This window comes from Hymenobacter rubripertinctus (assembly GCF_003583925.1).
Lineage (GTDB): Bacteria > Bacteroidota > Bacteroidia > Cytophagales > Hymenobacteraceae > Hymenobacter > Hymenobacter rubripertinctus.
The window spans coordinates 1-57,671 of the sequence record NZ_QYCN01000014.1 but is presented as its reverse complement, the minus strand read 5'-3'; the positions used below and the strand labels follow the sequence as shown (position 1 = coordinate 57,671).

Genomic DNA, 57,671 nt, shown 5'->3' with positions numbered 1-57,671 from the left:
GAGCCGTTTCAGGCAAGCTAAAAACTAGCTCCCCTGCTCATCTGAGGAGGGGAGCTAGCTTTTAGTTGCCGTTCCAATACTATCACCTGCTCCGGCCAGCCGCTAAAAAATATTCCTGACTTGCTATACTAATCCGGCCGGTACGGCCGTTATCCGGGCAGTATTCACCTTTACCCCCTTTATTCTCATGGATTATGCCCCCCTCACTACCCGGGCTCTCTGCGACCAGGCCACGACCGAAGTCGACTTCGAGCTGGAAACCTTCACGGTCCGCGACGCCAGCCACGACCTGAGCGACAAGCGCGCCGAGCGCACCCAAACCAGCGTGGCCTCCCAGCTGGCCGTGGTGCAGGCCAAAATTGCGGTGGCCGACGCCATCCTGGCCGCCCCCGGCCTCGATGAAGCAACCATTGAGCAGCACACCGACGAGCGCGACGCCTACGTGGTGCAGCGCAAGAAGCTGGAGAAGCGCGCCCGCCGCGTCACCGGCCTCAGCGAGTTCCTCGCCGACGTGGACGCCGAGCAGAACGCCGCCCAGGTGGCGCTGCTGACTACCATCAAGGCCGGCATCAGCGCCCACCGCGCCACCCTGCCGGCCTAACCCGCCGCCGTTCCACAAGAAACCGCCCGCCACATTTGTGACGGGCGGTTTTTTTGTGATGATGCTTAAGATTTGCCCAAATAGGTAGTCGTTATTCCGACACCTAGCACTCTGCGGATTCGGTGATGGCCATCGCTACCTTCGAAGTGGGAGGCTGGTTGATGTAGCGGATAAGTTCAGAGGTGCCGGCCGGAGCCGGGGTAAGCGAATGTAAAATTTTCCCTCCTCTTCCACTGCGGAAGTGATCGAATGAAATCATATCTGCCCTCCTGCGCTCTGGAAATGCTTATGATGGGAAATAGGTGCTATATTGTTACCACACCACTAATACACACCGTTGCGGGCGACATTGATAATCTGAGTAAGCTGCTAAAAGACGAAACCATCAATATCCAGGGCCAGTAGTACTAAGACCAAGAACGGGTTTAAGCTGGCACAGAATATTTAATAATTCAATGAAGCCATAACACTGAATCTTTTTACTTTACTCACAAGATATTAACTCATAAAAAATAAATCATGCGTCAAAATCTTAGCGTCAAAAATATGAAATATATTTTAGATAAATTAAATGATTTAGGCAACGAAATAACAATATATCCCCTTAAATCAGAAGACCTTAGAAAATCATATTTAGAACTTTCTTTTTCTACTCTTGAGCTTTACTACCGTCAATGGTGCTCCATATATTCATCAATCATCATTGCCGACAAAGAAGTGGAATTAACTGATGAAGAAAGAAAAATCATAGAAGTTTTTGTAGCTACAAAAAGCGATACTACAACTTTTTATAGCCTTAGAAATAGCACAAATCGAAATTTACTAACAGAATCATGGTCTATATTTGAATTCTGTCTAACATATGTATGTGAGCAGTTATTCACCGACGAAATAATACATAGCTTACTAGAATACGATTACAAAGAGATTGAAAATATTTTAAATAAATATAATTTAAATCAATCTGATAGCAATAAAGTTAAAAAAATATTTTCTAGAGGTCATTTAACCCATGTTCCAGTAAGCAGAAAATATAATAAAATTTATTCTATATACAAAAACAACCATACAGGCAGCATTACTGACGACAAACTATTCTTAGAGTTTTATGGAAAATACAGAAATTGCATGCACACAAATTATATATATCATGGCAAAAGCAAGGAATATAGCTTCTTCGGTACAACATATTGGTTTAATGATGGTGAGGCTGTGGCTCATAGTAAAGAACCAGACATCACAGATATGTTCAACCTTGCGTTACATTTAAAAGACGTGTGTAAAAGATTATTTGATAGTATTGAGTATACAGACCTACTCAGATACCCTGAAGAACAAGTATTTCAACCTTAAAAACGCAAAAGCGGCGGCAGCCCCCAAGAGCTACCGCCGCTTTTGCGTTTACTGCCGGTTAGGGCGGAATTACATGTGAATCGCGCGGTTCTCGGTGGCGGCGAGGCAGGCTTCCTTCATGGCTTCGGCGTAGGTGGGGTGGGCGTGGCTCATGCGGGCCACATCTTCGGCCGAGGCGCGGAACTCCATGGCCGTTACGGCTTCGGCAATCAGGTCGGCAATGCGGGGGCCGACCATGTGGACGCCCAGGATTTCGTCGGTCGTTTTGTCGGCCAGCACCTTCACGAAGCCGTCGAGGTCGCCGGAGGCGCGGGCACGGCCGGAGGCGCGGAAGGGGAAGTTGCCGGTTTTGTAGGCCCGGCCTTCCTGCTTGAGCTGCTCTTCGGTGTAGCCCACGCCCGCCGCTTCGGGCCAGGTGTACACCACGCCCGGAATGAGCAGGTAGTTGATGTGAGGCTTCTGGCCGGCAATGGTTTCGGCCACGAATACGCCTTCTTCCTCAGCCTTGTGGGCCAGCATGGCCCCGCGCACCACGTCGCCGATGGCGTAGATGCCGGGCACGTTGGTTTGCAGGTGGGCATCGACCTTGATGCGGCCGCGCTCCTCCATTTCGATGCCGGCGGCTTCCAGGTTTACGCCCGCCGTGTAGGGCGAGCGGCCCACCGCCACCAGGCAGTAGTCGCCGGCTACCTTCACCTCCTCGCCCTTGGGCGTGGTGGCAGTTACCGTCACCACGTCGCCTTCGCGGGTGGCCCCGGTTACCTTGTGGCCGAGCATGAACTTGATGCCGATTTTGCCCAGCACGCGCTTGAGCTCCTTACCAATGCTGGAGTCCATGGTGGGCACCAGCGCGTCGGTGTACTCAATCACGGTTACTTCCGCGCCCAGGCGGGCGTAGATGGAGGCCATTTCGAGGCCGATAACGCCGCCGCCAATCACGATGAAGCTCTTGGGTACCTCGCGGATGTTGAGGGCCTCGGTGCTGGTGATGATGCGCTCCTGGTCCTGGCTGATGAAGGGCAGCACGGTGGGCTTGGAGCCGGTGGCGATGATGACGTTTTTGGTCTCGATCTGCTGCTCCTCGCCGCCGCCCGTGGGCACGATTTTGATGTGCGTTTTATCGACGAACGAGCCCAGGCCGTGGAGCACGTCAATCTTGTTCTTCTTCATCAGGTACACGATGCCGTCGGTGTTGGCCTTCACCACGCCGTTTTTGCGGTCGTTCATCTGGGGCATGTTCACCCGCAAATCGTTCAGCTCGATGCCGTGCTCCTGGAACACGCTGTGGGCGTTGTGGTAGTGCTCGGAGGAGTCGAGCAGGGCTTTGCTGGGGATGCAGCCCACGTTGAGGCAGGTGCCGCCCAGCGTATCGTACTTCTCGATGAGGGCGGTTTTGAGGCCCAGCTGGGCACAGCGGATGGCGGCCACATAGCCGCCCGGCCCCGAGCCGATGACGGTAACGTCGTATTGGTTCATAGGTAAGCGAGTGAATTCGGTGGAAATCAACTGGGCGCAAAGGTAGCGGTTGCGGCGGGGATGTAAACTGTCATTCCGACGCAGCAGGAATCCGGGTCAAGCCGTAGAACTGCATCGTTCGATGACTTGACCCGGATTCCTCCTGCGTCGGAATGCCAGCTACTCCACCAGCACCCCGATGTACTGGTTCCCGGTGTCCACCTCCAGGTTTTCCTTCGTCAGCCCCGGCAGGCTCACCGGCTGGAAGGTCGTGGTCAGGGGCAGGGCCACGAAACCGGCGGCGCCCCGCACCCGGATGCGGGCGGGCAGCGCGAAACCGGGCACCGCGGCAATCCAGCGGGCCAGGGGCGGGCCGGTGGCCGGGAAGCGCACCTCCAGCACCGGCAGGCTGGTGTGGCGCAGGTACTGGTCGAAGACGGGCGTGAGGGGCTGGCCGGTTTGCTGGTTGAAGTAGTCCACGATTTGCTCCGTGGTGACGGTCTGGTGGTAGAAGGTACGGGAGAGGCCCCGCAGCAGCGCCCGCCACCGGGCGTCGTCGGGCACGTAGCTGGTGCGGATGAGGTGGAGCAGGTTGCTGCCCTTATCGTACATGTCGGAGGAGCCCTCCTCGTTCACCTCGTAGGGGCCGATGATGGGCGCATCGTGGCGGATGTTGCGGCGCTGGCCGTGGAGGTACTGGCGGGCGGCCTCCTGGCCGAACTGGCTTTCCACGAACAGGGCCTCCGAGTAGGTGGTAAAGGCCTCGTGAATCCACATATCGGCAATGTCCTGGCTGGTGATGCTGTTGCCGAACCACTCGTGGCCGCTTTCATGGATGATGATGAAGTCCCACTTCAGACCCCAGCCGGTGCCCGAACGGTCCTGGCCCCGGTAGCCGTTCTGGTACTCGTTGCCGTAGGCCACGGCGCTCTGGTGCTCCATGCCGAGGTGGGGCGTTTCGATGAGCTTATAGCCATCCTGATAGAAAGGATACGGCCCGAACCAGTATTCCATGCTTTTGAGCATGGGCTGCACGTTCGCGCCGAACTGCTTTTTCGCTTTGCCGATATTCTCGGGCAGTACCCAGTAATCGAGGCTGAGCGGCCCCAGCTCGCCGGCGTAGGTATCCTGGAAGTGGGCGTAGTTGGCCACGTTCAGGGCCACATCATAGTTGTTGATGGGGTTGCCCACGAACCAGTCGAAGCGGGTGGCCCCGCCCTTGAGCCTGGTAGTGCGGCGCAACCGGCCGTTGGATACATCGGTCAGGCCTTTGGGCACCGTCACGCTGATGAGCATGGAATCCACCTCGTCGGCCTGGTGGTCTTTGCAGGGCCACCAGATGCTGCCCCCCACGCCCTGGCAGGCCGTAGCCACCCAGGGCTGGCCCCCGGCGTGCGCGGCAAACACGAAGCCCCCGTCCCAGGGCGCGTTTTCGGCCACCGTGGGCCGGCCCCCATAGTACACCGTGAAGGCGGCGCGCCGGCCCTGCCGGATGGTTTCGGGGAAGGTGACGAATACGGCGTTGAACTCGCGGGTGAAGGGCAGCGGCTGGCCCTCGTACTCCACTTTCTCCACGGTCAGGTTGGCAAACAGATCGAACTGCAAACGGGTAAAATCCCGGGTGGCCGTGAACCGGAACTCGTTGGAGCCCCGGATGGCGCGGCCGGCCACGTCGAGGCGCACATCGAGGTGGTAGTAGTTGATATCGTAGCAGGTGCGCAAAGCCGTGAGGTGGCCCCGGAGCGAATCGGCGCGGGTGAAGGTAGGGGCCGCTTGCAGCAGCTGGGCCGCCACGGGCCGGGAGAGGCCGGGCAGGGCGGCCAGCAGCAGAAGAATGGAAAGGCGCACGGGGAAGGCGAGTGTGGTGGGCTGGCAAAGAACGGGGCTGGCGGGTAAACGCCGCGTGCACCGGAGCACGCCGTGGCGCGAAAGTCCGTTGCGCGACGAGTGGAGCGAGTTCCGGGGCAGCGGGACGCCATGCCGGTCTGGCCGGCAACGTTTCTGCCAGGGCTGCCGACTACGTGGGTTTCAGTGGGGATACTCGCCGTGCTCGTCGCGCAACGAACTTTCGCGCTACGGCTTGTTCGGGCGTACCTTCGCGGCAGCTTTTACGCGCTTCATGCTCCCCACCTCCTCCCCCGCGCCCTCCCGGGCGGCCATTCTGCTGGCCTTTGCTTCGCTCTACATTATCTGGGGCTCCACCTACCTGGGCATCCGGTTCGCCATCGATTCCATTCCGCCCCTGCTGATGGCGGGCACCCGCTACGCGCTGGCGGGGCTGCTGCTCTACGGCTTTATGCGCTGGCGGGGCGAGCCGGCCCCTACCCGCCAGGGCTGGCTCACGGCCTTCATCATCGGCACCTGCCTGCTGGGCTTCGGCAACGGGGGCGTCACGCTGGGCGAGCAGTACCTGCCCACGGGCCTGACGGCGCTGCTGGTAGCCACGGTGCCCATGTTTCTGGCGGTGCTGGGTTGGTGGAGCGGTATTTCGCAGCGGCCCCGGCCCCTGGTGGCGGTGGGGCTGGCCATCGGGCTGGGGGGCGTGTACCTGCTGGCCCGCACGCCCGGGGCAAGCCACGTAGCCAAGCCCGGCCACGAGGCCCTGGGCATGGGCCTGGTGCTCACGGCGGCCCTGGTCTGGGCCATTGGCTCGCTCTACTCCAAAAACCACCAGCCGGCCCCCTCGCCCTTCCTCTCGGGCGGCATGCAGATGCTCTGCGGCGGCCTGCTGATGCTGCTGGTGGGCCTGCTGCGCGGCGACGCCACCGGCTTCCACTTCAGCCAGGTCACCACCACGTCCTGGCTGGCCTACATCTACCTGGTCACGTTCGGCAGCATCGTGGGCTTCACGGCCTATATCTGGCTGCTACGGGTGGTGGAGCCGGCCCTGGCGGGCACCTACGCCTTCGTGAACCCGGTGGTAGCGGTGCTGCTGGGCTGGGCCTTCCTGGGCGAAGTGCCCGGCCCGAAAATGCTGGGCGGGGCGGCCCTGATTACCGTGGCCGTGGCCCTGGTGGTGCTGGGCGGCCGCAAGCGCAAAGCCTGACCCGGCTGCCCACCGCAATAGCCCGGGCCGTCCCCCGGCCCCGGGGTGCCCGTGCGTTGTTGGGCGGGCTCTGCCCGCGGGGCTATTCAGGTGCGCGCCCCCGGGACTACGCCCTGCTGCCCGGGCCGCTGCAAACCAATTCTTCTGGTACTTTTGACGCCGCACGCTGCCCGGCCAGCCCCACAACGGCAGGCCGCTGGCGCGTACCAGTGAGGGTGGCGACGGAGCGGGGCGCAACCTCACTTCGCCGGTTGCTGTCCTTGCCTCCGCCGGCCCGCCGGCTGCCGGAATACCTGGCACCCTGGGCCTGCCCAGAGCAGCCGGCCAAACGCCAGCCGGCCACCATTATCGACACGTTAGGGACAGGGGCAGCCCGAGCGTACTGCCTGCATTGAAAACACCCCACTTACCCGCAAGAACTCTATGCGCCAGTTGATTACCGGTGAACCTGGTTTATATTTTTTAGCTACTACTCATCTGCCAACCCACGGCCAACATCCCGCAAATCCTTATCCGTTGTTTTGCAGGTGGCTGGCGTGCCTGCTGGCTTTCGCCCTGTTCCAGCTCCCCGTCCACGGCCAAACCACCCCTTCGGCCCTATTGCCCGCGGCGGACACCAGCACTGTTTTGCGGCTCTACGACGATGCCTTCGGGGCTCATTCGCAATTGTATAATGGCCCTGAATACGTGGAGTACGCCAAACAAGGCAGCCGCCAGATTGGCCACCCTTTTTTTCTGATTCCGGAAGTCCAGCCCGGCACCGTGCACTACAACGGCCACCTGTTTCAGCAAACGCGCTTAAAATACGATGCGCTATTAGACCAGGTAGTTCTGGCGCAGAACACCAGCCCGCTACTGGTGCGTTTGGTTGATGAAAAACTAACGTATTTCACGATAAACAACCATTACTTTATCCGGATACTAGCCGATAGCAGCGCAAAAAACACGTTGGCGACTGGCTATTATGAAGTCCTGCTCCGGGATAAGCCCATCAGCGTTCTGGCCCGGCGCGCCAAAAAAATACAGAAGAACATCGCCAATCAAACGGTAATCATAGAATACCTTGCGGATGAAAAATTATTTGCCAGAAAAGATGGCCGTTACTATCCGATTCGCTCCAAGCGTTCGGTCTATAATTTATTTAAAGACCATATTTCGGAGGTTAGAATTTACATGCGCAAAAACAAACTAAAGCTCAAGAAGAAAAGCTTCGAGAGTGATTTTCTCGCATTAAGTAATTTTTACAACAGCCTGCTGCTGCCCTAGCCTTTTGGTTAACCTATTCAGCCCTACACCCATCAATAATCAGGCAGCTGCGCCCGCATGAGAATTATCTACCTTCTTTTACTAGTGCTGCTTGCCAACGGAAGCGGTTACGCTCAGCAGGCCGGCCCCAAAACCGTTACCGGCGACTTCCGGCACCTGCCGTTCGGGCAATTCGTGCACGAGCTGGAGATTCAGACCGATTATCGTTTTTACTACGACGCGGCCCAGCTCGACACGTTCCGGGTGAGTGTGCAGGTGCGCGAGCAGCCGGTAGCCACCGTGCTGGAACGCGCCTTCCGGAATACGCCTTTTCACTTCGCCTTCGGCCACGAGCGGTGGGTGTTCATTACAACGGCCCCGGCCCCCGACCTGCAACTGCCCAGGGCCTTTTTCCGGCCGGTGGGCTCGCCCCCCGATGCGCTGGCGGCGACGCCTGAGGCCACGGCTCCGGCGGCCGCTCCCGGCCGTTCGCGCTACGTGAGTGCGGCGGAGTACCAGGTGCACGAAATAGGGCTGGGCGGCGGCAGTGGCCCCGTCACGCTGGCCGGCCATATCAAGGAGCTCAAATCGGGGGAGCCCGTGGTGGGGGCCACCATCTTCAGCGAGTCGCCGAGCGTGGGCACCAGTACCGATCAGTTTGGGTTTTACTCGCTCACGCTGCCGGCCGGCCGCTACACGCTGAAGGTGCGCAGCGTGGGCAGCAAGAACACCCAGCGCCAGGTGATTCTCAAAGGCAGTGGCCGCCTGGAGATTGAGGTGGAGGAAGACATTACCACCCTCAAGGAAGTCGTTATCGAAGGCGAGAAAGACAAGAACGTATCGGGCATGCAGATGGGCCTGGAAAAGCTCGACATCAAAACCATGCGCCAGGTGCCCACGGCCTTCGGCGAAACCGATATTCTGCGGGTGGTGCTCACGCTGCCGGGGGTGAAGTCGGTGGGCGAAGGCAGCACCGGCCTCAACGTGCGGGGTGGCAACACGGACCAGAACCTGATCCTGTTCAACGACATGACCATTTACAATCCGTCCCACCTGTTCGGGTTCTTCTCGGCCTTCAACCCCGACATTTTGCAGGGCGTGGAGCTCTACAAAAGCGCCATTCCGGCCAAGTACGGGGGGCGGCTGTCCTCGGTGCTCGATATTTCCAGCCGCGAGGGCAACAAGAAGAAGTTCAGTGGGGCGGGCGGCATCGGGCCGCTCACCAGCCGGCTCACGCTCGAAGGCCCCATCATCAAGGATAAAAGCTCGTTTCTGATCGGGGGCCGGGCCAGCTATTCCGACTGGCTGCTGCGGCGGCTTTCCAACAAGGCCTTTCAGCGCAGCTCGGCCGCCTTCTCGGACCTGAGCGCCCACCTCAGCCACGAAATCAACGAGAAGAACACGGTGTACGCGACCGGTTACCTGAGCACCGACCGGTTCCGGCTGGCCAGCGACACCACCTACCAGTACCTCAACAAAACGGCCAGCCTGAAATGGCGCCACAACTTCAACAACCAGCTCTACGGGGTGCTGACCGGGGCCTATACCCACTACGACTACGACATTACCAGCGAGCAGAATCCGGTGAATGCCTCCCGGCTCCAGTACGCCATCAACCAGACCAGCGGGCGGGCCGATTTCAGCTACTTTCCTAACCCGAAACACTCCCTCGATTTTGGCGTGAGCACGCTGCTCTACCAGGTGCAGCCGGGGGCGCTGCGGCCGTTGGGGGAAGAGTCGCTGATCCGGCCCAACGTGCTGGCCCGGGAACAGGCGCTGGAAAGCGCCCTCTACCTCTCCGACCGCATCGACCTGACCCAGCGGCTGTCCGTTTCGCTGGGCCTGCGCTACTCGCTCTACCATGCCCTGGGTCCCCGCACCGTGTACGAGTACGCCCCCGGCGAGTCGCGCACGGAAAGCACTATTCTCGATACCGTTCGCTACGCGGCGGGCAAAGTGCTGGCCACCTACCACGGCCCCGAGTACCGGGTGTCGGCCCGCTACTCGCTCTCCGATAATGCCTCGGTGAAGTTCAGCTACAACCGCACCCGCCAGTATATCAGCCAGCTCACCAATACGGCCTCCGTTTCGCCGGCCGACACCTGGAAGCTGAGCGACGCCAACATCCGGCCCCAGGTGGGCGACCAGGTGTCGGTGGGCTACTACCGCAACTTCAAATCCAACACCATCGAAACATCGGTGGAGACCTACTACAAGTCCTTGCGCGACTTCGTGGACTACAAGAGCGGGGCGGTGCTGCTGCTCAACCCCCACATCGAAACCGACATTGTGAATGCCCGGGGCAAGGCCTACGGGGTGGAGCTGATGGTGAAGAAGCTGACCGGCAAACTCAACGGCTGGATCAGCTACACCTACTCCCGCGCCCTGGTGCGCATCAATGCCGGCACGCCCGCCGACCAGATCAACGGCGGCACCTACTACCCCAGCAACTTCGACAAGCCCCACGACGTGACGCTGATTGGCAACTACCGCTTCAGCCGCCGTTTCAGCACCTCGCTCAACTTCACCTACAGCACCGGCCGGCCCATTACGCTGCCCATTGCCAAGTACTACGCCGGCAACTCGTTGCGCGTGTTCTACTCCGACCGCAACGCCTACCGGGTGCCCGACTACCTGCGGGCCGATTTTGCGCTCAACATCGAGGGCAACCATAAGGTGAAAAAGCTGGCCCACAGCTCCTGGACGCTGGGTGTTTACAACCTGACCGGCCGCCAGAACCCGTACTCCATCTATTTCAAATCGGAGAATGGCCAGATTAAGGGCTACAAGCTTTCCATTTTTGGCCGCCCCATTCCTACGCTCACCTATAATTTCAAATTCTAGATGAAGATGTCCCTTGTGTTTCACCGGCTGTCCTGGCTCGGCGTGCTGGTGCTGGCCTGGCTGGCCGGCAGCTGCGTGGAGCCCTACGCCCCGGCCATCGTGAGTGCCCCGCCCAGCTACTTGGTGGTGGATGGGTTTCTCAATGCCCGGGGGAGCACCACCATCCGGCTTTCGCGCACGACGGCGGTGGCCAGCAAAACGGCCCCGCCCGCCGAAACGAAGGCCAAACTGTTCATTGAGCAGGAGAATGGCCCGCGCTATCCGTTGGCCGAAACGGCGGCGGGCACCTACGTTTCGGCCACGCTGACCTTTGACGCGGCCCGCCGCTACCGGCTGCTCATTGCCACCCAACGGGGCCAGGACTACGCCTCGGACTTTGTGGCGGTCAAGCTATCGGTGCCCGTCGATGAGGTGAGCTGGAAGCCCGAAACGGACGGCGTCAGGGTGTTCGTCAGCACCCACGACGACACGCGGGCCTCGCAGTATTACCGCTGGGAGTACGAGCAAACCTGGGAAATCCGCCCCCCCTACCAGCCCCTGATCGAGTACGACAATGCCCTCAACGAGCTGCGGGATATCCGGGTGCGGTACCCGCTCAGCTGCTGGGTCAGCGACCAGTCGAACCGGATTCTCATCAGCAAAACCACTCCCCTGGCCAAAGACGTGGTCAGCAACTTCCGGGTGCAAACCCTTTCCCCCGACTCGCCCCTGCTGGCCGTCCGCTACAGCATTCTGGTGCGCCAGCACGTGCTCACCCAGGCCGAGTATGGCTACTGGGAGCTGCTGCGCCGCAACACCGAAAGCATCGGCACCTTGTTCGATCCGCAGCCGGCGCAAGTGGTGGGCAACATCTCGAATCTGCGCAACCCCGACGATTTGGCCCTCGGCTTTGTGGGCGCGCACTCCACCACCGAGCAGCGCCTGTTCATCGCCCAGCCCGAACTGCCCAGGGGCTGGGGGCGGCGCTCCGGCTACGAGAGCTGCGTTCCGCCCGACACGGTGTACGTTACGCCGCCCAAGACGGAGCTGGCCGACGTGCCGGCCAAACTGAAGTCGTCCTTCGGCAACCCGGGCTTTCTGCCCATCGACAGAGTGTATAGCGATATGGGAGTGGTAATCGCCTACATAGCCAAGGCCAAGGATTGCGTGGACTGCCGGGAACGGGGTTCGGCCGTACGCCCATCATTCTGGTAATCACTACTTTATGCATCAAGCTAATTTCAGGCAAGTAGTCCGGCTTCGGGGGTTGCTGGTGGGCTTGCTGGTGGCCGGCCTGGGCCTGCTGCTGCCGGGCCGGGTGGCCGCTCAGCCAGGCCCGCTGCAAGGCCTCACCCGCCAGTTCAGCCAGTATGCCCGGCTGCATCCCTACGAGCGGTTGTTTCTGCACCTCGACCGGCCCCTGTACCTGAGTGGGGAAACCGCCTGGTTTACGGTGTATGCCGTGGGTGGCCCCAGCCTGGGGCCGTTGGCCCTGAGCAGCGTGGCCTACGTAGAGGTGCTCGACGCCGGCCAGCAACCCGTCCTTCAAACCCAGGTGGCCCTCACCAACACCCGGGGCCAGGGCACGCTTACGCTGCCCGCGAGCCTGGCCTCGGGCAACTACACGGTACGCGCCTACACCCGCTGGATGCAGAACGAGGGGCCGGAGGCCTATTTCCACCAGTCCATCACCCTGCTCAATACGTCCGTGGCCTCGGGCCGCCCGCTTGCCCAGGACTCCACCGGCCCCAACGTGCAGTTCTTCCCCGAAGGCGGCACGCTGGTCCGGGGGCTGCGGAGCCGGGTAGCCTTTCAACTCACGGGCCTTCCCGGCCCCGGGAGCAGTGCCCAGGGCCAGGTGCTGGACGAACAGGGCACCACGGTAGCCACATTTAGTGCCCGCCGGGGCGGGATGGGCAGCTTTCTGCTCACTCCCACCACGGCGGGGAACCGCTACACGGCCATCCTCTCCCACCCCCGCCTGCCCCGGCCCGTAGTCCGGCGGCTGCCTTCCGTGGCCGAGAACGGGTACGTGCTGCGCGTGGCCGACAGCGGCCCGGCTCAGGTTACGCTCACGGTGCAGGCCACCCCCGATCAGGACCAGACGGTGCTGCTGCTGGTTCACGCCCGCCACCAGGCCGCGCTGGCCCAGCCCCTGCGCCTGACCAGTGGTTCCGCTACGCTGACGCTCGCCAAAAGCCAGCTTCCGGAGGGCGTTTCGCATTTCACGCTGTTCACGACTGCCCATCAGCCCCTCTGCGACCGGTTGTTCTTTCAGCGGCCCCGGCAACGGCTGGCCCTGGATGCCCGGCCGGATAAGAGCGGCTACACGCCCCGCGAAAAGGTCCGGCTTCAGCTCACTGCCTCCAGCCCCACCGGTACCACAACCCCGCCGGCCGCCCTCTCCGTGGCGGTATATCGGCTCGATTCGCTTAACGCGGACGCGCCACCGACCATCGACCACTACCTGGGGCTGACGTCGGAGCTGCGGGGAACGGTAGACAACCCGGCCTACTACTTCACGGCGACCGGCCCGGAGGTGGCCGAGGCCACCGAAGACCTGCTGCTGACGCAGGGCTGGAGCCGGTTTGGGTGGGACGCCGTTTTTGCGCCCGCGCCGGCCCCGCCCGCCTTTTTGCCCGAGCCCTACGGCCCCGTGGTCCGGGCCAAGCTCACCCGGGCCGGCACGGACCAGCCCTACCCCGACCTGCTGACGTATTTATCGGTCCCGGGCCGGCTCGTACGGCTTTACAACGCGCGCAGCAACGCTGCCGGCATCGTGCAGTTCGAAACGCCTGATGTTTTCGGCTCCCCCACGGTGGTTCTTCAGACGGACCCGCGCCAGGACAGTACGTGCCAGATAACGCTGCTCAGTCCTTTCTCAGCCCGGTTCGCCCCCCTGGCGGCCCCGCCCTTCGCCCTGGTTCCACGCTTCGAGCAGGCCTACGCCCGCCGGCACCTGCAAACCCGCGTGCAGGCCCTGTACGCCAACCGGCAGCAGCTTCCGTACCTGGCCGCCACCCCCGACAGCACGCCCTTCTACGGCCGGCCCGGCGAGTCGTACCTGCTGGACCGCTACACCCGCTTCAAGGTGCTGGAGGAAGTGCTGCGGGAATACGTGCAGGAAGTGGCGGTGCGGATCCGGCCCGACGGGTTTCACCTCAAGGTAGTCGACAAGCTCAACAGCACGGTTTTCACGGAGAACCCGATGGTGCTGCTGGATGGGGTTCCCGTGTTCAATATGAACAAAGTAATGGCCCTGAACCCGCTCAAAATCCGGCGGCTCGACGTTATCGACAGCCGCTACGTGCATGGGGGGGCCACGTACAGCGGCCTGGTAAGCCTGAGTACTTACGAGGGCAACCTGGAGGGCTTTGCGCTGGATCCGCGCGTGCTGATTCAGGAGTACGAAGGCCGGCAGCAGCAACGCGAGTTCTACTCCCCCCGCTACGAAACGCCCCAGCAGAAGCAGAGCCGCCGCCCCGATTTCCGGGAGCTGCTCTACTGGAATCCGCAGGTGACGACGACGACGGCCGACGGAGCCGGCCAGACGCTGGAGTTTTATACCGGCGACCAGCCCGGCCGCTACCGGGTGGTGGTGCAGGGCCTGGCCGCCACCGGCGCGGCGGGCAGCACCAGCTGCACTTTCGAGGTGGCACCGAACCTGTAAAGCGGCCGCAATAGCCCCGCAAAAAACACCCCGCCCGCCGCTTCAACTGAAAGCGGCGGGCGGGGTGTTTTTTGCGGGGCCGGAGTGCCGGCTTCAGACGCTTTACTTTGCTTGCAGATTTTTCAGCTTATCGTACGTCTGCTGCGATTTGCCATACTGGCGCTCTACCTCCTGGCGGAGCTGACCAGTGAGGGCCTGGCTGTCGAGGGCCTCTTTGTAGGCTTTGAGCGCCCATTCCTCGCCGTACACATTGGAGCCCAGAATGGCCTTTTCGCTGGTTCCCGTAAGCAGGGCCTTGGCATCCATCCAGCGGCGGTAGAGCTTGCCCTTTAGCGTGGTGCTGGTTTCGCGGCCCCCGCCCAACTGGCGCAGGTGCTGGTTGAGGCTGTTGGAGAACTGCTGGCTCTGGCTCACCAACTGCTTGTAGTAGCCGCGCAGCTCTGTGTCCTGGCTTTCGTCTACGGCCCGCTGGTAGCCCTCCACCCGGTCGTTCACGAAGAGCAGCAACTCGTGCAGCGCCTCGGTTTCGGAGTCGGATACCGCCGTTTTTTTGCCCTGGGTTTTGTTGACGAGGAAGCTGACGCCCAGCGCCAGCAGTGCGCCGCCGACCAGCTTGCCCATCAGGCCGCCGGTTTTCTTGGTTTCGGTTTCGGGGTTGGAAGATTTCATGAGAAAAACGAGTAAGGTTCAGGATTCGGCTTGCTTACGCCATTGGCCGGGGCTTGGTTAAGGTTGAGCTTGGCGGCGGCCTGGTTTTCTGGGGTCCTTGCCTGCCCGCCCGGCGGCCGGCAACCTTCTGCCGGCCGCCGTAGTTTGGGGCACACCGCCCGGATCCAGCCAGCTTTTTCGCACTCCTGGCCCTGGCCCCAACCAGCTTTTGCCATGATTGTCGACCGAAAAGCCTTTACCTACCAAGGGAACACCATTCTCGAAAAGCTACTCCTCAGCGCGCCTCACCGGCACGAGGCTGTTTTTCAGAACGAAGGCTGCTTCGTGCACATGAAGGGGGCCGGCACCCGGTTGCTGTCGGCCCAGGACAGATTGCTTATCCGGGAGCAGGAGTCGGTGCTGCTGAAATGCGGCACGTATTTTCTCGACTTCATCCACAAGCTCAAGGGCCAGACCGTCGAAGTACTGGCCTTTCACCTGTATCCCGACCTGCTGAAGCAGCTCTACCCCACCGAGCTGCCGGCCCTGATGGAGAAAAGGGCCGCAACGGGCGGCAGTATCGCCATTGCCCACGATGCCGTTATTGCCCGCTACCTCGACTCGTTGGAGTTCTACTTCCAGAACCCGGCCCTGGTCAACGACGAGCTATTGGAAGTAAAAGTGAAGGAGTTGGTGCTGCTGCTGGTGCAGACCGGTAGTGCCGACTCGATTTTGTCGTTGGCCACCCACCTGCACTCGCCCATGGACATCAACATAAAAAATACCGTCGACCTGCACACGTATTCCAATTTGAGCACGACGGAGCTGGCCGAGTTGTGTAATCTGAGTCTTTCTTCCTTTAAAAGAGCGTTCAAAAAGCTGTATCACGACAACCCGACCAGTTATTTTATCAGCCAGAAGCTCAAGAAAGCCAAGGCGCTGCTGACGGGTTCCGCGCTGCCCATCGGCGAAATTGCCTACGAGGCCGGCTTCAACGACCCGCTCTACTTTGCCCGCCTGTTCCGGCAGCGGGCGGGCGTGGCCCCCAGCACCTATCGGGCCAGCCACGCCCACCCCGCCCCGGAGGGAGCGGCCGATTGAACCGAATGTCCATAAGATCGGGCTCATTGTCCATAATTCGGGCTGGGGGTGGCAGTACCTTTGTCGTAAGCAAACCGGGGGTGGAAAACCATACCAGCCGCCCCCGATTATTCCACTTTACATCCAGACAACCATGCGCAATTTCCCCATCCACACCCTCGAAACCGCCCCCGAGCAGAGCAAGCCCCTGCTGGAAAAATCCCTGAAGGAGTACGGCATGATTCCGGGCCTGCACGGCGCGCTGGCCGAAGCCCCGGGCCTGCTAAACGCCTACCAGACGCTGCACCAGCTCTTCACCGAATCGTCGTTTGATAAGGACGAGCTGACGGTGGTGTGGCAGACCATCAACGTGGAGCACGACTGCCATTACTGCGTACCCGCCCACACGGGCATCGCCCACATGATGCAGGTGGACCCGGCCATCACGGAGGCCCTGCGCAACCGTACTGCCCTGCCCACCGACAAGCTCCAGGTGCTCCACGATACCACGCTTTCGATGGTGCGCAACCGGGGCCGGGTAAGCGAAGCCGAGCTGACCGCATTCTACGCGGCCGGCTACACCAAGCGCCAAGTGCTGGAAATCGTGCTGGGCCTCTCGCAGAAAGTCATCAGCAACTACACCAACCACCTGGCCGAGACGCCGGTGGATGCAGCCTTCCAGAAGTTCGCCTGGCAGCCCGCCACCGTCTGATTTCACCAGTCAGTAAGTCGTTGCCAAGCGCGGGTGCCCCGAAAGGGGTGCCCGCGCTTGTTTGGGAGCGTCTGCTGCGCGGCCTCGGGGCGCGGATTACCAGGCGTACCCCCCCCGTGCTCATTTCGCAGTGACTGACCGCATAGTCGGCCGCAGACTCCGGATGCCGGGCCGGCGGCCTTCTCTTTGCCGCCGTATATTCGCCCTATGACTTCTGAAACGCCCGCCGCGCCCGCCCGCAAGCTGTTCCTGCTCGACGCCTTCGCCCTGATTTACCGCGCCCACTTCGCCTTCAGCAAGAACCCGCGCGTGAACTCCAAGGGCCTCAACACCGGGGCCATTCTGGGCTTTACCAACACGCTGGTGGAGGTGCTGCAAAAGGAGAAGCCCACCCACATCGGCGTGGCCTTCGACGGCCCCAAGAAAACCTTCCGCCACGAGCAGTACGCCGCCTACAAGGCCCAGCGCCAGGCCATGCCCGAGGATATCGGCCTGGCCATTCCCTACATCAAGCAAATCATCCAGGCCTTCCACATTCCTATTCTGCTGGTGGAGGGCTACGAGGCCGACGACGTGATTGGCACCCTGGCCCGCCGCGCCGAGCAGCAGGGCTTTGGCGAGGTGTACATGATGACGCCCGATAAGGACTACTGCCAGTTGGTTACCGACTGCGTGAAAATCTACCGGCCGGCCTTCATGGGCAACGCCGCCGAAATCCTCGACGTGGCCCACGTGCTCCAGCGCTTCGAGGTGGAGCGGGCCGAGCAGGTAATTGACATTCTGGGCCTCCAGGGCGACGCCTCCGACAACATTCCCGGCATTCCGGGCATCGGCGAGAAGACGGCCAAGAAGCTGATTCAGGAGTATGGCTCGGTGGAAAACCTGATTGCCAACGTGGATCAGCTCAAGGGCAAGCAGCAGCAGAACGTGCGCGAATTTGCTGAGCAGGGCCTCATGAGCAAGGAGCTGGCCACCATTCACCTGGATGTGCCCATCGAGTTCGAGGCCGACAAGCTGGTGCTCGACCAGCCCGACCACGAAGAGCTGCGCCGCTTGTTTGATGAGCTGGAGTTCCGGCAGCTGGCCGCCCGCGTGCTGGACGGCGGCAGCCCGGCCGGCGTTACGGGCAACGTTAGCCCACGAGCGAAAAACGAAAAACGAAAAACGAACGCCGGCCAGGGCAGCCTGTTCGGCACCCCGGCTGATGCGGCCGTAGCCATTGGGGCCGAGGAAGGCGAAACGGGCAGCCTCGGGGCTCCGGCCGGTTTGCGTCGCACCCTCGAAGACGTGGCCCACCAGTACCACCTGCTGGACACGCCCGCCCTGCGGGCCGAGCTGCTGAAATTCCTGCTGCTGCAAACCGAAGTCAGCTTCGACACCGAAACCACCGGCCTCGATACCATGACGGCCCGGCTGGTGGGCCTGTCGTTCTGCTGGCTGCCGGGCGAGGCCTACTATGTGCCCGTACCCCAGGCTGACGACGCGGCCGCCCAGGCGTTGGTAGACGAGTTCCGGCCCTTCTTCGACGCGGAGCACATCCTCAAAATCGGCCAGAACATCAAGTACGACCTCACCATCCTCAAGCACTACGGCGTCGAAATCCGGGGGCCGCTGTTTGATACCATGCTGGCCCACTACCTGCTGGAGCCCGACATGCGCCACGGCATGGATGTGCTGGCCGAAACCTACCTGCACTACACCCCGGTGCCCATCACGGCCCTGATCGGCCCCAGGGGCAAGAACCAGAAAACCATGGCCGACCTGCCGCCCGCCCAGGTGTCGGACTACGCCTGCGAGGACGCCGACGTGACCCTGCAACTCAAGTATGTATTTGAGCCGCTGCTGAAGGAGGTAGGGTTGCTCGATTTGCTGAATGAGGTGGAAAACCCGCTGGTGCCGGTGCTGGCCGCCATCGAGTACGAGGGCGTGCAGATTGACTCGGCGGCCATGGGCGAGTACTCGGCCGAGTTGCAGGGCTACATCACGGAGCTGGAAACCCAGATTTACCAGGAAGCCGGCGAGGAGTTCAACATCGGCTCGCCCAAGCAGCTCGGCGAGGTGCTGTTCGACAAAATGGACCTGGGCGGCAAGAAAATCAAGAAAACCAAAACCGGCCAGTACGCCACGGGCGAGGAAATCCTGAGCCAGCTGGCCGCCGACGCCCCCATTGCGGGCCTGATTCTGGAGTACCGCCAGCTCAGCAAGCTGCGCTCCACCTATGTCGAGGCCCTGCCCCAGCTGGTGTGCGAGCTCGACGGGCGGGTGCACACGAGCTTCAACCAGGCCGTAACGGCCACCGGCCGCCTCTCCAGCACCAACCCCAACCTCCAGAACATTCCCATCCGCACCGAGAAGGGCCGCGAAATCCGCAAGGCCTTCGTGCCCCGCGACGCCAACCACCTGCTGCTGGCCGCCGACTACTCCCAGGTAGAGCTGCGCATCATGGCTGATTTCTCGGGCGACCAGACCATGATCGAAGCTTTCCGCCTGGGCCAGGACATCCACACCAGCACGGCCAGCAAGGTGTTCCGGGTGCCCCTGAACGAGGTGGACAGCGAGATGCGGCGCAAGGCCAAAACCGTGAATTTCGGCATCATCTACGGCATTTCGGCCTTCGGGCTGGCCCAGCGCATCGGTATTTCACGCAAGGAGGCCACCGACATCATCGACACGTATTTCGAGGAGTTTTCGTCGGTCAAGCAGTTCATGGACGACAGCATCAACAAGGCCCGGGAGCTGGAGTACGCCGAAACACTGCTCGGCCGCCGCCGCTACCTGCGCGACATCAACTCGCGTAACGCCACGCTGCGCGGCTACACCGAGCGCAACGCCATCAACGCCCCCATCCAGGGCACGGCGGCCGACATTATCAAGAAGGCCATGATCAACATTCATGAGTGGCTGCGCGACGAGAAGCTGGCCACCCGCATGATTTTGCAGGTGCACGACGAACTGGTGTTTGATGCCCCGCAGGAGGAGGTAGCCTACATCACACCCAAAATCAAGGAGCTGATGGCCACCGCTCTGCTGTTGCCCCATGGCGTGCCCCTGGAAGTGGAGGTAGGCACGGGCAAGAACTGGTTGCAGGCCCACTAACCGTTCGCAGCAGCGCCGCCCATGCAAATGCCCGCTTCTGAGTTACAGAAGCGGGCATTTGCATGGGCGGCGCTGCTGCGAACCTACTCGCCTACGTACGTCGTGCGGGTGGTCGTAGTCACTCCCCTATCGGTTTCCTGCGTAGTCAAGACCATTTTGTTCTCGCTCAGCTCGTTGATATCGAACTCAATAGCCGCGATAAACACGGTAATAAGCAACTTCGATTCATTGGAAGTCAAGGCCCAGTTACCGGCAAATTGCTGAGGATCAGAAGGGTCGCACTTGGTTTTTCCTTCATCGGCGATGAAGATTCCGTTCGCTATGAATTTTGCCAGGTCATCTTTCGTGCAGGCATCTTCGCTGCTAAATGTGTCCTGAGTGGCAGTACCTACTGACTCGGTCTGAGCGGTTACGCGCCAGCTTTTGGCCATCAGCAGCTCACTTTTAGACTTTGGTGCCGGATCGTTGTCGCTGCCGCAACCAACAAAGGCGCTGCTGGCCGCAATAGCCAGAGCAAGGAATGCAATACGTTTCATTGATAGGATAAAAAAAATGGATGAAAACGCGCGTGACAGGCCCGGGCTTTCCGTTTAGTATGGCTCCAAGAAAAATACAACTACCTAACTATCCTGCTAACTCTTACCTATCACTAGCGACGCAAATATAGCCCCTGATTTTCCAGAATCCCTAATCTACTGCCGGTCGGCACTGGCTCATACTTTCGCCCTGAACCGTTACCGGCAATCCTTGCGCAGCCGGAGGATGCGGGTGGCTCAGGTTCAGCACCCTTGGCCTGCGACGGCACCTGCGGGGGCTGCCGCCCCGCAGGTGCTGATGGCCGCCGCCCTGCTGCCCCACGGCGTGCCCCTGGAAGTGGAAGTAGGCACGGGCAAGAACTGGTTGCAGGCCCACTAGCGGAAAGTACCCGGGCCGGTCAGTTTGCCGTAGAGCTGAGCGCCGGACCACTCCCGGCCCTTTACTATGCTAAAAAACCCGCACACCAATACTCTCCAGAACGTAGCCCGCAGCCTGCTGGGCACGTTCATGGTGGTGGCCGGCACCGGCCACCTCACTTTCCAGCGCCGCGAGTTCCAGGCCCAGGTACCCGATTTCATCCCGCTTGATAAGGATACCGTCGTGCTCTTGTCAGGCGTGTTAGAAATTGGGCTCGGGCTGGGGTTGCTGGGGCTGAAGGGCCGCAACCGGATTCGGCTGGGCCTGGGGCTGGGGCTGTTCTACGCGGCCGTGTTTCCGGGCAATATCCACCAGTACACGCACCACCTGCCCGCCTTTGGCCTCGATACCGACGCCAAGCGCCTGGGCCGCCTGTTCTTCCAGCCCGTGCTCATTGGTTGGGCGCTGTGGAGCACGGGAGCCCTGAAGTCTCTCATGGCCCGCCGGCCAAACAAAGCCGCCGCCCGCCGGTAACTTCTGTATGACAACCAATTTCTCAGCCGACACCTTCTTCGATGTAGCCGTAATCGGGGCCGGGCCCGTGGGACTGGCCTGCGCCCTGGAAGTGCAGCGGCGCGGCCTTTCGGTAGCAGTGCTCGATAAAGGCGCGCTGGTCAACTCGCTGATCGGCTACCCCACCAACATGGAGTTCTTCTCCACGCCCGAGCTGCTCGAAATCGGGGGCCACCCCATGACCACGCTCCACTACAAGCCCCTGCGCGAAGACGCCCTCGACTACTACCGCCGCGTGGCCCAGACCGAAAAGCTCACCCTACGCCTCTACGAGCGGGTGTTGGGCCTCGAAGGGGAGCAGGGCAATTTCACCGTCGTGACGGACAAGGGCCGGCTCGGGGCACGCTTCGTGGTGGTGGCTACCGGTTTTTACGACGTGCCCAACTACCTGCGCGTGCCCGGCGAGGAACTGCCCCACGTGACCCACTACTACAAGGAACCCTACGCCCACGCCGACCAAGACGTGGTGATTATCGGGGCCAAAAACTCCTCGGCCAAAGCCGCTTTGCAGCTGCTGCGCGCCGGAGCCCGGCCCATGCTGGTGGTGCGCGGTCCCGAAATCAGTGAATCGGTAAAATACTGGATCCGGCCCGACCTGGTGAACCGCATTAAGGAGGGCCGGATCGGGGCCTTGTTCAACAGCACCGTGGCGCGCATTAGGGCCGGGGCGGTGGAAGTGAACACGCCCGAAGGCTTACGCACGCTGCCGGCTCAGCACGTGTACGCCCTCACCGGCTACCACCCCGATTTCTCGTTTCTGGCGGCCCTGGGCATCACCGGCGGCACCGACGCGGCCCGCACGCCCACCCACAACGCCGACACGCTGGAAACCAACCGCCCCGGGCTCTACCTGGCCGGCACCGTCTGCGGGGGCCTCAACACCAGCCGCTGGTTTATCGAAAACGGCCGCTACCACGCCCAACTCATTGCCGCCCGCCTGGCCGGCGAGGCCGCGCCCGAGTTGCCGGAGATAGTGCAGCAGGTGCAGTCCGGAAGTTAGGAGCGTTCAGGCACCAGCTGCTACGGCTATGCGCTTGAATGAACGGCTGCTCCCGGGCAAACGAAAAGTGCCCGTCTCATGTGAGACGGGCACTTTTCGTTTGCTTGAGCGCGGCGCTGATTACGGGAATTTTACGCCCTGGTAGTCGTTGGGGTTCACCGTCGGCACCTTGGCTCCGTAGGTGCTATTGATGACTTTGATCATCTCGTTGGCCACAATGGCATAGCCGCGCGGCGTAGGGTGTACGCCATCGAGCGAGAACAGATTGCCGGTAATAAAGCCCGCCGTGTTGCTGATCCCATTCGTGACGATGCCATTGCTGGCCACCTGGGCGAAGAAGGTATTCGCATCGAATACGCCCAGCCCTTTTTCGGCGGCTTTGGCCTTGATGGAGTTGTTGAACGCCGTAGTAGCGTCTTTCACGAGGACCTGCTCCGCATCGTCAAGCACCAGGGTGCTCGGGAAGGGGTGAGCCGCAGTGGCCCCGAAAGCCTGCACGGTATCCACGCCCTGCAATTGCAGAAACAGTCCCAGCGTTACGAAAGCGGGCAACGACGGCTTGGCCTGGTTGTATACATCGCGCCACGCTTTGCCTTTGTTGGGCATCCCGAATAACGGCAGGTACGGCGACGAGGTGAGGGTAAACAGCTGATTACCGGACGAACCGTTGGCATTGCGGATCGTGTTGACGGGAATCACTTTGCGGGTCGGTGGCGCACCGGGCGTACCCGAGAAGCCGCCCGTCGTGACTACGATGGCCGGCACCTTAGCCGCCTCCAGCGTAGCGCGGAAGGAGGGGCCTACCGTCGTGAAGAACGGAATATTGGTAACGTCCGGGATGGTAGCCACCACGCCCTTAGCGCCTTTAGCCGTCAGGGCATCGATAATCTTGGCATTCTTGGCCGTGAAATCAGCGGTGGGCGTCAGGAAGCTGGCGGCTCCACCGGCCGTGGCGTAGCCCAGCACATCGTTGTTGCCCAGCCAGTTGGTGAAGAAGGTGGGATTGGAAGCGGTAACCCGCGCCAGGTAGGTCTGGTTGCTGTTGTCGGGCGAAATCCGCTCGAAATACGGATTGCCCAGTACGCTGCCGTAGCCGGCCGTCTCCACGTCGGAGAGCCGGATGCCCGGTACGCCCAGGTTATTCACCGGATCAGTGAATTTGGTGTACAGGGGCCGGGTAGCCGTGGCTCCCTGGCGCAACGCCAGATTGGTGGCTACACTGGCCGTAATGGGCGAGCCGGCAGCCGTGAAGCCCGCCAGGCGCAGATAGCCCGAGCCGTTCTGCTGGTTGGCCACGTTGAACAGCGGCTGCACGAACTCGCCGCCGCCTACTGTTTTAAACTGCTGGGCCAGCAGGGCAGGATAGGACTGCTGCTGGCCCGTTAGGTAGAGGCCACCATCGGAGAAGCCGGCCGTGAGCGAGTTGCCCACGGCGATGTAGTTGGAGAAGTCGACGCCACCGTTGCTTGGGCTGAAATCACCTTCTAAGTCGGGCTGGCAAGCCGTCAGACCCAAGCCCGCCAGCAGGGCCAGCGGCGTAGCTTTGCGTAGTAAAAAAGAAGTCATCATGGAGTCGGAGAGTGAGTCGCGTTAGAAGGTGTAGTTCAGGCCCAGACCGGCAACTACCACGTTGGTTTTGTAGGTTCCGGCAATCCGGTCGGTGGTGCCGTTGTTGATGAGTTCGGCCTGCGTCTGCGTCCGCTTCTTGATGCCGATGTACTGGCCCGAAAGGTCGACGCCGAACTTGCCGAAGCTGTAGGAAGCGCCGAGCGTACCGGCCAGGCGGTCGTTGTCGGGCGTTTCGGGCGTTACGAACCCATCTTTTACCGGGCTCTCATCATACGAGCCGCCGGCCCGCACGGTCAGGCCGCTGGTGAGCTTGTACTGGGCACCCAGACGGAAGGTGAGAGCATCCTCGTACTCACGCCGCGACTCGCTGAAGTCGGCGCCGTTTACGGGCTTGGTAAAGTCGAAGCGCAGCGTTTTGTAAGCGCTCCAGTTGGCCAGGCTGGCATCGAGGCCGATGGTCAGGTTTTCGTTGGGCATAATGCCGATACCGATGCTGGTAGTGGCAATCAGGGGCAGCGTGGCCGCGAACTTGGTACCCTCCTGAAAACGAGGCTGGAATACGGGGGAGTTGATTCCGGTAAACGTCACGTCGCCGTTCTTCACCTCCGCATCAATCTTCGAGCGGTAGTTGAGGCCCACGCTCAGCTTGTCGGATGGCTTGAAGAAAACGCCGACGTTGTAGCCGAGCTTGGTTTCGGCTTTGCCGTCGAGTTCGATGTGGCCGAACGAGTCGGGCAGCGGAATATCGCGTTGCAGGTTCACTGAACCCAAGGCCAGCACCACCACGCCGGCACCCACGCTGAGCTTATCGGTAATGGCGTAGCTGAAAGTTGGCTGCACGAAAACCGACTTCAGGTCGATGTCGGTCAGAGCAGTCCGGCCTTCCCAGCCATCGGCGTACTGGAGCTTGCTGCCGAAAGGCGTGTAGACGCCAATGCCGGCCCGGAACTTCCCCTCACTCGGGCCGAAAGCCGCGAACAGGCCGAAAGGCGTCGTGACGGTATTGCGCAGCTCGCGCTGCTGGTTGCCTCCCTCGGCCACAAAAGAATTCCGGGCAAACGTGCCGTTGGCTCCCAGATGGATACCCCGGTCCTTCACCATGGCCAAGGCCCCCGGGTTGTAGAACATGGCCGCCTGATCCAGGGATAGCCCTACGCCAACCCCGCCCATGCCGTTGTTTTTCTGTCCGGCCAGCGTTACCTGGTAGCCGCCCGCCGAGGCGGCCGTGCCCGTAAGCAGCGCACTTCCTGCAAGAAGTAAAGACTTAAATTTCATACAAAGAGTGAGATGAGTGAGAATTTAGGGGGTCAATGGCCTAAATGTAGGGAAAAAGACAATGATTTAGTCGGCACGCCGAACAAATTTAGCCGCAGGTTTTTTTCGGGTTTGCGAGTGCTCACGCCCGCCTGGTGCGCGGGCGTGAGCGGTTACTGGGGGGAGCCGGTCACTTCCCGCGTCAGCAGGTTGAGGTGCTGGCCGGCCACGAGCAGGTGCACGCGCAGGCCCTGCCCGCTCACGGGCTCCCCCCGCCCGATGCGGCCCAGGTTGCTGCCGTGCAGGTGGCGGCCGTCCATCACCGTTGCCACCCCGTCGCCGAATACTTCGGCCCGCTGCCCGCCGCGCACAATCAGGCCGGTTTCCTCGGCCAGTCCGATGCCCAGAAACACGGGGTGCGCGAGCAGGGCGTGGGCCAGGCGGCCAAAGCGGCCGCGCTCGGCAAAATGCTGGTCGATAAACAGGCGGGGCAGCAGGTTCAGGCCGGCAGCCGTCTGGATGCCGCCCTTGCGCAGGGCGCGCCAGCCGTAGCCTTCCACCAGCATCTGCTCGGTGAGGGCGGCGGCCCCGGCGCTGGTGCCGGCCACCATAAAGTCCGGCTCCTGCTGATACCGCTCGTGCAGAACGCGCAGAAACTCGGTGCCCCGCAGAAAATCGGTGATGCGCTCCTGGTCGCCGCCGCTGAAAAACACGAGGCCCGCCCGGCGCAGGCGGCGCAGAGCCGAGGGCGAATCGGCGGGATGGTGCTCGTTGATGGGCAGGTGGCGGGCCGCCGCGCAGCCCAGCTCCCGGAACGAGTTCTCGTAGGCCGCCGCCGTACGCTCGGCGTTGCGCCAGGAGGCTGCCGTGATGATTTCTACCGGCGTGTCGGCCCCCGGCAGCAGGTCGCAGAGCAGGGCCAGCAGGGCGTCATCATCGCCCCCTCCAAGGGCAACGAGGGTGCCAAGCGGCGGGGCAACAAGGGGCTCAGACATAGGAACGAAGCAGGAAGGACGGCCAAAAGTACGCGCTACCCGCAATTCGGCAACTTCGCCCGCCCCGAAAGGCGGCGGGGCCGCCCCCCCCAACAGCGGGGCCGGCCGGCGCGGGGCGGCCAGAAAATTGGCTCCCCGGCAACCGATTGGCCCCGGAAAGCCGTACTTTTGCGCGCCGGTTCGGCCCGCTTCACCAACGCCTTCTGCCTAGCGAGAAACACGCCTTTTCCTACTTCATGAATCAGCACCCCACTCTCGACCACATCACGTCCCTGATTCAGGAGGGCGAGTTTTTCAAGCTCAAGGAGGCGCTCAAGCATTTCGAACCCAGCGAAGTGGTCGATTTGCTGGAACAGGAGGAGGAGCGCGAGCAGCTCATCATTTTCCGGCTGCTGCCCCTGCAACTGGCCACGGAGGTGTTCGAGTACCTCGACCTCGATATTCAGAAGCACTTTCTGGCCAACCTGAGCCAGGAAAAGATTTCGGACATCCTCAACGAAATGTCGCCCGACGACCGGACGGCGCTGCTGGAGTTCCTGCCCGATGAGCTGGTCCGGGAGCTGATCCAGACGCTTTCGGAGGCCGAGCGCAAGGTGACGCTGGAGCTGCTCGGCTACCCCGAGTACTCGGTGGGCCGCCTGATGACGCCCGACTACATTGCCATCCGCGAAAGCTGGACGGTGCAGCAGGTGCTGGAGTACATCCGCCGCCACGGCGGGCAGTCGGAAACCCTGAACGTGCTCTACGTAACCGACGAGCGGGGCAAGCTCATTGACGACATCCGCATCCGGGAGTTTCTGCTGGCCGCCCCCGACACGCGGGTGAGTGAGCTGATGGATAGCCGCTTCATCTCCCTGAGCAGCATGCAGGACCAGGAGGAGGCCATCGACGAGTTCCGGCGCAACGACCGGGTGGCCCTGCCGGTGGTCAACGACCAGGGCATCCTATTCGGCATCGTCACCATCGACGACATCCTCGACATCCGGGAAGAAGAAGACACCGAGGACATCCAGAAGCTGGGCGGCTCCGAAGCCCTCGACGAGCCCTACCTGGCTACTTCCATCTGGAACATGGTGAAGAAGCGCGCCGGCTGGCTCGTGATTCTGCTGCTGGGCGAGATGCTGACCACCTCGGCCATGCACCACTTCGAAGACGATTTGCAGAAGGCCGCCGTGCTGGGCCTGTTCATTCCGCTCATTATTTCGGCGGGCGGCAACGCCGGCTCCCAGGCCACCTCCCTCATCATCCGGGCCATGAGCCTGGGCGAATTCACGGTGTCAGACTGGTGGATGATTCTGCGGCGGGAGCTACTGTCGGGGCTGCTGCTAGGCGTTATTCTGGGCGTGGTGGGCTCGTTGCGCATCGTGCTGTGGGCCAACTACGTCGACCCCGGCTACTTCGGTCCCTACTGGTCGCTGATTGCCGTCACGGTGGGCTTCTCGCTGCTGGGCATTGTGCTGTGGGGGGCGCTGGCCGGGGCCATGCTGCCCATGCTGCTCAAGCGCCTGGGCCTCGACCCGGCCACGTCCTCGGCCCCCTTCGTGGCGACGCTGGTGGATGTGACGGGCCTGATTATCTACTTCTCGGTGGCCACGATGGTGCTGCGCGGCACGCTGCTGTAGGGCGAAGCAACGGACTGCGGCTGCCCGTAACAACATGGCGCTTGCAGTGTCTCTAAAAATCTACCCGGCCGCGGTTGGTCTTTTTGTCGCCGTGCTTTTTCTTGGACTCCAGGCGTTTGCGCACGGCGCCTTTGCCGGGCTTGGTGGGGCGACGGGCCTTGGGCTTATGCAGAGTTTTGGTGAGCAGCTGGTGAAACTTGAGCAGTGCCGTTTCGCGGTTGCGCAGCTGGCTGCGGTCTTCCTGGGCCGTGATGAGCAGCTCCCCTTCCTGGGTAAGGCGGGAAGCCAGCTTTTCCAGCAGCGTGAGCTTCTGCTCGTCGGTGAGCAGCTGGGAGTCGGCCACCCGGAAGCGCAGCTCTACGCGGCTCTCCACCTTGTTCACGTGCTGGCCGCCCGGCCCGCTGCTACGGCTGGTCTGGAACTGGAGTTCGGGCAGGAAGTCGGCGGCGGGGGGAAGCATGGTTTTTACTGTGAAATTTTGAAGGTGATACAGGCAGCACTTACGTACTCCGCTAACTTTTGAGCCCCGGAGGGGCATTATGCTTATCGAACAGGGCCTTTCTCCGGCCATAAAGCCCAAGGTGGGAGGCGCTAGCAACCCAGTACCCCACGCCGGGGCTCAAAAGTAAGCGAAGTACGTAAGCCCTGACCATGCCCTTAGGACTTACGCAGCAGGAAGGTAGCGCCAGCCGCAGGAAAGCGCAGCCCCGCCCCTACACCGGGCATCACCGGTAAACTACTTTAAAAAGTGCTCTGGGTTGCCTACGGGCAGGCCCACCGGCGAGTCGGTTGTTTCGCCCAGGTGCGGCATCAGGTTGCACTTGCTCCTCCCGTTGCCGTAAAGGTTGCCCCTTCTGCCGGCCCGCTCACCAGGCGCAGAAAGCCGAAGATGTGGGCCGCCACCACAACGCCCCCGCCCCCTGCCCGCCGGTAAACACCCGCTCAAAAAAACGACAGGTGTTTACCTGTGAGGTAAACACCCAACCAAAAAAACGACAGGTGTTTACCTGCGAGGTAAACACCCGGCCAAAAAAACGACAAGTGTTTACCTGCGAGGTAAACACCCAACCAAAAAAACGACAGGTGTTTACCTGCCTGCATAGGACTTACGCACCCCGGTTGCGGCTGAGGCCCGCAGAGGCATTATGGGCATCATGGGCAGCGAAAAAGGCCTTACTCAGGCACCAGCCCCCCAACGGGACGGTAGTATTCGGGGCACGACTAATTCCGCCCCGCTGGGGTTCAGCAGCAACCGGGGGGACGTAAGGCTTAGTAAAGGCACTGCCATCCCGAGGGAAGTTTGGCCCTTCACAGGCTCCACAGCACCCACCCCAGCCACCCGGCGCGGGCAGTCCAGGCCAGGGTGCGGGGCCAGTTGGTGCGCACCAGCCCGTCGATGGCCACGTAGTTGTAGCCCCGGGCGAGGCGGTTGTGGAAGGGCACGGTGATGAAGAACGTGCTGGCCCACACCAGCAGCACCAGCGCCAGTTGGCCCCAGCGCATGGCCGGCCCCAGTGCTTCGCCCTGCCAGGCCAGATACCCGGCCGCGCCCAGCTCCAGCAGCATCGGGGCCATTACTACCCAGCTGATGCGGGTGGAATGCTCCCGGTGAAACTGCTCGAACTGCGCGGGTTCCACGCGGGCGAAACCGGGATAATGCACCAGCTGCACCGTCCAGATCAGGCCGGTGAGGTAGGCGGCGAGGCCGAAGTTGAGCAGTAGCAAATGGGGCAGGGTCATAGCGTTTTTCGTTACTCGCTTTTTGTTGTTCGTCGTAGCCGGCCCATTAACAACTCAGCCGTTTCCGCTACCTTCCTACGAACAACGAAAAACGAGCAACGAAAAACGCTATGAAGTTTTCTCCTCTGCTGCTGACTGCCCCCCTACTCGGCCTCGCCCTGAGTGCCTGCAACTCCGGCAGCAACTCCGGCACGGCCAACCAGCCCGACCTGATTCAGGCCAACCTCGATACCACCGTGCGCCCCGGCGACGACTTCTACCGCTACGCCAACGGGGCCTGGTTCAAAAACCACCCTATTCCGGCTTCCGAGAGCAACTGGGGCATTGGTAAGGAAGTGCAGAACGAGATTTACGTGCGCCTGCGCCAGCTCAACCAGGAAGCCGCCCGGGCCAAGGCCGCCACGGGCACGGCCCAGCAGAAAATCGGGGATTTCTGGGCCGCCGGCATGGACAGCGCCGCCATCAACCGCCAGGGCGTGGAACCGTTGCAGAAGGAGCTGACGCGCATCCGCAGCATTACCACCGTGACGGGCGTGCAGGCGGCCATTGCCCGGTTGCAGCTGCTGGGTGTGAATGCGCTCATCGGGGGCTACGTGGGCCAGGATGCCAAGAACAGCGAAAAAATGGCCCTCCAGCTCTGGCAGGCGGGTCTGGGCCTGCCCAACCGCGACTACTACTTTAACCAGGACGCCCGCACCAGCAACATTCGGAAGGAGTACCAGAAGCACCTGACCACGATGTTCGGGCTGCTGGGTCAGGATGCGGCCACGGCCCAGGCCAACACCCAGCGCGTGCTGGCCCTGGAAACCAAATTAGCCGCCGCCTCGCGCAAGCTCGAAGCCCTGCGCGACCCCTACGCCAACTACAACAAGCTGTCGGTGGCCCAGCTCGATGAGCTGACGCCGGGCCTCAATTGGAAACCCTGGCTGGCCGAAATGGCCTTCGCGGGTACCGACACCGTGATTGTGGGCCAGCCGGAGTTCTACCGCGAAGCCGGCCGCCTACTGCGCACCGCCCCGCTCGCCGACTGGCAGGCTTACCTGCAATGGCAGCTGGTGCACACCTACGCCCCCACCCTGAGCCAGGGCTTCGATGAGGAAAATTTCCGCTTCTACGGCACCGTGCTGCAAGGTGCCAAGGAGCAGCGCCCCCGCTGGAAGCGCGTCCTCGACGCCGAGGAAAACGCCATGGGCGAGGCCCTGGGCCAGTTGTTCGTGAAGGAATACTTCACGCCCGCCACCAAGAAACGCTACGAACAGCTGACCGAAAACGTAGTGGCCTCCTTCCGGGAGCACATCAAGGCCCTGGACTGGATGAGCGACACCACCAAGCAGAAGGCCCTGGTGAAGCTGGGTAAAATCACGCGCAAGGTGGGCTACCCCGACAAGTGGAAGGACTACTCCTCGCTGCGCATCGACCGCACGTCCTACGCGGCCAACGTGATGCGGGCCAACGAGTGGCGCTACCGCTACGAGGCCCGCAAGCTGGGCCAGCCCGTCGACCGTACTGAGTGGGGCATGACGCCCCAGACCTACAATGCCTACTACAACCCCAGCAACAACGAAATTGTGCTGCCGGCCGCCATTTTCGCCGTTCCCGGCCTGCTCGATGCCGATGCCGACGACGCCATTATCTATGGTTACGCCGGGGCCAGCACCATCGGCCACGAGCTGACCCACGGCTTCGACGACGAGGGCAGCCAGTTCGATGAGAAGGGCAACCTGCGCAGCTGGTGGACCAAATCGGACCGGCGGGCGTTTGATGCGCGGGTGAAGGGCATCGTGCGCCAGTTCAACGGCTACACCGTGCTTGACTCCCTGCACATCAACGGCAAGGCCACGGCCGGCGAGAACATTGCCGACCTGGGCGGCATCGTCATCGGCCTTGATGCCTTCAAGAAGACGGAGCAGTACAAGAAGGGCGAGAAAATCGGGGGCCTCACGCCGGTGCAGCGCTACTTCCTGGGCTACGCCCTGGGCTGGCAGGTGCACCAGCGCGACGAGCGCCTGGCCCAGGCCATCCTCACCGACGTGCACTCGCCCGCCCAGTACCGCATCAACGGCCCCTTCGCCGACGTGCCCGCCTTCTACGAGGCCTTCGGCGTGAAACCCGGCGACCAGCTCTACCGCCCCGATTCGGCCCGGGTGAAGATTTGGTAGGGCTTAGCTTTTTGACAAAACGGGCTGTCATCCTGAGCGGAGCGAAGGATGTTATCACGCTGAAACGATAATCGTAAACACGACTCGTCCTACCGTGGTGATAAGGTCCTTCACTCCGCTCAGGATGACAGCCCGTTTTTTGCTGATATGTTCGCCTACTTCGGCCGGTTCATGAACTGCGCCAGTCCCCGGCGGGCCTTGGCCTGCACCGGCCGGCGCAGAATCCCCGACCAGCCCAACAGCCAGCCGGGCATTCCCAAGGCCTGCCGCGACCAGCGCCAGAAGCTGAACTCGTCGTGGTGGGTGCCGATGAGGCCGTCCTGAAAGGTGAACCGGGCCTGAATGTGGTTGTGCACGGGGCGGCCGGTTTGAGAGAACATATAGCGCGCATCCCAGGTAGCCTGGCCCTGGCGCTCATCGGCCGAAACGTCGTTGTAGGTCAGGCGTAGGTCGCCGCCCCGCTCGCAGAGCATACGCCACATCTGGCCGACTTCGGCTCCCTGCAACTGAAAAATGGCATCCTTGAAAGTGGCCTCGGGATGGTAGCAGGCGGCCATAGCGGCGTGGTCGCGGCGCTGGAAGGCCTGGTAGAAACGGGGCAGTAGGTCCTGGTGCGGGTGCATGATGACGGCCGGAACTGACCAGCCCGTTAAAGCTAGCCAAAAAGGCAGGAGAGCCGCACGGGGAAACGGCGGCGGCGCCCTTCTTTTTTCTGAGCCCGGGCAACGGTTGCCGGCCCCCGGCCATCTACCCCCGCAACTATCCACCATTCACTTTCTGCGCTTATGAAAACGCTCCGCCTTCTGTTGCCCGGCCTGCTGCTGGCCGTCCTGCTCTTTTCGGCCTTCCGGCCCGCCAACACCCGCGAAACCCGCCGCGTGGAGGCCTTTACCGCCGTGAGCCTGGGCGGCAGTATGCGCGTAATTGTGCGCCAGGGAAGCCCGCAGCTGGTAGAAGTGGAAGGCGACGCCGAGGACCTGGCCCGCCTCGAAACCACCGTTAGCGGCGGCAAGCTGCGCATTGGTACCAAGCCGCAGAACGGTATGCGCTGGTCGAATTTCAAGGGCAGCGTAACGGTATACGTGACCATGCCCATCGTTACGGGCCTGGCGGTAGGCGGCTCCGGAAGCCTGAAAGCGGCCGACGGCATCCGGGCCGATAACCTGGATCTGGCGGTCAGCGGCTCGGGCGGGATAGACCTGGCCAGCGTGACGGCCGATAAAATTCACTCCGCCATTTCGGGCTCGGGCAGCATCCAGATGGCCGGGGTTGCCCCGCGTCAGGAGGTAGCGGTAAGCGGCTCAGGCGGCCTGCGGGCCGAGAAGCTCCAGACCAAAACGTGCAGCGTGCGCATCAGCGGCTCGGGCAACTGCCGGGTACAGGCCACCGAAACCCTGGATGCCCGCATTGCCGGCTCCGGCGGCGTGTTCGTGAGCGGCAACCCGCGCATCAACAGCTCAATAGCCGGCAGCGGCCGCGTGCATCGGATTTAGGAGCTGGTTGTCAGTTGTCAGTTGTCAGTTGTCAGTTGTCAGTTGTCAGTTGTCAGTAAAAAGGTCGGTTATCCTGAGCGTAGTTCAGGATAACCGACCTTTTTACTGACAACCGGACTTTACTCCCGCACCAGCCGTTGCGTCGTCACGCCGTTGGGGCTCAGCAGCCGCACCAGGTAGATGCCGGTGGGCATGGTGCCCACATCAAGGATCTGCTCTTGGTGGGTGCTACCGGCCAGCACTTGGCGCAACACCAGGCGGCCCGACAAGTCCAGCACTTCCAGGGTGGCGGCGGCGGCCGTCGCCTGCTCGACGCGCACCGTGAGCTGGCCGGTAGTCACCGGGTTCGGAAACAGGCTCAGGCGGGCCGCTTTCGCACTGGTCCACTGGGTGGTCACGACGCTGGAATAATGCGCGCTACCGTCCAGGTCCAGCTGGCGCAGCCGGTAGTAGCTCAGGCCCGCCAAGGGCGCGGTATCAAGGAAGGTGTAGTGCTGGCTGCGGGCCGTGGTGCCGGCGGCGGCCACCTGGCCGGCGGCCTCGAACACCTGCCCGTTGGCGGAGCGCTCGACCACGAAACGGGCACTGTTCAGCTCCTGGGCCGTTTCCCAGCTGGCCAGCACGCCCTCGGAGCGGCTCACGATGCCGAAGCGGGTGAGCGTAACCGGCAGCGGGGCATTGGAAGCGGCCGAGCAGAAGTCGGCGGCGGGCGTGAGCTGGCGGGGTATGCCGGCCGCGAGGCTGGCGTACTCCAGGCGCAGGCTGTTGAGGGCCACGTTCTCGCCGTAGAGCACCAGAATATCGTGCAGGCCGGCCGCCAGGGTAATGGTGGCCGACTCGGTGGTGGCCGGGTGCTGGCCGCCATTGCGGATCAGGGCCGAAGCCAGCGTGGGCGTGGGGACCAGGGCCGCGTTATCGAGCCAGAGGAACGCGCCATCATCGGCCGTGAGGTAGAAGGTGTACTCACCGGCCGTGCTGATGAAGATCCGGCCCCGGAACCGGGCGCTGAAGGTGTCGGGGTTGTCGGGCGTGCCACTGGCGGCGCCGGTCAGGTTGCCCCAGCTGGCGGCGCTTTCAAAATCGAGCACCTGCACGTTGCGGGCCTGGGCAACTGCGGTAGTAGCAAAGAAGGCCGGATCATCATTGAAATAGCCGGGAAAGAACTCCGCAAACAAACCCGAGGAAGCGGGTTGCCCGCCCGCGTCGAGGCCACCGCACCCGGCAGGAGCCCGCGCAATTACCTGGGCCGTCAGCGAATTCACGAACACCGAGTCGCCGCCGGCGTTGCGGGCGGCAATGCTGAGCTCGTAGCTGGCCTCGGGCACGGTGGCATCCACGCTCACACGGCCGGTGTTGGGGTTGATGGTAATACCGGCCGGCAGCGTCGCTGCGTTGGCCAACTCGTATTCCACCACCGGGGAGGCACTGGTTACGGTGGGCATACCGGAAGCGCCGCTACTGCCCACCACTACGCGCAACGTGCCGGGCGAGTAACTCAGGGCAGTGGGCAGAGCCTTTGCGGGCTGGACCGCCGTGCAGAACAGGCTGCCGGGCACCACCTGCCGGGCGATGCCCAGCGCCGGGCTTTCGTACTCCAGCACCAGACTGTTGCCGAGCGTCTGTTCGCCATAGAGCAGCTGCACGTTGTGCAGGCCGGCTCCCAGCACCAGGGTTACGGCCACGGTGCGGGCCGGATGGCTACCGCCATTATCAATGGTAGCGTCGGCCCGAACGGGAACGGTTTCGAGGGCCGCGTTATCGAGCCAGAGGAAGGCCGCGTCGTCGGCCGTCAGGTAGAAGGTGTATGAGCCGGTAGCGGCCAGGTACAGGCTGCCGCGCAGGCGCAGGCTGAACAGGTCCGGATTCTGGGCCGAGCCGCCGGCTACCGTCTGCAAAGCCCCGAAACTATCATCAGCCGGGAAATTCACCTGCCCGTCCGTCCGGATCAGGCCGGCGGAGGTGCTGGAAAAGAAGGCCGGATCATCGTTGAAGAAGCCACTGAAATACTCGGCATACAGGCCCGCCGAGGCCGGGTGGCCCCCGGGGTCGGGGCCGCCGCAGCCCCCAGGCAGGGGCGCGGTTACCAGAAACCGGAAGGCATTGCGGAAGCTGCTGGTGCCGGCTGCGTTGCTCAGGGCCACCTCCAGATCATACGTTCCCTGGGGCACCGAAGCTGCCGCCGTGAGCACCCCGGAGGCCGGGTTAATGCTGATACCCGCCGGCAGGCTGGCGGCGTTGGCCAGCGCGAAGCCCGTTACGGCCATCCCTCCGTCCTGCACGGTGGGCACGCCGGAGCTGCGCGTACTGCCCGTGGGCAGCGCCCCCGAAGCAGGCTCGTAGGTGATGGCCTGGGGCGGCAGTGGCGCGGGGGCCAGGGCCGTGCACAGGGCCGTAGCGGGCACCACCTGCCGGGCCAGGTCGGGGCCTTCGTACTCCCACACCAGCACGTTGTCGCAGCAGTCTTCGCCGTACAGAATCAGCACGTTGTGCCGGCCCGCGCTCAGCGTAATCGTGGCCGACCGGGTCTGGCTGCTGTGGCGGCCGCCGTTGTCGATGAGGGCGGTGCCCACGGAGGGTGGCAGGGCCAGCGCGGCCCCGTCGAGCCAGAGGTAAGCCCCGTCGTCGGCCGTCAGGTAGAAGGTGTAGGAGCCCGCCGTGGCCACGTGCAGGCTGCCCCGCAGGCGCAGACTGAACCGGTCGGGGTCGAGGGCCGTGCCAGCGGACACCGGGCGCAGGTCGCCGAAGCTGGCAGTGGTGGCGAAGTTCACGCTGGCCTCCGTCCGGATCAGCCCCGCCGGCTGGCTGTTATCGGAGAAAAACCCCGGGGCATCTTCGAAATACCCACTGAAATACTCCGCGTACAAGCCGCTGGCGGCCGGCTGCCCGCCCGGGTCGGAACCGGAACAGGCCGTGGGCTGCGCCTGCGCCCCCATACTGCTCAACCAGAGCAACACGACCAGCCAGCAACAGAAAGGAACGCAAGCAGCGGAAGCGAGTATTTTTTTCATCTTAAGATGATTTTATGTAATAAAGACACTATTCACCGTACACCTAAGATAAAATAAATTATCAAATTATCAATATTTTAATTTTATTTTGTATTAATTATATCAGAGCAATTTCACTATTCCGGGTTGCCTGCGCTTTTACTGTCCAGCTGGCCGGTTCCGGTCAACCCGTGCCTGTTCTCTCCAAATGACTTTCGCCCCGGCGCGGCCGCCTCTTCACCGGGGGTGAGAAGGTGGCCGTGCCGGGGCGAAAAAAAGCTGGCTATTCGGAGCCGGACCGGGTGAAGGCGGGTTAGAAATTGAAGAGGCCGCGCCCGGACCTGGGCTTGTCCTTCTCCTTGTTTTTTGATTTGCTCTTCTTCTTGTCCTTGCTGCCGCCGAACAGGTTGCCGAACAGGCTGGTTTTCTCTTTGATGAGCACGTAGCGCACCGAAAAAGCGGTGGGAAAGCGGGCCCAGTCGGCGGAGTTAATCTCGACGGTAGGCTTGAAATCGAGGCTCAGCACCAGGGGCACGAAGGCCACCTTGTATTCCACGCCGGCCAGGGCATCGAAGCCGCCGAAGCCGCCGGTATCCTTGTGGTTGCCCAGGTGGCCGCCCACCCCGAAATAGTAGTTGAGGCTGGGCCCCAGGATGCCGAAGTGGCGCTCAGCCAGCACCGTGCCGCTGACCTCGCGGCTGCCGGCCAGCACCAGGCCTTCGAGCGTGGTTTTGTCGAACACTTTTTGCTGAACGGTGAAACCGTAGTTGTTCTTGCCCAGGCGCAGCCCGGCCGCCGTCCGGTATTTCTGGGCGTGGGCGGCTGGGGCCAGCCCACTGCCCGCACCGATTACCAGGGCCAGCAGGGCAGATTTTCGAACTAAATTTGAGAACATCATAATGTTGTTAGCAGGTGGCCGAACCCCACCCAGGACCCCGCGTTGAACGCATCGGGGGCGCACAAAGTACGGGAGCCCGCTGAAAATAACGTACCACTTCCTGGGAACCCCGTACCTTTCCTACTCTTTTCGCTTCGATTACCTTCTGCTTTTCGCGCCCGTGTACATTCATCAGGTGGCGGCTTACCTGCCCGCCGAAGTCATTGACAACGCCCATTTCACCCGCCTAAATGGCCTCTCGCACGAGTGGATAACCGAACGCACCGGTATCCGGACGCGCCGGAAAGCGGCCCCCGACGAAAACACGAATACCATGGCCGTGGAAGCCACCCGCCGGGTCCTGGCCCAGGCCCCGGACTTCCCCGCCGCCAGCATCGACCTGATCGTGGCCGGCACCTACACGCCCCACGACACCATTTATACCGTGGCCCACGCCGTGCAGCGGGAGCTCGACGTGTCGGATATTCCGGTGGTGAGTATTTCCTCGGCCTGCTCCTCGCTGCTCAACGCGGTGGAAATCGTGGAGGGCTACTTCGCCCTGAACAAGGCCAGCCGGGCGCTGGTGGTGGTTAGTGAGCACAACACGGCCTACAACAACGACCTCGATACGGTGGCCGGCCACCTCTGGGGCGACGGGGCGGCAGTGCTGCTGATTTCCAAGGAGCGCCTCGCCCCCACTGACCTGTTCGTGCGCGACATCCGCACGGGCGGGGCCGGCAACATCGGCAAGGCCAACGAGTCGGTGACGCTCAAGCCCGTGGAGCGCGGCATCGTGATGCCCTACGGCAAGGACGTGTTCATCCACGCCTGCACCTACATGACCCGCGTGACCCAGCAGATTCTGGAGCGCAACCAGCTGAGCGTGGACGATGTGACCTACCTGATTCCGCACCAGGCCAATCTGCGCATCACCAAAAACGTGATTCAGCAGCTGGGCCTGCCCGAAGACCGGGCCGTATCCAACATTGAGGAGCTGGGCAACACGGGCTGCGCCGGCGCGGCCATTGCCCTGGCCTCCACCTGGCCCGAGCTGCGCCCCGGCAACCACATCGTGGTCACCGTTTTCGGCGGCGGCTACTCCTACGGCGCCATGCTGCTGGAGCGGTGAGGTGGTGAGTGGTGAAATGGTAACTGATGTTACGCAGTAGCCGTTGAAGCATTCGTTTTTCGTTGCTCGTTTTTCGGGGCTGATTGGTCAATGAAGGTGAATCAGCCCCGAAAAACGAGCAACGAAAAACGACCTGCGTAACAGCAGTTACCACTTCACCACCTCATTGCACCAGCAGCGGCGCGGTGCCTTTGGGGCCGTTGGAGTCCGTCCAGCGCAGCAGGTAGTAGCCGGCGCGCAGGGTGGGCGCGCTGATGCGCAGCAGGTTCAGGCCGGGCAGGTAGTCGGCGCGGGAGCCGCCCAGGTCGCGGCCCACCGCGTCGTAGAAACGCACTAGCAGAGTCCCGGCCGTGGCCCCGGCCCCGTATTGCAGCCCCAGGCCCGCCCCGGTATCGGGCACCGGATTGGGGAAGGGCAGCAGGCGGGCGGCGGCCGTGGCATCGGTAGTGACGGCCAGCGGGCGGGCGGTGTCCAGGGAGTTATCGGGCCGCCGCACCCGCAGGCGGTAGTAGCTCAGGCCGGGGCGTGGCTGGGCGTCGGTTACGCCGTACTGATTCGCGCTGTTGCCGGCCGCCACGGTGGCGACCAGCTGCCAGCCCGCCGTGGTATCGGCCGACGCCCGCTCCACCACGAAACCGTTCAGGTTGCACTCGGCGCTGGTGGTCCACTGCACCGTAACGCGGCCACCGGCCGTGAAGGTGGCTAGCTGCTCGGTAACGGGCGCGGGCAGCATGGGGGCCGGGCCGCAGACATCGGGGCGGAAGCTGCGCGTGCGCAGCACGTAGCGGCCGCCGGCCACGTCGCTGGCGGCCGCCAGCCCCCGGCTGCGCTGCCCGCGGGCAATGGCGTAGTGCATGATGGCGCTGGGCAGAATCAGGTGGGAAAGCTGCTGGGCGTGTCCCAGCTCGTGCACCGCCACCGACTCAAAATCGAGCTGCAAGGCCGAGGGGCTGGCCGGCCCGAACTGCCAGCTGGCAGCGTCATCGAACTGGGTATCCACCTCGTGCACGTAGAAGACCACCGTGCCATCGGGGCGGTAACAGCCCAGGTAGTAGCTGGTGGTCCGGCCCAGCACCCCGGCCGGCAACTCCGCCCCAGCGTCGAAGCCCACCGAGTTTTCGCCGTCGTCGGCCACGCCGGTTTTGGTGCGGGTGGCCCCCAGGCTCCAGTTGATGCCCGTCTGGCAGCGCCAGGTAGCCAGCGCCCGCTGCCAGGCCGCCGCCGCCGCCGGGTTGGCCGCGAAACCGGCATCGAAGCGGAAGGTCATACCGCCGTCGGAGTTCTGGTCGCGGTGGCCGGGCACGGCCCGCTGGCCCGAGTTGGTATCGAGCACGTTGGTGGCGGCAAACACGATGGTAACGGGCACGGCACTCAGCGCGGCCAGCTGGCCGGCCGTGGTTACGCGCACCGGGCCGGTACCGGCCGGGTTGCGGGTGGCACTCAGCGAGGGCACCCGCACCAGAATCCGGGTATCGGACCAGCTCACGTAATCCGCCTCGCTTGCTCTGGTGTACGTGGCTCCCCCGTCGTCGGCGTTGCGGAACTCCACCATACCCGCCCCCCGGCTGGCCCCGAACCCGGAGCCCGTGAGGGTGAGCACCGTGCCCGTGCCGGCCGGGAGGCTGAGCGGGGCCAGCGCGGTAATAACCGGGGCCTGTGCCCGGGCTACTGCCGGCGGCTGCGCGGCCCGGAGCCGGGCTGCCGCCAGGGCCGGATTGGGTTGCACGGCTAGCGGTTGGGCCTGGGCCACGGTCTGGTAGAACTGCGCATCCAGCTGCTCGTAGTGGCGGAAAGGCTCGGTGGCCGTCAGTTGGGGCAGCTCATAGCGGATAAAGCCCTGCTGACTCCCGTAAACCTGCCAACCCGGGCCAGCTTCGGGCAGCGTGCTTGGCTCCAGAAAGAAAATACCCTGCTCACCGGGTTCCAGGTGCAGCGTATTGGTTAGCTCCTGCCGGCTCAGGCCCACCGTGCCGCCTTCCGTGAACAGGGTGAGCACGGAATCGATGGGGCCTTTGAATTGCTGAAAAACCCGCAGCTGGTGGCGGGTATAGATGCGGCCATTGGCGGCCCGGAACCCCTGGCACCCGGTCACGATAGCCTCCACGATGCACGGCGCGTGAGCCACGCGCTGGGCCGGGTCGAGGGGCACTAGCAGGCAGTGGGTGAGCGGGGCAATATCGGACGCAGGGGCCGGCGGCTGCGCCACCAGGGTATGGGCCGCTAGCAGCAGCGCCGCTACCGGCAGCAGAAAGATCGGGAGGTTCATACGGGAGGGCGCGAAAAGGGGCGGCCCGGCCCTGAAAGTACCACATTTACCAGGCTCGCGCCGGCTCGGCTTTCCACTTTTTTTTCGGGTCCGATCCGGCCGCTGCAACCCAGGAGCCGGCGGCCAGCTCCTCTGGCCATACCACTCCCTTTTCCTATCCGTTATGCTTCCTGACTCCGTAGCCGCGCCCGCCGGCCTGATTGCCCTCGTGCTGCTGTTGCTGGCCGCCTCTCCGGCCCTGGCCCAAGCGCCCGACTCCGCCACCATCGTTCCACCCGCAGCCCGCGCCCGGCCCTTGTTCAAGGTGGGCCTCATCGTGGGCAGTGAGCACGCGTTGAGTGGCTACCACGGCTTCTCGGTGCCCGTATTTGCCGGCCTGGAGCAGCTGCTGGCCCCGGGCTGGACCCTGACGCTCAACGGCACCAGCAGCTGGCACGTGGGCCGGCGCACCTTCCCGGGCCTGGGGTACCAGGCCCCGCTCGTCACCCAGCTCAGCTTCGACGCGGGCATCCGGCACTACTACCACCAGGCCCGGCGCCAGGAGCGCGGCTACCGCACCGGCCCCTACGAAGGACCGTACGTGGACCTGCAAACCCGCACCATCTTCAGCCCGGCCGCCCGGCAAACCCAGCTCAACTACCAGTACAGCAGCGTGGGCCTGGTGTGGGGCGTGCAGCGCCGCCTGGGCGGCCGGGGTCTGCTGGATGCTTACCTGAGCGGTGGCCTCGCCAACCCAGCCATTTTTCGCTACGAAGGCAGCGCCCAGCGCCGCCTTGGCCTGAGCCTGGAAGCCGGCGTAAAACTGAGTTTGACCCGCTGACTTCAAGCCAAAAATACCTCCCGCCCCTTGGTTCACGACCGGGGGCAGGAGGTGTTTTTTTGGGGGAGGGGCAGTTCCACGTCGGAACGGGCGCAGATCCTTTACCGCTTTCCGGCCCCGGATACTCACGGTGCTCAGTACGAACCAGACTTTCGCAGTACGGCGGTTCGTGCCCGCTAAAACAAGCTGCCCTGCACCGGCTGCGGAATGATGCGCGGGGGTTGCACGGCCATGCCCGTCAGCTCGTGCAGGCGGCGCAGGAAGTGCTCGGCCCAGAGGGGCGAATGCAGGATGTCTTTCTGGTGGATGAAGACGTAGGCCGTGTGCAGGCCCGCTTCCAGCCAACTGGCAATCCGGGCGGCCCAGTCGTCGGCGCGGCGGAAGTCGGAGTCGATCAGGCCGTGGCCGTTGAGGCGCAGAAAAACGGTGGGCGTGGTCAGGCGCTGGTGCAGGGCGTCGCGGCGGCCCGCCACGTCGCTGATGACCAAGGGCTTGTCCAGGGCCTCCAGCATAGCCGTGACGGAGGCCAGCCGGCCGGCATCGGCGAACCAGGCCGGGTGGCGCAGCTCCACGGCCAGGGGCACGTAGGGCGGGAAGTCGAGCAGGTAGCGCTCCAGGCGCGGCAGGTGCTCGGGGCCGAAAGTAGGCGGCAGCTGCAGAAACGCATGGCCCAGCGTCGGCCCCAGCCCTTCAATGGCCCGGCAGAAGCTCACCGTCAGGTCGTCGGCATTGTATAAAGCCCGGTCGTGGCTGATGATTTGCGGAATTTTGGGGCAGAAGCGGAACGTATCCGGCACCGCTTCGCGCCACTTGCGCACGGTGGGCGCGTCGGGAATGCGGTAGTGGGTGGTGTTGAGCTCGATGCTGTTGAACTGCCGGGCATAGTGGTGCAGGTAGTCGGCATCCTTGATGCCGGCCGGAAAGTAGGAGCCCAGCCAGGCCTTGTTGGTCCAGATGGGGCAGCCCACGTGCAGGGCCGGCGGGGCGGGCTGGGTGGCCAGGGCCCGGGCCAGCTGCACGGCCGTTTCGGGGTGGTCGGCAGGGAGCCGGAAATCAACGTAGCGCAGGTCGGAAAGGCGGCCAAAATCCATCCCCGAAGGTAATCAGTGTTCAGTTGCCAGTTGGTCGTTGTTGGTTATCAGTAGAAAGAACGTCATCCTGACGAAGGAAGGATCCTATCACATTGGAACGACATCGTTAGAGTGGGTTGCGCTGACGTGACAGGATCCTTCCTTCGTCAGGATAACCTTCCTTTTACCAACTATCAACAACCAGAAACTGGCAGCCGAATCTTGTTACTGTTCTTAGCACATTTCCGGGACAATTGCAACCTGCCTTCGGGCCGCTCGGGTAGCGGGAGGCCAAAATTTTATGACCCGCCGATAGTCGCATTTCTCAGGTAGGCGATTCAATATCTGAAAAGAGTACAAAAAACGTCTCAGCCAAACACAAACCGCTATTTAGGCCGCAGCGAGCAAATAAATTAAATACAAGATTTACAAGAAAAACACAATTACAAAGCAGGTCTTCTTTCGGCGGCAGCGTCCGGCAAAGCTTCGCTTTGGCGGACGCCTCTAGATTTGTCGTTCTCACCAACCAAAAGGACGGATGAAGTTGCGTTTACGACTGTATGTCTCGGGCTTGCTGATGGTTGTGCTGTTGGCCCTGCTTACCCTGGCTCCGGCCACTGCCCGCGCCCGCTACGGCGACGACGATGAAAAGGCCGCTACGGCCACTAAAAAAACCACCGTGCTGCGGGGCCGCGCTTCCTGGTACGGCCCCGGGTTTCAGGGCCGCCGCACCAGCAACGGGGAGCGGTTCGACCGCCGTAAATACACCTGCGCCCACAAAACGCTGCCCTTCGGCACCCGCCTGCGCGTGACCAACCCCGACAACGGTAAATCGGTAATTGTGCGCGTTTCTGACCGGGGTCCGTTCCGCCACCAGCGCATTCTGGACCTGTCGGAAATTGCGGCCGGGCCGCTGGGCATCATCACCCACGGGGCCGTGTCGGTAGTGGCCGAAGTAGTGCCCGATACCACGCCCCTCGGCCCGACAGATGCCCCCGATGACCTGGCGGAGCTGGCCGCCGATCCGGCCGAAACCGCCACCGTACACACCGACATCGTACCTGGCTCGACCGAGGCCGCTGACGTGGCCCTCACGGCGGAGCCCGCCGCCACCTACGTCATTCAGGCCGGCACCTTTGGTGACGCCCGCAACGCCCGCGCCGTGATGGACAAAATCCAGGGCCTGGAGCCCCAGCTGCTCGTGACCACCATTCCCGCTACCACGCCCCAGGGCAAAGTGCTCAGCCGTGTGGTGGTCGGCCGCTTCGCCAGTTCCGCCGAGGCCGATAAGGTACGCCTCCGGCTCGCCCGCCTGGGCATTGCCGGGATAGTCCGGCAGGCCGAGAACCTGTAGCACTTCTTTTTTTCTGCACAGCGGCGCTGCCCGCCGKCTGGCCTCCCMCTGCGGGGCCGGGCGGCGGGCAGCGCCGTTGGGGGCGGTGGGCTGGGGTGTTGGGTTGATGTGCTTGCCCGGCGCGAACAGGCAGTTCGCGCGGTGCTCCGGCTGGTTGGCTGGTAATGCGAGAGCTTCATAGTTGCTTCATGAAGCCGGGCGTTGCTTTGTGTCACTCAAGGGCCAACGCACCGAACTACGCGCTTGGTTAACCGCACTTCCGGGCCTGATTCAATGCCCGTCATCGCACCGCAGATAATTATGAAGAAAATGTTCCTGCTCATGCTCGTGGGCTGGAGTGGCGTGTACTGTTTTACAGGCTGCTCACAAGAAGTAGAAGCGAAAGAAGAGGTACAGAAATTTCTGGTCACCAGCCCGCTCCAGAAAGACACCACCATCACCAAAGAGTACGTGTCGCAGATTCACGCCTACCAGCACATTGAGGTGCGGGCGCTGGAAAAAGGCTATTTGCAGAAGATTTACGTGGACGAGGGCCAGACCGTACGGGAGGGCCAGCTCATGTTCCAGATCATGCCGATGGTCTACCAGGCCGAGCTGCAAAAGTCGAAGGCCGAGGCCAACTACGTGGGCATCGAGTACCAGAACACCAAGAAGCTGGCCGACAACAACGTGGTATCCAAAAACGAGCTGGCCCTGGCCCAGGCCAAGCTCGACAAGGCCAATGCCGAAGTGGGCCTGGCCAAAACTCACCTCGATTTCACCACCATCCGGGCCCCGTTCAACGGTATGATGGACCACTTCCAGGCCCGGTTGGGTAGCCTGGTGGACGAGGGCGACCTACTGACGACCCTCTCCGATAACAGCAAGATGTGGGTGTACTTCAACGTACCCGAGGCCGAGTACCTGGCCTACAAAGCCCACGCCCGCACCGAAGCCGAAACCAAGGTGAAGCTGCTGATGGCCAATAACGAGGTGTTCAAGTACCCCGGCGTGGTGCAGACCATTGAGGCCGACTTCAACAACGAAACCGGCAACATCGCCTTCCGGGCCACCTTCCCCAACCCCGACCGTCTGCTGCGCAACGGCGAAACCGGCTCAGTGCTGATGACTGTGCCGCTGAAAAACGCCCTCATCATTCCGCAGAAAGCCACCTTCGAGGTGCTGGAGAAGAAATTTGTGTACGTGGTGGACAAGCGCAATGTGGTGCACCAGCGCGAGGTGGTAGTAGGCTCGGAAATGCCCGACCTCTACATCGTAACGGACGGCATCTCGGCCGACGATAAAATCATGCTTGAGGGCATCCGCAAGGTGAAGGACGGCGACAAAATCAGCTTCAATTACGAAGCCCCGAAGACGGTGATTTCGCACCTGAAAGTGTACTCGGAATAATAGCAGACCCCTCCCCCGGCCCCTCCCCAAAAGGGAGGGGTGCCAGACGTAAATCGTCCTAGAACGCACTCCTCCCTTTTGGGGAGGGGCCGGGGCAGGGGTTGTACAAGCCACAACCCATGTTCAGTAAATTCCTCCGCCGACCCGTGTTTGCCATCGTTATTTCGGTGGTTATCATGCTCCTGGGTATTCTGGCAATCAATACATTACCCACGTCCCAGTTCCCCGAGATTTCGCCGCCGATGGTGATGGTGAGCACGGCCTACCCCGGCGCCAGTGCCAAGGTGCTCACCGAATCGGTCCTCATTCCGCTGGAGCAGGCCATCAACGGCGTGCCGGGCATGAAGTACATGACCTCCGACGCCGTGTCGGCCGGGGAGGCTAACATTCAGATTGTGTTCAATCTGGGCACCAACCCTGAGCAAGCCGTGGTGAACGTGAACACCCGCATTGCCCAGATCCTGAACCGTTTGCCGGTGCTGGTGCAGCGCGAAGGTGTGGTGGTGAACCGCGTGGTGCCCAACATGCTTATGTATGTGAACCTGTATAGCAAAGACAAGAATACCGACATGCGGTACCTCTTCAACTTTGCCGGGGTGAACATGCTGCCCGAAATTCAGCGCATCGACGGCGTGGGGCGGGCCAGCATCCTGGGTTCCCGCCAGTACGCCATGCGCATCTGGCTCAAACCCGACCGGATGCGGGCCTACAACCTGTCGGTGGATGATGTAATGGAAGCCCTCAACGACCAGAGCGTGATTGGCTCGCCGGGCCGCATCGGCCGCTCCGACGGCAAGGAGGCCTCGGCGCTGGAGTACGTGCTCACCTACAAGGGCCGCTTCAATGATGTGGAGGAATACAAGAACGTCATCATCAAGGCCAACGCCGAAGGCGAAACGCTGCGCCTCAAGGACGTGGCCAACGTGGAGCTGGGCTCCGAGTTCTACGACATCTACTCCAACCTCGACGGCTACCCCTCGGCGGCCATCATGCTCAAGCAAACCTACGGCTCCAATGCCCTCGACGTGATTAAGAGCGTGAAGGCCAAGCTGGAGGAGCTCAAGAAAACCATGCCCCCCGGCATGGACTACAAAATCAGCTACGACGTGTCGAACTTCCTCGACGCGTCCACCGAAAACGTGCTCCACACCCTGCGCGACGCCTTTATTCTGGTGGCCCTGGTGGTGTTCCTGTTCCTGGGCGACTGGCGCAGCACGCTGATTCCGATTATTGCCGTGCCGGTTTCGTTGGTGGGCGCGTTCATGGCCATGCAGGCGTTTGGGCTCACCATCAACATGATTACCCTGTTTGCCCTGGTACTCGCCATCGGTATTGTGGTCGATGACGCCATTGTGGTGGTGGAAGCGGTGCACGCCAAGATGGAGGAGAAGCACCTCTCGCCCTACGGGGCAGTGCGCGAGGTAATCGGGGAAATCAGCGGGGCCATTATTGCCATTACCATTTTGATGACGGCCGTGTTCGTGCCGGTGGCCTTCATGAGCGGGCCGGTGGGTATTTTCTACCGCCAGTTCTCGATTACGATGGCTGCCAGCATCGTCATTTCCGGCATTGTGGCCCTGACGCTGACGCCGGTGCTGTGTGCCATGATTCTGAAGAACACCCACGGCCAACCCCGCAAAAAAACGCCCGTCAACCAGTTCATCGACTGGTTCAACCGCGGCTTCGAGCGCCTGACCGGCCGCTACACCAACATCCTGGAAAAAGTGGTGGACCGCCGCGTGCTCACCTTCGCGGTGCTGCTGGCCTTCGGGGTGGGCATCTTCGGCATCTCCACTACCCTGCCTTCCGGCTTCATTCCGGCCGAGGACCAGGGCATGATTTACGCCGTGCTCCAGACGCCGCCCGGCTCCACCCTGGAGCGCACCAACGACCTCTCGCAACGCCTCCAGAAGCTGGCCGAGAAGGTGCCCGGCATTGAAAGCATTTCCACCCTGGCCGGCTACGAGATTCTGACCGAGGGCCGGGGCTCCAACGCCGGCACCTGCATCATCAGCCTCAAGCCGTGGTCGGAGCGCAAAGAATCGGTGCACGACGTGATTATGGCCCTCGAAGAAAAGGCCAAGCAGATTCCGGGCGCGACCATCGAGTTCTTCGAGCCGCCGGCAGTACCGGGCTACGGCGCGGCGGGCGGCTTCCAGCTCCAGCTGCTCGATAAAACCGCCACCGGCGACTACAAGGCCCTGGAAAAGGTGAACGAGGAGTTCATGACTGAGCTCAAGAAGCGCAAGGAGCTGAGCGGGCTGTTCACCTTCTTCTCGGCCAACTACCCCCAGTACGAGTTGCAGATCGATAACCAGCTGGCCATGCAGAAGGGCGTGAGCATCGGCAATGCCATGAACACGCTGAGCGTGATGGTGGGCTCGACCTACGAGTTGGGCTTTATCAAGTACCAGCGCTTCTTTAAGGTATTCGTGCAGGCTTCGCCCGAGTACCGCCGCCTGCCCAAGGATATTCTGGACATGTGGGTGAAAAACGACAAGGGCGAAATGGTGCCGATGTCGGCCTTCATGAAAATTGTGAAGGGCCAGGGTGCCAACGAAATCAACCGCTACAACATGTACCCCACCGCCTCCATCCGCGGCGACGCGGCCCAGGGCTACAGCTCCGGCGAGGCTATTAAAGCGGTGCGGGAAGTGGCGGCCAAAACCCTGCCCCGGGGCTACGACATCGACTGGGGCGGCTTGTCCAAGGACGAAGTGGGCCGCGGCAACGAGGCCGTCTACATCTTCCTGATTGTGCTGCTGTTCGTGTATCTGGTGCTGGCCGCGCAGTATGAGAGCTTCCTGCTGCCGCTGTCGGTTATTCTGAGTCTGCCGGCCGGTATTTTCGGCTCCTTCCTGCTCATCAAAATCATGGGCTTGGCCAACAACATCTACGCCCAGGTGGGCCTCGTGATGCTGGTGGGCCTGTTGGGCAAGAACGCCGTGCTGATTGTGGAATTCGCGGTGCAGAAGCACGAGGAAGGCATGACGGTGCGCGAGGCTGCCATTGAAGGCGCGAAAGTCCGCTTCCGCCCCATTCTGATGACGTCCTTCGCCTTCATTGCCGGCCTGATTCCGCTGGTTATTGCCACCGGCGCAGGCGCCATCGGCAACCGCACCATTGGTACGGCAGCGCTGGGCGGCATGCTGTTCGGTACCGTGTTCGGGGTGCTCATCGTGCCCGGCCTGTATTACATCTTCGGCACGCTGGCCGCCGGCCGCAAGCTGATTGGCGACGAGAACGAGAACCCGCTGTCGGAATTCGAGCCCCATGTACTAGTTAATGAAGAAGTTCCGAGCCATAGTCATGCTTAAAAAACGCATTTATCAGGGGCTGAGCGCCGCTTTGCTGGCCTTGGCGGTGGGCGCGTGCAAGATGCCCGAGCTGGCCACCAAAGCCGCCGGCCGACCGGTGCCCACCCGCTACGGCAGCGTCCCGGACTCGGCCAACACGGCCCGGGGCCAGTGGCAGCAGTTCTTCACCGACCCCAACCTGGTGGGCCTCATCGATACGGCCCTGCAACGCAACCAGGAGCTCAACGTCTCGCTCCAGGAAATCCAGATTGCCCGCAACGAAATCCAGATCCGCAAGGGCGAGTACCTGCCCTTCGTGGGCCTGGGCGTAAAGGCCGAAGCCGAGCGGCCCAGCCGCAACACGCTCCAGGGGGCCACGGAGGAGGCCATTCCCATCCAGCCCGAGCACCGCAACCCCGATCCGCTCCAGAACTTCCAGCTCGGCGCGTTTGCCAGCTGGGAAGTGGATATCTGGCACAAGCTGCGCAACTCCCGCAAGTCGGCCGCGTTGCGCTACCTGGCCACCGTAGAGGGCCGCAACTTCACGGTAACCAACCTGATTGCCGAAATGGCCACCTCCTACTACGAGCTGCTGGCCCTGGATAATCAGCTGGCCATTGTGCGCCAGAACATCGAGCTCCAGACCAACGCTTTGGAGTTGGTGAAGCTCCAGAAGGAATCGGCCCGGGCCACCGAGCTGGCCGTGCAGCGTTTCGAGGCCCAGGTGCACACCACCCGCAGCCTGCAATACAGCATTCAGCAGCGCATCACGGAAACCGAAAACCGCCTCAACTTTTTGATGGGCCGCTACCCGCAGCCCATTGTGCGCAACGACGCCCTGTTTAACACCCTGGTGCCCGCCACCGTGCGGGCCGGCGTACCGGCCCAGCTGCTGCAAAACCGCCCCGACATCCGGCAGGCTGAGCAGAACCTGGCCGCCGCTAAGCTCGACGTGCAGGTGGCACGGGCCAACTTTTACCCGGCCCTGCGCATCACGGGTGGGGCAGGTTTCGGGGCCTTCAAGCCTGGCCTGCTCTTCACCACGCCCGAGTCGATGCTGTATTCGCTGGCCGGTGATTTGGTGGCCCCGCTGGTGAACCGCAACGGCATCAAGGCCATGTACGGCAACGCCAACGCCGTCCAGATTCAGGCCGCGTACCAGTACGAGCGCACCATTCTGAACGCCTACGTGGAGGTAGCTAACCAGCTGGCCAACATCAATAACCTGGAGCACAACTACGCCGAGAAGGCCCTGGCCGTGCGCTCCCTCGACCAGTCGAGCACCATTGCCAACAGCCTCTTCAAATCGGCCCGCGCCGATTATACGGAAGTGCTCTTCACCCAGCGCGACGCCCTGGAATCGAAGTTCGACCTGATTGACACCCGCATGCAGCAGCTCAACGCCACGGTAAACGTGTACCGGGCCCTGGGGGGCGGCTGGAAGCCGTAAACCGGCGGGTTGCGCCATGTCTGGCCGGGCATTACCAGCAGCAAGTGCTGCTGGTAATGCCCGGCCAGATACTTTTCCGGGTACCGGGTCGTTAGGTAGCCAGTTCATCTACTTAACCCAGCCCGTTTCTTATGCGCAAAACGTATTTTCTGCTGCCACTGGCAGCTGTACTGGCCAGCTTCACTGCCCAGGCCCAAACCACCCAAGGCACCCGCGTACTGGGGTTGAGCGGAGGAAATTTCACGTTCCAGCGTAACGATTTCGCCCTCAACTACGGTGGTTCTGTGGCCCCCTCGGCCGGCTTGTTCGTGGCCGACAATCTGGCCTTAGGGGCGGCCGTGCCACTGGGCTATTCGCGCTTTAAACCTAACATCGCTAATGCAATCACCGAGCAGAACCTGAGTCTGGGCCTGTTGCCGTGGCTCCGGTATTATATTCCCTCGGGAAGCCGGCACCGGGTATTCGGCGAGCTGAGCGCGGGCGGGGTACTCAACAGCTACCGTCGCCGCCCCCCCCTATCTTCCTCCCAGCGGACACAATCCAGCACCGTCGCGAACTTCCATGCCAGCGCCGGGCTGGGCTACTCCTACTTTATTACGCCAGCCGTGGGTCTGGAGGGGCTGCTGGCCTACCAGATTATCAACGGTAATAACGACTCCAATCCTTTCAGCGGCGGAGCGCTGAATTTCAACCTGGGCTTCCGGGTGTACCTGCCGAAAAGCTAGGCGGCCGGCTCAGGCTGAAAGGTCCTCACAACTATAGACTCCCGCCCAACTACGCAGCATTTGCTACCTTCCGCCTCCGCGATTTTAGGATAGCTTATGCTGCGTTATGTGAAGGCCCTGCTGGCCCTGCTTGTTGCCCTGGTACTGGCTTGGGTGCTCAACACCAAACAGGGCGACGTGCCGCCCGTGGCCCGGCTGCTGAGCCCCTACCAGGGCTTCTGGCGCAACGGCGAAACCGCCGCCGACTTTCCCGCCCAGCAAACCCTGCATCTGCCCGGCCTGCACCAAACGGTGCGCGTGCGGTTCGATGACCGGCGCGTGCCCCACGTGTTTGCCGGCAACGACCACGACCTCTACTACGCCCAGGGTTACCTCACGGCCCGCGACCGGCTCTGGCAGATGGAATTTATGACCCGGGTGGCAGCGGGGCGCATTGCGGAAGTCGTGGGTCCGAAAGCGTTGGAGTACGACCGGTTTCAGCGCCGCATGGGCCTGCCGCTGGGGGCCGAAAACTCGTTGCGCGAGATGCTCAAGAACGACACCACGCGGCTGGTGCTGGAGTCATATTCAGCGGGCGTGAATGCCTACATCAGCCAATTGAGTCCCGCCGATTATCCGTTTGAATACAAGCTGCTCGATTACGCGCCCGAGCCGTGGCAGCCGCTTAAGTGCGCGCTGCTGCTCAAGCTGATGGCCTGGGATTTGAGCGGGCGCTCCGACGATTTGCGCCTGAGCAACATCCTGAGCAAATACGGCCCCGAAGTCACCCGCGACCTGTTCCCCGATTACCCCGCCTGGGAGGAGCCGGTGGTACCCGAGGGCACCGCGCTCGACTTCAAGCCGCTGCCCGTACCGGTGGCCCCGCCCTTGTTTTCGGCGGCGCTGTCGGACCGCGTGCCGAGCCGGGAGCCCGATGCGGAGCTGGGCTCCAACAACTTCGCGGTGGCGGGCAGTCGCTCGGCCTCGGGCCTGCCCCTGCTGGCCAACGACCCCCACTTACAGCTCAACCTGCCCAGCATCTGGTACCAGATTCAGCTGAATGCGCCTGGCCAGAACGTGTACGGCGTGACCATTCCGGGGGCGCCGGCCATCATCATCGGCTTCAACGAAAGCGTGGCCTGGGGCGTGACCAACGTGGGCGGCGACGTGCTCGACTGGTACCAGCTCAAGTTCCGGGACGCCAGCCGGCGCGAGTATTGGCACGACGGCCGCTGGAAGCCAGTGCGCCGCGTAGTGGAGCGCATTGCCGTGCGCGGCCGCCCCGACCGCCTCGATACCGTGCTGTATACCCACCACGGCCCGGTGGTGTACGACCAGGAGGAAAAACCCTTCAACGCCCAGACGCCCGTGCGCCACGCCCTGCGCTGGACCGCCCACGAGGGGGCCGATGAGGTGCTGGCCTTCGTGAAGCTCAACCACGCCCGCAGCTACCAGGACTACGACCGGGCCCTGCGCACCTACGCCTCGCCGGCCCAGAACTTCATTTTTGCCAGCAGCCAGAACGATATTGCCATCCGGCCCAACGGCCGCTTCCCGCTCAAGTACCCCGACCAGGGCAAGTTCATCCTCGACGGCACCGATGCCCGCCAGGACTGGCAGGGCTGGATTCCGATGAGCCAGACGCCCCGGGTGAAAAACCCGGCGCGCGGCTTCCTATCGTCGGCCAACCAGCACTCCGCCGGCCCCCGCTACCCCTACTACCTCGGCTGGGATTACGCGCCCTGGGACCGGACCCACCGCATCAACGGGCAGCTGGCCCGCATGCACCGCGCCACCGCCGACTCGCTGCGGTTGCTCCAGAACGACGATTTAGGCATCAATGCCCAGACCCTGCTGCCCTGGATGCTGACCACCGTGCAGGCTGGTGCCCCGCCGGCCGGCCCGGCCGAAACGGCCGCCTTACGGACTTTGCAGGGCTGGGATTTTCACTACACCGCCGAGGCGGTGGCCGCCACCGTTTTTGAGCTGTGGTATCAGGAGTTAGTGAAACGCCTCTGGGAAGACGATTTCGGCCAAGTGGCTACGGGCCTGGAAATGCGCTTCCCGTCGCGGGACCGAACCACCCAACTGCTGCTGAAGCAGTCGGGCAACCCCGCCACGGGCTTTCAGGGAGCCAGTCCCTGGATTGACGACCGTCGTACGCCCCGCAAGGAAACCGTGCGCGACCTGCTCACCTCCTCCCTGCACTTTGCCGTCGACTCGCTGACCCGCAAGTTCGGGCCGCTGGGGCCGCAGTGGGCCTGGGCCAACCAGAAGAGTACCGACATCAACCACCTGGCCCAACTACCGGGCTTCGGCCACCCGGACATTGTGTGCGGCGGTAGTCCCGGCAGCGTGAATGCTACCGGCGCGCGCAACGGCCCCTCGTGGCGGATGGTGGTGGCCCTGGGGCCGCAGGTGCGGGCCTACGGCATTTTCCCCGGCGGCCAGAGCGGCAACCCCGCCTCCCGCTACTACGACGACATGCTGGAAAGCTGGCGCACCGGCCAGCTCGACGAGCTGGTATTCCTGCGCGCCGCCGACGAAAACCACCCCCGCCTGCAAGCCGCCTGGCGGCTGGAGCAGTAATGCTGTGGCCCGAACTTGCGTCCTCCGTAGCCCGAACACCCGCATTTTCGCCAGGCAGTCCGGGAAGCACCTCCCCGGAACCGGAGGCTACGGACGGAAGTCCGGGTCACAGGCCGCCGCCATTTATCTTCCGAATTATGAAACCCTTTCTCCTCCTCTTTCTGCTGATTTTCCTGCTCTCCTCCCTGGCCCAGCTCTGGCTGCCCTGGTGGGTGGTGGTGCCGGTTTGCCTGGGGCTGGCCGCGTGGCGACGGGTACCGGCCGGGGCGGCATTTCTGGCCGGCCTGCTGGGCGTGGGCCTGAGCTGGTGGCTACCCGCGGCCTGGTTCAATACCCACGGTGCGGAGCTACTGGCTACCCGGCTGGCCACGCTGCTGCCGCTGGGTGGCAACTCCTGGCTGCTGGTACTGCTCGGGGGGCTACTGGCGGGGCTGGTCGGGGGGGTGGCCGCCCTGMGCGGCGCGTGGKGGCGGGGCGCGGCGCGGGGGTGACGAGCAAACCTGATGCTGGTGAACCTGGGGCAAAATCCGTAAGTTGGCGCTTCCACTAACGTGCGTTTCATCATGGCCAACCTCCTGACGCTCAAGGTAAGCATGCGCTACACGCAACCGTCCATCTGGCGGCGCGTGGAAGTGCCCGATACGCTCACGTTCTGGGAGCTGCATTTCGTGCTGCAAATTGTGTTCGACTGGGAAAACTACCACCTGTTCGAATTCCGCCAGGGGCGCGGCAGCTTCCGGGCCGGCTCCCCGTCGCTGGGCTCTGAAGGTTCGGTCTGGGAGGATGAGCCGCCCCAGCAGGACCCGCGCGAGGTGCCGCTGAGCGCCGTTCTGCGGGTCCCCGCTGATAAAGTGACCTACACGTACGATTTCGGCGACAGTTGGGAGCACGACATTGTGGTGGAGCAAATAACGCCGCTAGCTGCTGATTCGCTCGCGCCGGCCGTGCGCTGCCTGGATGGCCGGCGCGCCGCGCCGCTCGAAGATATGGGCGGTATCCCTGGCTACGAGCAGCTGCTGGATTTGCTGGCCGAAAAAGCGGCCGGTAAGCGCAAGCGTATGCCCAGCGAGTTTGCCGGCCTGGGTAAGTTCGATCCCAACGAATTCGACCTCAAAGGCTACAACTACAGCCTGATCTTCCTGACCGAAATAGTGGCCGATTTCAATCAGCTGATGGCTGCTCGCCAGTGAGGGCACGCGACCAGCTGATGGGGGTGCTCTTTCATCCCCTGTTCACTTAAAACTGCGAGATGAACGCGTAAGCTGACAGGGTGTAGGGAGCGGCCGAGGTGAAGTGGGTGCCGCCCTGGATGGGGCGCAACTCCACCTGCGTGGCCCCGCGGGCGCGCATGGCCCGGTAGGCATCTTCGGAGTTGAAATAGGGTACATAATCATCAGCGGTGCCGTGAAAAAGCGCTACCGGGGCGCGGGGAAGCCAGTCGTACACGTCGTTGGCGCGCAGCGAGGCCGTGAGGGGCGCGTCGGAATCGGTGAGCACGGCCTGGCGGAAACCGGGCGCGAATAGCTCAGCTGCCTGGCGAGGCACGGCACTGAACGGGTCGGCCTGGAGGCCGGTGGCGTAGGGCTCCTGGTAGTAGTAATTGAACGGGCGGTTGAGCTGGTACACCCGGTCGTAGGTGCGCAGCACCCACACGTAGGTGCTCAAAAAATTCAGGGGCTGAGTAGAGCCCATAATGTACTTGGCGAAAGCCGATTTGTGGTAGGCCCCAGCCCCCGGCGCGCTGGCCGTAACGGGCAACTCGGTGGCGTATTTCTCCTCCAGCAGCCGGTGTAAAGCCATGGTGGCGTAGCCGCCCTCAGAGTAGCCGAGCAGGAAATTTTTCTGGTTGACGCTCACCTTTTCCCGGGCGCAGAACTCGCGGGCAGCCCGTAGCATATCGGCCGAGGCGGAGGCCAGCGAGGCGGCGTGCTCGTAGGGATGGGGCAGGCTTTTGGAAGCCCCGTAGCCAATGTAATCGGGGGCCGACACCACGTAGCCCGTGGCCGCCAGCACCGAAACGGCCGACCAGATTTCGCTGCTCGAACTATAGTACGACGGGGCGCGGGTTTCCTCGTCGGGCTGCAACGTGCCGTGCTGGTAGCTGATAACGGGCACCGCCGCTGCCGCCCCCACCGGCACCAGCACTGCCCCCGAGGCCGTAATGGTCTGCCCGTCGGTGTTGCGGGTGGTGTAGATGAGGCGGTAGACCCTGACAGAATTCCGCGCCAGCGCGCCCACCAGCGGAATATCTGATACCCGGGCCGCCAGCTGAGCCGGGGTGTACTCGCCGATGAGGCTGCTGCCCACCAGCATGGCGGCCGGCGGCGGGGCCACGGGCGGGGCCGTGGGCGCGGTAGTTGCGCCGGGCTCCGGCGAGTTGCTTTTGCAGCCGGGTGCCCCGCCCAGCACCAGCAGCCACAGCAGCAGTCCGGGACCGGAGAAGCGGGAAACGAAGGATTTCAACACGAATACAGGAAGGAGCGGGAAAATAACGGCCAGCTCACCGCCGGCCCGAAACCAGCCAACAGACCCGTCCGCCCCAGCGTTCCGCGAACGGGTGTAGCATAGACTTCAATCCGTAGATCCGGGCTGGGACCCACGCCCCGGGCTGGTAGTGAGGTCCGCCGGGGCTCCGGAACTATAATACCCGGATTGCTAGGCCCATATCGCCCTGCCGGGACTCACTACCACTCCAAGTACGAACGTTTTAACCTCCTTGGGCGGCCCGTTAGCAAGCGGGCTACGAACTAAAGTCCGTGCCACAGCCTCCTAGCTCGTTGTTTGTGTTCAGCCAAACAACGAGTTGTCTAACCTAACCCAAGTTGGGGTGTAGCAACGAAGGCTAGCTAAAAAAGTACGTATGCCTTCACTTACGCACCACTTCCTCCTCTGTTTTTGAAGCGGTTTAGAAAGTCAAGAAGCCACGCCCAGGCTACCCCCAGCCCCTGATCAACCCGGCGGCATTACTGCCCCTGCTCCCGACCACGACGGCCGCCCTGCTTGACTGGACCACCCCAAAACACCCTGGTGCTGGGCGCGGGCTGGCTGCTCTGCCGCTACGCGCTGCGGGCCGAGTGTTTTTTTGGCTACAACCACCGCCCGTTTCCCGCTCTTCTGCTGACTCGCAAAACGCCGCCCGGAGCAGTTCGGGCGGCGTTTTGGGGTTTGGGCGGAAACGGATTAAATCCTGTTTTATCCGGACTGCCTCCGGGGGCGGGTTGAATGGTGCGGCCAAAACCCGCTACCTTCGCAGCTCCATTCGCCTTCAATCCCCCCTGTTTTAGTGCCTTACCTTTCCACGCTCACCCGCCTCACGGCCCCCACCCTGGCCTCCCTGGGCCTTGCTTTCGCCCTGACCACGCTGCCCGGCTGCGGCTCCCGCTCCGTTACCGATACCGAAACGGCCGCCCTGGCCGCCGACACGGTGCAGCAGCCCGTGGTTGTTGATTCGGCCCAACTGGCCCGGCAGGTCATGCAGCGCGACTCGCTCAAGGCCGACTCCATTGCCAAGAAAACCGGCCAGCTGCCCGGCGCCATTCTGCCCGGCCACCGCATCGTGGCTTTCTATGGCAACATCCGCTCGAAGGGCATGGGCATTCTGGGCCGCGAGCCCAAGGAGCAGATGTTCCGCAAGTTTGCCGGCGTGTTGAAGGAGTGGCAGGCCGCCGACCCAAGCCGGCCGGTACAGGCCGCTTTGCACAACGTCACCATCACGGCCCAGGGCACGCCCGGCAAAGACGGCAAGTGGCGCCTGATGAACTCTAAAGCCACCATTGAGGAGGTGATGAGCTGGGCCAAGGAGCACAACTGCATCCTGTTTCTCGACGTGCAGCCCGGCCACAGCACCCTACAGGCTGAGTTGCCCAAGCTGGAGCAGTACCTCAAAGACCCGATCGTACACCTGGGCATCGACCCCGAGTTTTCGCTCTCGACCATGCCCGGCGTGCGCCCGAACCAGAAAATCGGGACGCTGGATGCCAAGGACATCAACTTTACCATCAACTTCCTGGCGCGTATCGTGAGCGAGAACAAGCTCCCGCCTAAGGTGCTGACCGTGCACCGCTTCACCCGCAAAATGGTGAGCAACTATAAAAACATCAAGCTCGACCCCCGCGTGCAGGTGGTAATGCACATGGACGGCCACGGCGACCCCACCCTCAAAAAGGATTCCTACAAGGCTTACATCGTTAATGAGCCCGTGCAATACACCGGCTTCAAACTCTTCTATGAGTACGACGCCCGCCCCAAGCCCCACCACATCATGACGCCGGCCGAGGTCATTGCCCTGGAGCCCTCGCCGCTGTACGTGCAGTATCAATAGGCGATGAGGTAGTGACCTGGTGAATGAGTAAATAGGTGCCTGGTCATCCTGACGAAGCAAGGACCTTAGCACGATGGAACGGCCGTAACAACGACTTGTTCTTGCGTGCTAAGGTCCTTGCTTCGTCAGGATGACCAGGCACCCATTCACTCATTCACCAGGTCACTCATTCACCGAGTTACTACCTCATCGCTAGCAGATCGAATCGGGGGCGGTGGTATAATGCGAGGTGATTCAGGTTTGCGTTAACCGACGGTTGTGCTCGTCGATGACGAGTTGGATGCGCGTATGGTGCATTTTCTCGCACCGACTAAACGAGCAGGACTTGCGCACCAACACGCCGCACTTTTGGCGCAACGAACAGTTGATGGCCTCCACGATGCTCGTCTGG

General features: G+C 62.5%; 43 protein-coding genes (1 of these 43 running past the window's edge). 28 read left to right on the top strand and 15 right to left on the bottom strand.

Annotated features, from left to right (window positions below):
• The 3 genes from D0T11_RS10745 to D0T11_RS22110 form a co-directional block, all read left to right on the top strand.
• Positions 1-21 carry the 3' end of a hypothetical protein gene (locus tag D0T11_RS10745; protein WP_147374616.1) on the top strand. It extends 558 nt beyond the left edge of the window, so 21 of the gene's 579 nt are visible here — the last part of the coding sequence; the start codon falls outside the window, past its left edge; the stop codon is at positions 19-21.
• Between the two features lie 166 nt (positions 22-187).
• Positions 188-601, top strand: a complete 414-nt coding sequence (locus D0T11_RS10740) for a hypothetical protein (protein WP_119655795.1) — start codon at positions 188-190, stop codon at positions 599-601.
• Positions 602-1,120: 519 nt separating this feature from the next.
• Positions 1,121-1,954, top strand: coding sequence for a hypothetical protein (locus D0T11_RS22110; protein WP_147374615.1), 834 nt, complete (start codon positions 1,121-1,123; stop codon positions 1,952-1,954).
• Between the two features lie 69 nt (positions 1,955-2,023).
• On the opposite strand, the gene lpdA is transcribed toward D0T11_RS22110, so the two are convergent.
• Positions 2,024-3,430, bottom strand: a complete 1,407-nt coding sequence (lpdA, locus tag D0T11_RS10735; protein ID WP_119655794.1) for a dihydrolipoyl dehydrogenase — start codon at positions 3,428-3,430, stop codon at positions 2,024-2,026.
• A 159-nt stretch (positions 3,431-3,589) separates the two neighbouring features.
• On the bottom strand, positions 3,590-5,257 hold the full coding sequence (locus D0T11_RS10730; protein ID WP_119655793.1) for a M1 family metallopeptidase: 1,668 nt from the start codon (positions 5,255-5,257) through the stop codon (positions 3,590-3,592).
• Positions 5,258-5,528: 271 nt separating this feature from the next.
• Between D0T11_RS10730 and D0T11_RS10725 the strand changes: the two genes are divergently transcribed.
• The 5 genes from D0T11_RS10725 (at position 5,529) to D0T11_RS10705 (ending at position 14,193) form a co-directional block, all read left to right on the top strand.
• A complete protein-coding gene (locus D0T11_RS10725; protein ID WP_182888343.1) occupies positions 5,529-6,455 on the top strand; it encodes an EamA family transporter in 927 nt (308 codons plus the stop codon).
• Positions 6,456-6,878: 423 nt separating this feature from the next.
• Positions 6,879-7,721, top strand: a complete 843-nt coding sequence (locus tag D0T11_RS10720) for a hypothetical protein (RefSeq protein ID WP_147374614.1) — start codon at positions 6,879-6,881, stop codon at positions 7,719-7,721.
• Between the two features lie 57 nt (positions 7,722-7,778).
• Positions 7,779-10,544 carry a TonB-dependent receptor gene (locus tag D0T11_RS10715; protein WP_119655790.1) on the top strand — a complete coding sequence of 922 codons (2,766 nt, stop codon included), beginning with the start codon at positions 7,779-7,781 and terminating at the stop codon, positions 10,542-10,544.
• Positions 10,545-11,738, top strand: coding sequence for a DUF4249 domain-containing protein (locus D0T11_RS10710; protein WP_245990740.1), 1,194 nt, complete (start codon positions 10,545-10,547; stop codon positions 11,736-11,738).
• A 10-nt stretch (positions 11,739-11,748) separates the two neighbouring features.
• Positions 11,749-14,193, top strand: coding sequence for a hypothetical protein (locus tag D0T11_RS10705; RefSeq protein WP_147374613.1), 2,445 nt, complete (start codon positions 11,749-11,751; stop codon positions 14,191-14,193).
• 102 nt (positions 14,194-14,295) lie between these two features.
• Here the strand turns inward: D0T11_RS10705 and D0T11_RS10700 are convergent, their stop codons facing one another.
• Positions 14,296-14,862 (bottom strand): PA2169 family four-helix-bundle protein, encoded by a 567-nt coding sequence (locus D0T11_RS10700; protein WP_119655788.1) that lies wholly within the window; start codon positions 14,860-14,862, stop codon positions 14,296-14,298.
• Between the two features lie 213 nt (positions 14,863-15,075).
• On the opposite strand from D0T11_RS10700, the gene D0T11_RS10695 reads away from it, so the two are divergent.
• The 3 genes from D0T11_RS10695 (at position 15,076) to polA (ending at position 19,729) form a co-directional block, all read left to right on the top strand.
• Positions 15,076-15,942 carry a helix-turn-helix domain-containing protein gene (locus D0T11_RS10695; protein WP_119655787.1) on the top strand — a complete coding sequence of 289 codons (867 nt, stop codon included), beginning with the start codon at positions 15,076-15,078 and terminating at the stop codon, positions 15,940-15,942.
• A 133-nt stretch (positions 15,943-16,075) separates the two neighbouring features.
• Positions 16,076-16,633 (top strand): carboxymuconolactone decarboxylase family protein, encoded by a 558-nt coding sequence (locus tag D0T11_RS10690; RefSeq protein ID WP_119655786.1) that lies wholly within the window; start codon positions 16,076-16,078, stop codon positions 16,631-16,633.
• Positions 16,634-16,840: 207 nt separating this feature from the next.
• Positions 16,841-19,729 carry a DNA polymerase I gene (gene polA, locus D0T11_RS10685; RefSeq protein ID WP_119655785.1) on the top strand — a complete coding sequence of 963 codons (2,889 nt, stop codon included), beginning with the start codon at positions 16,841-16,843 and terminating at the stop codon, positions 19,727-19,729.
• Positions 19,730-19,812: 83 nt separating this feature from the next.
• On the opposite strand, the gene D0T11_RS10680 is transcribed toward polA, so the two are convergent.
• Positions 19,813-20,265: a lipocalin family protein gene (locus tag D0T11_RS10680; protein WP_119655784.1), complete on the bottom strand. Its 453-nt coding sequence runs from the start codon at positions 20,263-20,265 to the stop codon at positions 19,813-19,815.
• Positions 20,266-20,497: 232 nt separating this feature from the next.
• Here D0T11_RS10680 and D0T11_RS22515 point away from each other — a divergent pair, with 232 nt between their 5' ends.
• The 3 genes from D0T11_RS22515 to D0T11_RS10670 all read left to right on the top strand — a co-directional run bounded on the left by D0T11_RS22515 (position 20,498) and on the right by D0T11_RS10670 (position 22,196).
• Positions 20,498-20,644: a hypothetical protein gene (locus tag D0T11_RS22515; RefSeq protein ID WP_182888342.1), complete on the top strand. Its 147-nt coding sequence runs from the start codon at positions 20,498-20,500 to the stop codon at positions 20,642-20,644.
• Positions 20,645-20,710: 66 nt separating this feature from the next.
• Positions 20,711-21,157: a DoxX family protein gene (locus D0T11_RS10675; RefSeq protein ID WP_119655783.1), complete on the top strand. Its 447-nt coding sequence runs from the start codon at positions 20,711-20,713 to the stop codon at positions 21,155-21,157.
• A gap of 7 nt (positions 21,158-21,164) precedes the next feature.
• On the top strand, positions 21,165-22,196 hold the full coding sequence (locus D0T11_RS10670) for a YpdA family putative bacillithiol disulfide reductase (RefSeq protein ID WP_119655782.1): 1,032 nt from the start codon (positions 21,165-21,167) through the stop codon (positions 22,194-22,196).
• Positions 22,197-22,316: 120 nt separating this feature from the next.
• Here the strand turns inward: D0T11_RS10670 and D0T11_RS10665 are convergent, their stop codons facing one another.
• From D0T11_RS10665 to D0T11_RS10655, 3 genes are all read right to left on the bottom strand, one after another.
• Positions 22,317-23,765, bottom strand: coding sequence for an SGNH/GDSL hydrolase family protein (locus D0T11_RS10665; protein WP_119655781.1), 1,449 nt, complete (start codon positions 23,763-23,765; stop codon positions 22,317-22,319).
• Positions 23,766-23,786: 21 nt separating this feature from the next.
• A complete protein-coding gene (locus D0T11_RS10660) occupies positions 23,787-25,040 on the bottom strand; it encodes an OmpP1/FadL family transporter (protein ID WP_119655780.1) in 1,254 nt (417 codons plus the stop codon).
• A 152-nt stretch (positions 25,041-25,192) separates the two neighbouring features.
• On the bottom strand, positions 25,193-26,014 hold the full coding sequence (locus D0T11_RS10655) for a cyanophycinase (RefSeq protein ID WP_119655779.1): 822 nt from the start codon (positions 26,012-26,014) through the stop codon (positions 25,193-25,195).
• 236 nt (positions 26,015-26,250) lie between these two features.
• Here D0T11_RS10655 and mgtE point away from each other — a divergent pair, with 236 nt between their 5' ends.
• Positions 26,251-27,636, top strand: a complete 1,386-nt coding sequence (gene mgtE, locus D0T11_RS10650; RefSeq protein ID WP_119655778.1) for a magnesium transporter — start codon at positions 26,251-26,253, stop codon at positions 27,634-27,636.
• Positions 27,637-27,688: 52 nt separating this feature from the next.
• On the opposite strand, the gene arfB is transcribed toward mgtE, so the two are convergent.
• Both arfB and D0T11_RS10640 read right to left on the bottom strand, forming a co-directional pair.
• The gene (arfB, locus tag D0T11_RS10645) at positions 27,689-28,096 is read right to left on the bottom strand and encodes an alternative ribosome rescue aminoacyl-tRNA hydrolase ArfB (RefSeq protein WP_119655777.1); all 408 of its coding nucleotides are present in this window, start codon (positions 28,094-28,096) and stop codon (positions 27,689-27,691) included.
• An 848-nt stretch (positions 28,097-28,944) separates the two neighbouring features.
• The gene (locus D0T11_RS10640) at positions 28,945-29,376 is read right to left on the bottom strand and encodes a hypothetical protein (RefSeq protein WP_119655776.1); all 432 of its coding nucleotides are present in this window, start codon (positions 29,374-29,376) and stop codon (positions 28,945-28,947) included.
• Positions 29,377-29,486: 110 nt separating this feature from the next.
• Here D0T11_RS10640 and D0T11_RS10635 point away from each other — a divergent pair, with 110 nt between their 5' ends.
• Positions 29,487-31,535 carry a M13 family metallopeptidase gene (locus D0T11_RS10635; protein ID WP_119655775.1) on the top strand — a complete coding sequence of 683 codons (2,049 nt, stop codon included), beginning with the start codon at positions 29,487-29,489 and terminating at the stop codon, positions 31,533-31,535.
• Positions 31,536-31,690: 155 nt separating this feature from the next.
• Here D0T11_RS10635 and D0T11_RS10630 read toward each other — a convergent pair whose 3' ends face one another.
• Positions 31,691-32,158 carry a nuclear transport factor 2 family protein gene (locus D0T11_RS10630; RefSeq protein WP_119655774.1) on the bottom strand — a complete coding sequence of 156 codons (468 nt, stop codon included), beginning with the start codon at positions 32,156-32,158 and terminating at the stop codon, positions 31,691-31,693.
• A 162-nt stretch (positions 32,159-32,320) separates the two neighbouring features.
• Between D0T11_RS10630 and D0T11_RS10625 the strand changes: the two genes are divergently transcribed.
• Positions 32,321-33,028 carry a head GIN domain-containing protein gene (locus D0T11_RS10625; RefSeq protein WP_119655773.1) on the top strand — a complete coding sequence of 236 codons (708 nt, stop codon included), beginning with the start codon at positions 32,321-32,323 and terminating at the stop codon, positions 33,026-33,028.
• A 119-nt stretch (positions 33,029-33,147) separates the two neighbouring features.
• Here D0T11_RS10625 and D0T11_RS10620 read toward each other — a convergent pair whose 3' ends face one another.
• Positions 33,148-35,982 (bottom strand): PA14 domain-containing protein, encoded by a 2,835-nt coding sequence (locus tag D0T11_RS10620; protein ID WP_182888341.1) that lies wholly within the window; start codon positions 35,980-35,982, stop codon positions 33,148-33,150.
• Positions 35,983-36,328: 346 nt separating this feature from the next.
• The gene (locus tag D0T11_RS10615; protein ID WP_119655771.1) at positions 36,329-36,913 is read right to left on the bottom strand and encodes a hypothetical protein; all 585 of its coding nucleotides are present in this window, start codon (positions 36,911-36,913) and stop codon (positions 36,329-36,331) included.
• Between the two features lie 160 nt (positions 36,914-37,073).
• Here D0T11_RS10615 and D0T11_RS10610 point away from each other — a divergent pair, with 160 nt between their 5' ends.
• On the top strand, positions 37,074-38,021 hold the full coding sequence (locus D0T11_RS10610; protein WP_119655770.1) for a 3-oxoacyl-ACP synthase III family protein: 948 nt from the start codon (positions 37,074-37,076) through the stop codon (positions 38,019-38,021).
• A gap of 163 nt (positions 38,022-38,184) precedes the next feature.
• Here D0T11_RS10610 and D0T11_RS10605 read toward each other — a convergent pair whose 3' ends face one another.
• A complete protein-coding gene (locus tag D0T11_RS10605; protein ID WP_182888340.1) occupies positions 38,185-40,287 on the bottom strand; it encodes a matrixin family metalloprotease in 2,103 nt (700 codons plus the stop codon).
• Between the two features lie 163 nt (positions 40,288-40,450).
• Between D0T11_RS10605 and D0T11_RS10600 the strand changes: the two genes are divergently transcribed.
• Positions 40,451-41,107, top strand: coding sequence for a hypothetical protein (locus D0T11_RS10600; protein ID WP_182888339.1), 657 nt, complete (start codon positions 40,451-40,453; stop codon positions 41,105-41,107).
• A 176-nt stretch (positions 41,108-41,283) separates the two neighbouring features.
• Here the strand turns inward: D0T11_RS10600 and D0T11_RS10595 are convergent, their stop codons facing one another.
• On the bottom strand, positions 41,284-42,198 hold the full coding sequence (locus D0T11_RS10595; RefSeq protein ID WP_119655767.1) for a DUF72 domain-containing protein: 915 nt from the start codon (positions 42,196-42,198) through the stop codon (positions 41,284-41,286).
• Between the two features lie 517 nt (positions 42,199-42,715).
• On the opposite strand from D0T11_RS10595, the gene D0T11_RS10590 reads away from it, so the two are divergent.
• The 8 genes from D0T11_RS10590 (at position 42,716) to D0T11_RS10555 (ending at position 54,149) form a co-directional block, all read left to right on the top strand.
• The gene (locus tag D0T11_RS10590; RefSeq protein WP_119655766.1) at positions 42,716-43,531 is read left to right on the top strand and encodes a septal ring lytic transglycosylase RlpA family protein; all 816 of its coding nucleotides are present in this window, start codon (positions 42,716-42,718) and stop codon (positions 43,529-43,531) included.
• Between the two features lie 300 nt (positions 43,532-43,831).
• Complete coding sequence (locus D0T11_RS10585) at positions 43,832-44,920, top strand: efflux RND transporter periplasmic adaptor subunit (protein WP_119655765.1); 1,089 nt, start codon at positions 43,832-43,834, stop codon at positions 44,918-44,920.
• A gap of 119 nt (positions 44,921-45,039) precedes the next feature.
• Positions 45,040-48,237: an efflux RND transporter permease subunit gene (locus D0T11_RS10580; RefSeq protein WP_119655764.1), complete on the top strand. Its 3,198-nt coding sequence runs from the start codon at positions 45,040-45,042 to the stop codon at positions 48,235-48,237.
• Entirely contained in the window at positions 48,230-49,666 is a 1,437-nt protein-coding gene (locus tag D0T11_RS10575) for a TolC family protein (RefSeq protein ID WP_119655763.1), read from the top strand. Before D0T11_RS10580 ends, D0T11_RS10575 begins: the two co-directional genes overlap by 8 nt.
• Before the next feature lie 131 nt (positions 49,667-49,797).
• Positions 49,798-50,391, top strand: coding sequence for an outer membrane beta-barrel protein (locus tag D0T11_RS10570; protein ID WP_119655762.1), 594 nt, complete (start codon positions 49,798-49,800; stop codon positions 50,389-50,391).
• Between the two features lie 96 nt (positions 50,392-50,487).
• A complete protein-coding gene (locus D0T11_RS10565) occupies positions 50,488-52,959 on the top strand; it encodes a penicillin acylase family protein (protein WP_119655761.1) in 2,472 nt (823 codons plus the stop codon).
• A gap of 137 nt (positions 52,960-53,096) precedes the next feature.
• The gene (locus D0T11_RS10560) at positions 53,097-53,450 is read left to right on the top strand and encodes a hypothetical protein (RefSeq protein WP_119655760.1); all 354 of its coding nucleotides are present in this window, start codon (positions 53,097-53,099) and stop codon (positions 53,448-53,450) included.
• 72 nt (positions 53,451-53,522) lie between these two features.
• Positions 53,523-54,149: a plasmid pRiA4b ORF-3 family protein gene (locus D0T11_RS10555; RefSeq protein ID WP_119655759.1), complete on the top strand. Its 627-nt coding sequence runs from the start codon at positions 53,523-53,525 to the stop codon at positions 54,147-54,149.
• Between the two features lie 46 nt (positions 54,150-54,195).
• On the opposite strand, the gene D0T11_RS10550 is transcribed toward D0T11_RS10555, so the two are convergent.
• Positions 54,196-55,422 carry an alpha/beta hydrolase family protein gene (locus D0T11_RS10550; RefSeq protein WP_245990737.1) on the bottom strand — a complete coding sequence of 409 codons (1,227 nt, stop codon included), beginning with the start codon at positions 55,420-55,422 and terminating at the stop codon, positions 54,196-54,198.
• A gap of 820 nt (positions 55,423-56,242) precedes the next feature.
• Here D0T11_RS10550 and D0T11_RS10545 point away from each other — a divergent pair.
• Entirely contained in the window at positions 56,243-57,280 is a 1,038-nt protein-coding gene (locus D0T11_RS10545; protein ID WP_182888338.1) for a hypothetical protein, read from the top strand.
• The last annotated feature ends 391 nt before the right edge of the window (positions 57,281-57,671 follow it).

Coding starts and splice junctions, on each gene's coding strand:
- D0T11_RS10740 (WP_119655795.1), top strand. CDS start 188: ATGGATTATGCCCCCCTCACTACCCGGGCTCTCTGCGACCAGGCCACG.
- D0T11_RS22110 (WP_147374615.1), top strand. CDS start 1,121: ATGCGTCAAAATCTTAGCGTCAAAAATATGAAATATATTTTAGATAAA.
- lpdA (WP_119655794.1), bottom strand. CDS start 3,430: ATGAACCAATACGACGTTACCGTCATCGGCTCGGGGCCGGGCGGCTAT.
- D0T11_RS10725 (WP_182888343.1), top strand. CDS start 5,529: ATGCTCCCCACCTCCTCCCCCGCGCCCTCCCGGGCGGCCATTCTGCTG.
- D0T11_RS10720 (WP_147374614.1), top strand. CDS start 6,879: ATGCGCCAGTTGATTACCGGTGAACCTGGTTTATATTTTTTAGCTACT.
- D0T11_RS10715 (WP_119655790.1), top strand. CDS start 7,779: ATGAGAATTATCTACCTTCTTTTACTAGTGCTGCTTGCCAACGGAAGC.
- D0T11_RS10710 (WP_245990740.1), top strand. CDS start 10,545: ATGAAGATGTCCCTTGTGTTTCACCGGCTGTCCTGGCTCGGCGTGCTG.
- D0T11_RS10705 (WP_147374613.1), top strand. CDS start 11,749: ATGCATCAAGCTAATTTCAGGCAAGTAGTCCGGCTTCGGGGGTTGCTG.
- D0T11_RS10700 (WP_119655788.1), bottom strand. CDS start 14,862: ATGAAATCTTCCAACCCCGAAACCGAAACCAAGAAAACCGGCGGCCTG.
- D0T11_RS10695 (WP_119655787.1), top strand. CDS start 15,076: ATGATTGTCGACCGAAAAGCCTTTACCTACCAAGGGAACACCATTCTC.
- D0T11_RS10690 (WP_119655786.1), top strand. CDS start 16,076: ATGCGCAATTTCCCCATCCACACCCTCGAAACCGCCCCCGAGCAGAGC.
- polA (WP_119655785.1), top strand. CDS start 16,841: ATGACTTCTGAAACGCCCGCCGCGCCCGCCCGCAAGCTGTTCCTGCTC.
- D0T11_RS10680 (WP_119655784.1), bottom strand. CDS start 20,265: ATGAAACGTATTGCATTCCTTGCTCTGGCTATTGCGGCCAGCAGCGCC.
- D0T11_RS10675 (WP_119655783.1), top strand. CDS start 20,711: ATGCTAAAAAACCCGCACACCAATACTCTCCAGAACGTAGCCCGCAGC.
- D0T11_RS10670 (WP_119655782.1), top strand. CDS start 21,165: ATGACAACCAATTTCTCAGCCGACACCTTCTTCGATGTAGCCGTAATC.
- D0T11_RS10665 (WP_119655781.1), bottom strand. CDS start 23,765: ATGATGACTTCTTTTTTACTACGCAAAGCTACGCCGCTGGCCCTGCTG.
- D0T11_RS10660 (WP_119655780.1), bottom strand. CDS start 25,040: ATGAAATTTAAGTCTTTACTTCTTGCAGGAAGTGCGCTGCTTACGGGC.
- D0T11_RS10655 (WP_119655779.1), bottom strand. CDS start 26,014: ATGTCTGAGCCCCTTGTTGCCCCGCCGCTTGGCACCCTCGTTGCCCTT.
- mgtE (WP_119655778.1), top strand. CDS start 26,251: ATGAATCAGCACCCCACTCTCGACCACATCACGTCCCTGATTCAGGAG.
- arfB (WP_119655777.1), bottom strand. CDS start 28,096: ATGCTTCCCCCCGCCGCCGACTTCCTGCCCGAACTCCAGTTCCAGACC.
- D0T11_RS10640 (WP_119655776.1), bottom strand. CDS start 29,376: ATGACCCTGCCCCATTTGCTACTGCTCAACTTCGGCCTCGCCGCCTAC.
- D0T11_RS10635 (WP_119655775.1), top strand. CDS start 29,487: ATGAAGTTTTCTCCTCTGCTGCTGACTGCCCCCCTACTCGGCCTCGCC.
- D0T11_RS10630 (WP_119655774.1), bottom strand. CDS start 32,158: ATGCACCCGCACCAGGACCTACTGCCCCGTTTCTACCAGGCCTTCCAG.
- D0T11_RS10625 (WP_119655773.1), top strand. CDS start 32,321: ATGAAAACGCTCCGCCTTCTGTTGCCCGGCCTGCTGCTGGCCGTCCTG.
- D0T11_RS10615 (WP_119655771.1), bottom strand. CDS start 36,913: ATGATGTTCTCAAATTTAGTTCGAAAATCTGCCCTGCTGGCCCTGGTA.
- D0T11_RS10605 (WP_182888340.1), bottom strand. CDS start 40,287: ATGAACCTCCCGATCTTTCTGCTGCCGGTAGCGGCGCTGCTGCTAGCG.
- D0T11_RS10600 (WP_182888339.1), top strand. CDS start 40,451: ATGCTTCCTGACTCCGTAGCCGCGCCCGCCGGCCTGATTGCCCTCGTG.
- D0T11_RS10595 (WP_119655767.1), bottom strand. CDS start 42,198: ATGGATTTTGGCCGCCTTTCCGACCTGCGCTACGTTGATTTCCGGCTC.
- D0T11_RS10590 (WP_119655766.1), top strand. CDS start 42,716: ATGAAGTTGCGTTTACGACTGTATGTCTCGGGCTTGCTGATGGTTGTG.
- D0T11_RS10585 (WP_119655765.1), top strand. CDS start 43,832: ATGAAGAAAATGTTCCTGCTCATGCTCGTGGGCTGGAGTGGCGTGTAC.
- D0T11_RS10580 (WP_119655764.1), top strand. CDS start 45,040: ATGTTCAGTAAATTCCTCCGCCGACCCGTGTTTGCCATCGTTATTTCG.
- D0T11_RS10575 (WP_119655763.1), top strand. CDS start 48,230: ATGCTTAAAAAACGCATTTATCAGGGGCTGAGCGCCGCTTTGCTGGCC.
- D0T11_RS10570 (WP_119655762.1), top strand. CDS start 49,798: ATGCGCAAAACGTATTTTCTGCTGCCACTGGCAGCTGTACTGGCCAGC.
- D0T11_RS10565 (WP_119655761.1), top strand. CDS start 50,488: ATGCTGCGTTATGTGAAGGCCCTGCTGGCCCTGCTTGTTGCCCTGGTA.
- D0T11_RS10555 (WP_119655759.1), top strand. CDS start 53,523: ATGGCCAACCTCCTGACGCTCAAGGTAAGCATGCGCTACACGCAACCG.